The organism is Flavobacterium sufflavum (assembly GCF_004016525.1).
GTDB classification, from domain to species: Bacteria; Bacteroidota; Bacteroidia; order Flavobacteriales; family Flavobacteriaceae; genus Flavobacterium; species Flavobacterium sufflavum.
Genome location: NZ_SACJ01000001.1, coordinates 519,043 through 576,713, shown reverse-complemented (window position 1 = coordinate 576,713; position 57,671 = coordinate 519,043). Strand labels below are relative to the sequence as shown.

General features: G+C 36.0%; 35 protein-coding genes (2 of these 35 only partly in view). 21 read left to right on the top strand and 14 right to left on the bottom strand.

From position 1 onward, the window contains the following. From EOD40_RS01930 to EOD40_RS01880, 11 genes are all read right to left on the bottom strand, one after another. Nucleotides 1-6,969, bottom strand: partial view of a T9SS type B sorting domain-containing protein gene (locus EOD40_RS01930; RefSeq protein ID WP_164905437.1) — the start only. It extends 9,426 nt beyond the left edge of the window; the window shows 6,969 of its 16,395 coding nt (coding positions 1-6,969); the start codon lies at nucleotides 6,967-6,969; the stop codon falls past the left edge of the window. Between the two features lie 361 nt (nucleotides 6,970-7,330). Then, a complete protein-coding gene (locus tag EOD40_RS01925; protein WP_128193208.1) occupies nucleotides 7,331-10,456 on the bottom strand; it encodes a PorP/SprF family type IX secretion system membrane protein in 3,126 nt (1,041 codons plus the stop codon). Nucleotides 10,457-10,461: 5 nt separating this feature from the next. Continuing rightward, nucleotides 10,462-11,904 carry a T9SS type B sorting domain-containing protein gene (locus EOD40_RS01920; protein ID WP_128193207.1) on the bottom strand — a complete coding sequence of 481 codons (1,443 nt, stop codon included), beginning with the start codon at nucleotides 11,902-11,904 and terminating at the stop codon, nucleotides 10,462-10,464. A gap of 105 nt (nucleotides 11,905-12,009) precedes the next feature. After that, the gene (locus EOD40_RS01915) at nucleotides 12,010-13,296 is read right to left on the bottom strand and encodes a hypothetical protein (protein WP_128193206.1); all 1,287 of its coding nucleotides are present in this window, start codon (nucleotides 13,294-13,296) and stop codon (nucleotides 12,010-12,012) included. A 55-nt stretch (nucleotides 13,297-13,351) separates the two neighbouring features. After that, nucleotides 13,352-13,792, bottom strand: coding sequence for a hypothetical protein (locus EOD40_RS01910; protein WP_128193205.1), 441 nt, complete (start codon nucleotides 13,790-13,792; stop codon nucleotides 13,352-13,354). 332 nt (nucleotides 13,793-14,124) lie between these two features. Further along, the gene (locus EOD40_RS01905; protein ID WP_128193204.1) at nucleotides 14,125-14,628 is read right to left on the bottom strand and encodes a hypothetical protein; all 504 of its coding nucleotides are present in this window, start codon (nucleotides 14,626-14,628) and stop codon (nucleotides 14,125-14,127) included. Then, on the bottom strand, nucleotides 14,625-15,290 hold the full coding sequence (locus EOD40_RS01900; protein ID WP_128193203.1) for a pirin family protein: 666 nt from the start codon (nucleotides 15,288-15,290) through the stop codon (nucleotides 14,625-14,627). The genes EOD40_RS01905 and EOD40_RS01900 overlap by 4 nt, the downstream gene beginning before the upstream one ends. Nucleotides 15,291-15,306: 16 nt before the next feature. Beyond that, entirely contained in the window at nucleotides 15,307-16,065 is a 759-nt protein-coding gene (locus EOD40_RS01895) for a dioxygenase family protein (protein ID WP_128193202.1), read from the bottom strand. Between the two features lie 135 nt (nucleotides 16,066-16,200). Next, a complete protein-coding gene (locus tag EOD40_RS01890; RefSeq protein ID WP_128193201.1) occupies nucleotides 16,201-16,890 on the bottom strand; it encodes a LytR/AlgR family response regulator transcription factor in 690 nt (229 codons plus the stop codon). Beyond that, nucleotides 16,884-17,945, bottom strand: coding sequence for a sensor histidine kinase (locus tag EOD40_RS01885; RefSeq protein WP_128193200.1), 1,062 nt, complete (start codon nucleotides 17,943-17,945; stop codon nucleotides 16,884-16,886). Before EOD40_RS01885 ends, EOD40_RS01890 begins: the two co-directional genes overlap by 7 nt. Nucleotides 17,946-17,993: 48 nt before the next feature. Continuing rightward, nucleotides 17,994-18,878, bottom strand: coding sequence for a helix-turn-helix domain-containing protein (locus tag EOD40_RS01880; protein WP_128193199.1), 885 nt, complete (start codon nucleotides 18,876-18,878; stop codon nucleotides 17,994-17,996). 250 nt (nucleotides 18,879-19,128) lie between these two features. On the opposite strand from EOD40_RS01880, the gene EOD40_RS01875 reads away from it, so the two are divergent. The 11 genes from EOD40_RS01875 (at nucleotide 19,129) to EOD40_RS01825 (ending at nucleotide 34,867) form a co-directional block, all read left to right on the top strand. Next, nucleotides 19,129-20,772: an alpha-L-fucosidase gene (locus tag EOD40_RS01875; protein ID WP_128193198.1), complete on the top strand. Its 1,644-nt coding sequence runs from the start codon at nucleotides 19,129-19,131 to the stop codon at nucleotides 20,770-20,772. Between the two features lie 10 nt (nucleotides 20,773-20,782). After that, on the top strand, nucleotides 20,783-23,407 hold the full coding sequence (locus tag EOD40_RS01870; protein WP_128193197.1) for a glycoside hydrolase family 31 protein: 2,625 nt from the start codon (nucleotides 20,783-20,785) through the stop codon (nucleotides 23,405-23,407). A gap of 4 nt (nucleotides 23,408-23,411) precedes the next feature. Beyond that, a complete protein-coding gene (locus EOD40_RS01865) occupies nucleotides 23,412-25,340 on the top strand; it encodes a glycoside hydrolase family 97 protein (protein ID WP_128193196.1) in 1,929 nt (642 codons plus the stop codon). Between the two features lie 50 nt (nucleotides 25,341-25,390). Continuing rightward, nucleotides 25,391-27,841: a glycoside hydrolase family 95 protein gene (locus tag EOD40_RS01860; RefSeq protein ID WP_128193195.1), complete on the top strand. Its 2,451-nt coding sequence runs from the start codon at nucleotides 25,391-25,393 to the stop codon at nucleotides 27,839-27,841. Between the two features lie 23 nt (nucleotides 27,842-27,864). Further along, nucleotides 27,865-30,450, top strand: a complete 2,586-nt coding sequence (locus tag EOD40_RS01855) for a glycoside hydrolase family 2 protein (protein ID WP_128193194.1) — start codon at nucleotides 27,865-27,867, stop codon at nucleotides 30,448-30,450. A 46-nt stretch (nucleotides 30,451-30,496) separates the two neighbouring features. After that, entirely contained in the window at nucleotides 30,497-30,841 is a 345-nt protein-coding gene (locus tag EOD40_RS01850; RefSeq protein WP_128193193.1) for an L-rhamnose mutarotase, read from the top strand. Between the two features lie 119 nt (nucleotides 30,842-30,960). After that, nucleotides 30,961-32,109, top strand: a complete 1,149-nt coding sequence (locus tag EOD40_RS01845; RefSeq protein WP_128193192.1) for a DNA polymerase III subunit — start codon at nucleotides 30,961-30,963, stop codon at nucleotides 32,107-32,109. Between the two features lie 5 nt (nucleotides 32,110-32,114). Beyond that, on the top strand, nucleotides 32,115-32,498 hold the full coding sequence (locus EOD40_RS01840; RefSeq protein WP_128193191.1) for a DoxX family protein: 384 nt from the start codon (nucleotides 32,115-32,117) through the stop codon (nucleotides 32,496-32,498). A gap of 87 nt (nucleotides 32,499-32,585) precedes the next feature. Beyond that, nucleotides 32,586-33,095 carry an acyl-CoA thioesterase gene (locus EOD40_RS01835; RefSeq protein ID WP_128193190.1) on the top strand — a complete coding sequence of 170 codons (510 nt, stop codon included), beginning with the start codon at nucleotides 32,586-32,588 and terminating at the stop codon, nucleotides 33,093-33,095. A 177-nt stretch (nucleotides 33,096-33,272) separates the two neighbouring features. Then, a complete protein-coding gene (recA, locus tag EOD40_RS01830; protein ID WP_128193407.1) occupies nucleotides 33,273-34,280 on the top strand; it encodes a recombinase RecA in 1,008 nt (335 codons plus the stop codon). A 179-nt stretch (nucleotides 34,281-34,459) separates the two neighbouring features. Next, nucleotides 34,460-34,867, top strand: a complete 408-nt coding sequence (locus EOD40_RS01825; RefSeq protein ID WP_128193189.1) for a hypothetical protein — start codon at nucleotides 34,460-34,462, stop codon at nucleotides 34,865-34,867. A 36-nt stretch (nucleotides 34,868-34,903) separates the two neighbouring features. On the opposite strand, the gene EOD40_RS01820 is transcribed toward EOD40_RS01825, so the two are convergent. Beyond that, complete coding sequence (locus tag EOD40_RS01820; protein WP_128193188.1) at nucleotides 34,904-35,680, bottom strand: lysophospholipid acyltransferase family protein; 777 nt, start codon at nucleotides 35,678-35,680, stop codon at nucleotides 34,904-34,906. Nucleotides 35,681-35,782: 102 nt separating this feature from the next. Between EOD40_RS01820 and trpS the strand changes: the two genes are divergently transcribed. Continuing rightward, entirely contained in the window at nucleotides 35,783-36,760 is a 978-nt protein-coding gene (gene trpS / locus EOD40_RS01815; protein ID WP_128193187.1) for a tryptophan--tRNA ligase, read from the top strand. A 494-nt stretch (nucleotides 36,761-37,254) separates the two neighbouring features. Here the strand turns inward: trpS and dprA are convergent, their stop codons facing one another. Next, a complete protein-coding gene (gene dprA, locus EOD40_RS01810; protein WP_128193186.1) occupies nucleotides 37,255-38,355 on the bottom strand; it encodes a DNA-processing protein DprA in 1,101 nt (366 codons plus the stop codon). Nucleotides 38,356-38,457: 102 nt separating this feature from the next. Here dprA and EOD40_RS01805 point away from each other — a divergent pair, with 102 nt between their 5' ends. Then, nucleotides 38,458-39,417, top strand: a complete 960-nt coding sequence (locus EOD40_RS01805; protein WP_128193185.1) for an HU domain-containing protein — start codon at nucleotides 38,458-38,460, stop codon at nucleotides 39,415-39,417. A gap of 32 nt (nucleotides 39,418-39,449) precedes the next feature. Here the strand turns inward: EOD40_RS01805 and EOD40_RS01800 are convergent, their stop codons facing one another. Continuing rightward, nucleotides 39,450-40,400: a helix-turn-helix domain-containing protein gene (locus EOD40_RS01800; RefSeq protein WP_128193184.1), complete on the bottom strand. Its 951-nt coding sequence runs from the start codon at nucleotides 40,398-40,400 to the stop codon at nucleotides 39,450-39,452. Between the two features lie 280 nt (nucleotides 40,401-40,680). On the opposite strand from EOD40_RS01800, the gene EOD40_RS01795 reads away from it, so the two are divergent. The 8 genes from EOD40_RS01795 to EOD40_RS01760 form a co-directional block, all read left to right on the top strand. Further along, nucleotides 40,681-43,182: an L-rhamnose mutarotase gene (locus EOD40_RS01795; protein ID WP_128193183.1), complete on the top strand. Its 2,502-nt coding sequence runs from the start codon at nucleotides 40,681-40,683 to the stop codon at nucleotides 43,180-43,182. A gap of 140 nt (nucleotides 43,183-43,322) precedes the next feature. Next, nucleotides 43,323-44,387 (top strand): Gfo/Idh/MocA family protein, encoded by a 1,065-nt coding sequence (locus EOD40_RS01790; RefSeq protein ID WP_128193182.1) that lies wholly within the window; start codon nucleotides 43,323-43,325, stop codon nucleotides 44,385-44,387. Then, nucleotides 44,384-45,967, top strand: a complete 1,584-nt coding sequence (locus EOD40_RS01785; protein ID WP_128193181.1) for a sodium:solute symporter — start codon at nucleotides 44,384-44,386, stop codon at nucleotides 45,965-45,967. Before EOD40_RS01790 ends, EOD40_RS01785 begins: the two co-directional genes overlap by 4 nt. Before the next feature lies 1 nt (nucleotide 45,968). Further along, nucleotides 45,969-48,170 (top strand): alpha-L-rhamnosidase-related protein, encoded by a 2,202-nt coding sequence (locus EOD40_RS01780; protein WP_128193180.1) that lies wholly within the window; start codon nucleotides 45,969-45,971, stop codon nucleotides 48,168-48,170. Nucleotides 48,171-48,233: 63 nt separating this feature from the next. Continuing rightward, on the top strand, nucleotides 48,234-49,919 hold the full coding sequence (locus EOD40_RS01775; protein WP_128193179.1) for a glycoside hydrolase family protein: 1,686 nt from the start codon (nucleotides 48,234-48,236) through the stop codon (nucleotides 49,917-49,919). A 237-nt stretch (nucleotides 49,920-50,156) separates the two neighbouring features. Continuing rightward, the gene (locus EOD40_RS01770; RefSeq protein ID WP_128193178.1) at nucleotides 50,157-51,287 is read left to right on the top strand and encodes a glycoside hydrolase family protein; all 1,131 of its coding nucleotides are present in this window, start codon (nucleotides 50,157-50,159) and stop codon (nucleotides 51,285-51,287) included. Continuing rightward, nucleotides 51,287-54,565, top strand: coding sequence for a glycoside hydrolase family 2 TIM barrel-domain containing protein (locus tag EOD40_RS01765; RefSeq protein WP_128193177.1), 3,279 nt, complete (start codon nucleotides 51,287-51,289; stop codon nucleotides 54,563-54,565). Before EOD40_RS01770 ends, EOD40_RS01765 begins: the two co-directional genes overlap by 1 nt. 58 nt (nucleotides 54,566-54,623) lie before the next feature. Then, nucleotides 54,624-57,671: the 5' portion of a glycosyl hydrolase gene (locus tag EOD40_RS01760; RefSeq protein ID WP_128193176.1), read on the top strand. The gene runs 375 nt beyond the window's last position; 3,048 of the gene's 3,423 nt are visible here — the first part of the coding sequence; its start codon is at nucleotides 54,624-54,626; its stop codon lies beyond the right edge, outside the window.

Sequence of the window (57,671 nt, the reverse complement as noted above, 5' to 3'; positions counted from 1 at the left end):
GGTGCCAGAAAATCCAGAAACAGTATATTGAATACTACCTGAACTATCACCTTTACACAAAACATCACTCAGTTTACTTCCTATAACCGCAATTGGCGTAACTGGATTTACAATATGTGATTCCGTATAATAGCATCCATTGGCATCCGTAACTTTAAAGATGTAAGTTCCCGGAGATAATCCCGCAAAAACACCTGATGTATTTAAAGTTGCAGAAGCTAGAGGAAAAGTAATTTCGTAAGTCAAAGTTCCCACTCCATTTGTAGCCGTTGCCGTAACGGTTGTTGTGGTCGCAGTACACGTTATTGGTGCAGCCGTAAAACTCAAATCCGTTGGTGGATTTAATTTTAATAAGGTACCGCCGCCTGATACAATGCAACCTTTAGAATCTCTTACGCTATAAGTATAAGGCTGGTCTAATCCATTATCATTCAATGTTAATGTATTTACAGCACTATATCCGCTTCCATTCAAACTGTATTGGTATGGTGCTGTTCCTGTACCTGATGTTGCAGTCACTGTTATTGTTGCGGCTTGTTTGGTATTAGAAACACTACATGTAAATGGAGTTACTGATGCTGTTGCTGCTAAAGTTACAGGATCGGTTAAAGTTACAGTCTTAGTAATAAAACATCCTTTACTGTCTTTGATGTAAAAAGTATAGTTTCCACCACCTAATCCTGAGAATAATGAACTCGGAACATACGTAATTCCATCGTTGCTATAAGTATAAGGAGCTACTCCGCCTGATGGAATTATTTGTACTGACCCGTCCGAAGCACCATTACAAGATGGATTAACATTGGTAGTGGTGGCCGTTATCGGAGTTAAAGGATTTATGGTTGTCGTGGTGGTAGTGATACAGTTGTTGGCATCGGTAACTCTAAATTGGAAAGTTCCAGCCACTAAAGTCGAGTAGACATTAGTTCCCATTGGGGCATAAGTGCTGCCTCCATCTGTGGAAACTGCGTATGAATAGGGGTTTTTTCCTCCTGCAGCTGTAACTGTAATAGTAGCAGCCGGTGATGCTGTACAGTCTAATTCTTTTGTAATCGCCGGCAAAACAGTCAATTGAGGATAAACGGTATAAGTTGTTGTCGCTACACATCCGCTGGCATCTTTAAGGTTTAAAGTATAAGTTCCTGCAGCATTGATTGTAAAATTTGGACTGGATTGATATCCACTACCGATGCTGTAAGTTGGCACTCCCACAGATGTTCCTGTAATGCTAATGTTTATTGGTGATCCAACATAACATTGTATCGCAGGTGCATTAATTGTAGGTAAAGCATCATTGATTATAGTTAATGTGCTGGTTGCTATACAACCATTGGCATCTTTTACATACACATCCCAAATTAAATTGGTTGCTGAATTGGTGTCAACGGTTATAATGTTACTGCTGCTATAAGTTGTTGGGGCAGTAGCACCTGAAATTACAGCCGCATAGGTGTAATTTGCTGTTCCTCCTGAAGGAGTTCCTGTGATTTGTGAGTTATCATTGTTACAATTCACATTTGTTGCGGTAGCAGTTAATGCTAATACAGTTGAAGGTTCTGTGATTGTTACCGAAGTATTTGCGGTACAACCCGTGGTATTGTCTGTAACTGTTATTAGATAGGTTCCAGTTGCAAGTCCGTTTTTGACAATTGAGTTACTAGTTTGTCCTGTTACTGCTGCCTGACCATTAAAAACATAACTATAGGTTCCGGAAAATCCAGAAACAGTATATTGAATGCTACCTGAACTATCCCCTTTACATAATACATCGCTGGTTTTGTTTCCTGCAATAGCTATAGGGTTTACAGCTGATACAGTGATGGATTGAGTATAATAGCATCCATTGGCATCCGTAACTTTAAAAGTGTAAGTGTCAGGAATTAAACCATTGAAAATACCTGTTGTATTTGGAGTTGCAGCTGAGGCTGGAAAAGTAATTTCATAAGTCAGTGTACCAACTCCTGTTCCTGCTGTAGGTGTTACCGTAACCGTACTCGTTGTTGAATTACAGGTAACGGCTGAATTGGTTATAGTACCAGCAGTAGGCGGGTTTAATTTTGACAGGGTAATGGAGTTTCCTGCAGTACAACCGTTCGCATCTCTAACAGAATAAGGAATCGTTTGATCTGTTCCATTGTCATTAACGGTTAAGGTATTGGTTGCATTATATCCACTACCATTAAAACTGTATTGATAAGGAGCTGTTCCTGTAACAGGAGTAGCTATCGTAATAGTTGCGCTTTGTTTGGTATTGGTAGTACTACAGCTAAAGGCAGTTGCAGTTGCCGTGGTTGTCAATGCTGTAGGTTGTGTAATGGTAACTGAACCATTATAGAGACAATCTTTACTGTCTTTGACTATATAGGAATAGGTTCCTGCTGCCAAGCTGCTATAAGTTGTGGCTGATGAAAAAGGACTTCCATTAAAGCTATAGTTATAAGGAGCAAGTCCTAAACTTGGTATTATAGTAACGCTCCCATCACTCAGACTATTACAACTTACATTGGTAATTGTTGTTGTTGCGGATGGATAAACAATTGGATTAATTGTAATTATTCCAGATTCGGCAGTACAGCCTTTAGCATCAGTAATTTGAAATTGATAGGTTCCTGCCGTTGAAGTAGGATAGGTAAAAGTACTTCCTGATACTGTAGTGGCAGCACTATAACTTCCACCGTTAATTTTTACCTGATATGTAAATGGGGTGTAACCGCCAGTTACTGCCCCTGTGATTACAGCGTTTGGAGAGGAGGTACAATCTAATTCTTTGGTCAATACAGCATTTACCGCAAGTTGTGGTGCAATAGTTTGTGCCGGTAGAGTTACCAGACATCCGTAGGCATCTCTTACAGTTATGGTATAGGTATTGGGAGTGAGATTAGAAAATGTATTACTCGATTGCCAAGCTCCGCCATTGATATTATATTCATAAGGAGTCACTCCTCCTAAAGCTGTAGCTATTAAAGAAGCTCCATTAGTTCCGTCATAACAAAAATCAGAAGTTACTGCTATACTTGCTGTTGGCTGAACAGGAGCGATTAAGGTAAAAGTATTTGTTACAGTACAATTATTTGCATCTGTTACACTTATTGAGTAAGTTCCTGCTTGGGATAGATTAGTAAAAACAGCACTGGATTGAGGCCCTACAGTTGTTGCATCAGGTTGTGTAAGGGTATAATTGTAACTTCCCCAGCCACCAGCTGCATTTACCGTCAGCTGCCCGTTAGAATTACATTTTAGAGGAGAAACCGTTGTTGTAACTGATAATGCTGCTGTTGGTGCTGCAATTGTAACTGTAGATGTAGCGGTACAATTTGTATTATTATCAGTAATTATTATAGTGTAAGTTCCTGCAACAAGATTACTTAAATTAATTAGGGATGCTGTTTGAGTCGTAACAGGAGTTCCTCCATTAATGGTGTATGAATAGTTCGTTGTTCCTGAGACAGCGAAGTTTAAGGATCCTGTTGCTGAGCCTAAACATCGAACATTATTTACAATAGTTCCTACCACATTTATTGGAGCTAATGGTGCTATAGTATAATCTTCCTGATAGGTGCAGTTCTTAGCATCCGTTACCTGAAAAGTATAGGTGCCTGGAGATAAATTGTTGATTCCCGTTGCGGTTACTATTGCACCGGCAGGAAGAGATGGTATAATGGTATAAGTATAAGGGGTGTTTGTTCCTGTGGTAGTGATGCTAACATTTGATTTATTGGTAGGACAAGTTAGAGCTGTGGCGCTGAATGTCAAATCCGCTGGGGGATTTAATGGTGTGATGGTGACTGTATTAGTAATAAAAGTACAGCCATTACTATCTTTGACAGTAATGCTATAAGTTCCATTTGTTAATCCTGATAAAGTAGTTCCCGGCTGAAAGTTTATGCCATCAATACTATAGGTATATCCGGGAGTACCGCCTGAAACTCCCTGAGCTTCTATTGTTGCGGTACTTGAACAGCTATAAGGAGTTGTTAGTTTTGCAGTGCCCGTAATTGCAGTAGGTTGGTTAATTGTTATTATTTGTGGAGTACTTAAACAATTTGTCCCTGCTAAGGAATATTTAATAATAGCATTGTAGGTTCCTATACCAAGATTAGAAAAAGTTGGATTTGCTACATAAGTAACTCCATTGTCAATACTATATGTTAAAGTGTATCCATTGGCATTGGTAACGTTAAACTTGATTTCTCCTGTTGTATTGTTATAACATAAGATATCTGTTTTGGTAACGGTATAAACTGGAGCCGGTATGGCAGCAACGGTTATTGAAGTTGTAGTACTACAGTTTTTGCTATCAACAACTTGTATATTGTATATTCCTCCTGATGGTAATGGATTGGTCACCACAATTTGTGGAATACTTTGAGAACTAGTGCTCCCATTTACATAATAGGCATATGGAGGAGTACCTCCCGAAGGATACACTGTGATTTCTCCATCTGTACAGGTCAATGGTTTGGTAAGAGCTGATGTTGCCGTAAGCAGAGGAGGATTTGTTATTTGAATATTTGCAGAATAATCACAACCATCATCAGTCCAAACCCGGACAGTATAGGTAGCTGGATTCAAGCCCGAGAATTCATAATCACTGGCAGTTATAGGGCCAACACTGTTGACTAATGTAGCTCCCTGATAAATGCTGTAATAATATTGCGGATCAGCATCATTAGCAGCTATTTTTATAGAACCTTTGTCTCCGTTACAAAGCGGTTGTGTAACAATGGTAGCTACTGAGAAATTTCTTTTTCTAATAAGGATATTAGGAACTGAAAAGATACAAGGATTTGTAGTTACACCTACTTGTTTGATGTAAACGGTATAAGAACCAGCGGTTGTAATTGTAAAAACATTAGATGGTAGGTAAGTTACTCCATCCAGACTGTATTCATATCCTGCAGGTACTCCTCCAATGGTTATTTTTCCATTTGTTGTACAAACAATATCTTTGGTGGTATAGGTAGGATTTAATAGATTTTGGTATACATTGAAATAGAATCGGCTAAAACATCCACCAGCGTATCTTAGTGTCACTCTATATTGTCCTGCTGTATTGACCGTATAATTAGATCCTGTACTTAAAACATTCCATTGACAGGCTGCATTTTCATTGGCACAATTAGCAATCGTTTGTGCTGCACAACTGCTTTCGTTTAATTTTTCCCATTCAATGGAGGAAGCATCTGAAATATTGGTTTGGATAAGTCGTGTTGCATTAGCTCCACAAAGAAAGATATTAGGTAATGGTTTTCCATTATTTTGACAGGTAACTACTTCATCTGCATAAGGAATTACAGGATTAGTAATAGTGTTTCCAAAAGGGATTACTGTTATTTCTTCTTTAATGGTTCTACAACTGGATGTAGAAGTAACGTAATAGGTTCCTGTACTTGTTGCGGTATAGGTTTGATTTGTGCCTACAACCGGAGTTCCTGTCGGGCTTGTGGACCAGGAATAAGAAGTATATCCGTCTGCAGCAGATAATGTTGCGCTGGCACCACACAATACGGAACTTTTGGTAAATGTATGACCATCAATATTTACTAAAAAATTGGTGGATTGGGGTGTACCAAAATTACAAGTGGTTGTAGAAAAACTACCCTCATCCTGAATTACTTTTGTGTTGATAACGCCTTGATAAGTAGCAAAAGCCTGATTTTTAATCTCATTAGAGCAGGCAGTACTTAATTGATTATAATCGCTGACTAATTGTACATGTAAACGGATGGTTTGGCTTACATCACCAACTTCTACTAAGGTATTTGGGATAGAAAATTGTAATGTTCTTGTAGTGGAGTTATAGCTATGGGTTACTCCTGTTGGTAAGGAAGTAATATCCGCGGGGTAATTAAATATTACATTGGTAGGAAGGACATCTTTTAGCGTAAAATTCTTGACATTGTCATTTCCAATGTTTTGGAAAGCTATTTCATAATATAAATTATCTCCTAATGAGACATTGGTATTTCCAATATCATTTCCATTGATATCTTCAACTATTTTAGAGAGTTTAATTTCAGGGGCTATGACATCTACGCCAAAAGCATTAAAAAAGGAAAATACAGGATTGGCTTGGCCTTTAGCTACCTGAACGGTAATTGTTGCACTAGTGGCATTATAATTAATAACGGAATTCTGTGCTCCTAAAACACTCTCTATTCCTGTATCGTAACCTAATGAATTACTATTATTAGGGACTCTATCTGTAAAATAGCCATTTGCCTCTGTAATATTACTATTGAAAAATCTATTGGAAGCTCTTTGAGAATTGGTGATTGCTTTACCATTGATTTCGGTTTTACTTCCAACCTCTCCTTTATCTCCTTCCAAGCTAGCAAAAGCATATAATATGTTTATAGTTCCAGAAGGTGGTGTTATAAAACTTGAAATAGGTATAGATAGGGTTTTATCATCATAAATACTGCTGAAACCATCAAATGAGGTAATTGATTTTTTTGTTGCCGTATCATCTTCATAAACTATAAAAAGTGTCCATCCGGCCGATAAACCTGTCGTTGAGTTAAATCCTAAACTGGAAGTTACATTTGCAATAGTATAAGTCCCTTGAGGATCGGTTAAGCCAGATAGTAAAGATGTTACGTCAGCATAACAAGCATATGGCGTGTTTGTTGGTTCGTTTGTTCCTGCTGCTATGGGAGAAACTACTGCATCATAAATAAGTTCACCTGTTATATCAGTATAGGCAGTATTTCCTGGTAATTTTAATTTTATTTTATTGATGTCAGTTCTGCTTTGTGGGACCTGAAGTATAGCTGCCCAATATAAGCCTGCGTATGCAATTCTGGAGCAGCCTGTAGTACTTGGCATTTTTAGGTTGGCACTACTTGAACTAAAAGTGGAAACATCACTGTCAATATCAATATATTGCATGTTTGTATTCTGGTTGACGCTATTATCACTCAGGTTATTGTTGTCTTTGCCCAAAATATTGTTACCAATTAGTAACATATTCCCTTTTATTTCATTGTTATTATATCTAATAGCAAACGATTTGTAATTTTGGGCATACGAAGTTGTGTTCAGAAATACTGCAAAAAGCAATAGTTGAACATGGATTAGGCCATAATTTTTTACCCTTTTTATAAAAAAGAGGGTTGAATTTATAGCGCACAAGATGTTAGTTAGTAGGTAGTTTTTTGATTTCATTGGCGCAAATCTTTTTTCAAAAATTGTCTGACGATTTTTATTGATTTAAATAGATTCTTTGGGGATAAAATCTATTTAAATTTCTTAAAATGTATTTTTAGTTTAGATTTTGAGAACTTTCATTATATTATTTTTACAGCTCATTTCGTGTTAGTTTTTTGTATTAATTTTCAACTTTAACTATAATCATTTTACCATTATAAGGAGTACTTCCTTTTGATGATAGGGCTCTTTTGGCTTCTTCAATATTGTCAAATCTATTGTAGTAAATAAAATATTTACTGGTATTGACATCATAGAAGAAGTTAATGTCTTTTTGTCCTGCTGAGACTGTTTTTGTTAAAAATTCGTCTCTTTTGGATGAGTCATTATGTACAGCAATTATCAGATAATAACCTGCATCAGTATTCTTAATCTTCTTTAAAATTTGCATATTGGCCTGTTCATCTCCATAATCAAAATCTTCTGGTTTGAAATTGTTTTTAGAGACAGGAGTCGTTTCTTTTATGCGTTTTAATGCTTCCAGGTCTTTTAAATATCTAGAATCATCATTTTCAAATGAAGCGCGTTTTATCCTTCTTTTTTTCTCGATTTCTGTTTCTTTTTTGATTTCTTCCAGTGATGTAAGCAATTTGGTATTTGTCTGAATTAATTTTGTTTGGTCATCTTTTAATGATTCAATCGATTGTAAATAGTGCTGACTAGCTTCATCAGTTTTATTATGACCTTTTTTCAGTCTTTCTTTATATAAGTTTTCTAATTCAGTTATTTTATCTTTTTGGGTTTTAATCAATTGATCTATTTCTGAGTTTAGAGAAAACAAGGCATTGTTTTCGGCTGTTACACTTTTAAAAGGTTTTGGTTGTGTGAAAATCCCTTTTTCACTTAAATCATTTTCTTCTTTTAAATCTTTAAGGTCTTTTTCTTTATTAGATACTGTGCCATCAAGTTTTTTTAACAATTCTAGTTGTTTGGTTTTGAATTCTTTGATTAGATTTATTAAATTTTCCATTGATTTAGCAAGTTCATCATTTGGTGAGATAGCGAGTTTCGCTTGAGCTATAGAATCTGCTTTTGCTTTCGCATCTGCCAATAATTTAGCCTGTGCGTCAGCTTTGGCTTTGTTTTCAGCAGCTAGTTTAGCCTGTGCCAATGCATCTGTCTTTGCTTTTTCATCTGCCAGTAACTTAGCCTGAGCATCCGCTTTGGCTTTGTTTTCAGCGGCTAGTTTAGCTTGCGCTAATGCATCTGCCTTTGCTTTTTCATCTGCCAGTAATTTAGCCTGAGCATCCGCTTTGGCTTTGTTTTCAGCGGCTAGTTTAGTCTGTGCCAATGCATCTGATTTTGCTTTTTCATCTGCCAGTAACTTAGCCTGAGCATCCGCTTTGGCTTTGTTTTCAGCGGCTAGTTTAGCTTGTGCCAATGCATCTGCCTTTGCTTTTTCATCTGCCAGTAACTTAGCCTGAGCGTCAGCTTTGGCTTTGTTTTCAGTAGCTAGTTTAGCCTGTGCCAATGCATCTGATTTTGCTTTTTCATCTGCCAGTAACTTAGCCTGTGCGTCAGCTTTGGCTTTGTTTTCAGCGGCTAGTTTAGCCTGTGCCAATGCATCTGCCTTTGCTTTTTCATCTGCCAGTAACTTAGCCTGAGCATCCGCTTTGGCTTTGTTTTCAGCAGCTAGTTTAGCTTGTGCCAATGCATTTGTCTTTGCCTTTTCATCTGCCGGTAACTTAGTTTTGGCGTCAGTTTTGGCTTTGTTTTCAGCAGCTAGTTTAGCTTGTGCCAATGCATCTGCTTTTGCTTTTGCTTTTTCGTCTGCCAGTAATTTAGTCTGGGTGTCAGTTTTGGCTTTGTTTTCTACAGCTGGTTTAGCCTGTGCTATTGTATTTGTTTTAGCTTTTGGATCCGTTTTGGCTTTGTTTTCTAAAGCTGGTTTAGTCTGTGCAATCGCATTTGTTTTAGCTTTTTGATCCGTGATTAATTTAGCTTGAGGATCAGTTTTTGCTTTATTTTCTACAGCTGGTTTGTTTTGAACAGTTGTAGCAGCTTTAGTTTGGGTAAGAGGCTCTGTTTTAGTTTTATTAGCTATAGCAGTTTGATTATTGATTCTGTTTTGAAGGATTGCTTCTCTTTTAGCTTTGGCATCTGCAATTAATTTCGCTCTGTCTGCAATAACTTTATTTTTAGCATCAGCAATTTGCTTTGCTTTTTCGTCAGCTTTTATTTTGGCATCGGCAATTAATTTTGCTCTAGCCTCGTTAGCTATTTTTGTTTTGTCCGTTGCTTCTGTGTTAGTATTGGTCTTAGGTTTTGAAGCCACATATTTTCTGGTCACTTTTGGGGTAATGAGAGCACCTTCGTTATCGTCATCATCATTGTAATAGTTGTCTCCTTTAAATCTGTAGGCAAGCGTAATTTCGTGGGAAGATCCAAAGTTTGATAAATTCCCCATAGCTTTTTCAAAATTATATTCAATTGAAATTCGTGGACTTATATTTAATCCCAAACCGGCAGACATACCATATAAAGTGTTATATCCTGCCTGAGCCCAAATTCCATTTGGAGTAGCAAACATCACTAAACCCGAAACAATGGTTTTGTCTTTTTTAAGTTCTGTTTTCAATAGAGCTGAAAATTTACTTTTATCGAAAAAACCGTAAGTGTCCAAATAGCCGGTATGCATAGCATGCAATTCGATGCTTCTTTCAGGATTGTCCTGAATAATTTTAGATGTTTTAAAATTGTATAAAATCAGATTATTCACCGATACACCAAAATCAAGAAACTCAGTTCCATAATTGATGCCGGGATTTATGGTTGTTAAAAAGCTCGAAGGAATATTTTGCAATGAAGGGTCTGCATTAGTTGTGATTACTTTACCACTGTTTAGACCGCTTTTGTAAAATCCAACATTAAGACCAAAGGTTAAATTACTGTCTCTATCCAGAACCACGTTATGAGCAAAATTAGTAACCGCACCAAAGGTGGTTAGAACACCATAATTTTGTTGAAAGAATCCAATTGCAATTCCTTCATTTTCTTTGAATCGGCCTGAATAACCAACTAAATAAGTTTGTGGAGCATCATCAAATTGTACCCATTGTCTTTTATTGTAAAAACTGATATAAGAACCTTGTTCTCTAACAAAGCTAAAGGTGGGATTAATGAGATATCTATTGAATTTTAAAGAATTTCGTACGGGCAATGCAAATGAAACTACTCCATCTTCCTGAGCATAGAATAGCTGGGTAGTACATAAAAACAAGGATATAAATAGTAAAATTCGTTTCATCTATTTTATTTTACTACAGTTATAGACCCTTTTTTTACTTTTCCGTCTTTTGTTCGGATAATGTAATAATATACAGGATTGATATTTTTAAAATTTAATATGCTTTCAGGCCAATTGTTTAAATAATTATCCGTTTTAAACACTAATTCACCTGATGAATTCATCATAATTATTTCGGTATTTGTACCGCTGGTATATTCTTGAGGTATCACCCAGGTATCATTTATTCCATCGCTATTGGGACTTATCAAATTGGGTATTGTAACCGCATTGCTATCAATAAAACTATTTATAGTAAAAAGCATTTCATTATATGAAATGCAACCAGAGTTTTGGGTAATGATAACTTTGTAATTTCCCATTTGGTTTATGTTTAGACTAGCAGCAGTGGCTCCTGTTATTGCAACATCATCTAAATACCATCTGTAAGATGGATTTACGGCATCTGTTGTTGTAATAACATTTTTTGTCTCTCCTTCGCTTAATGTATATGTTTCTGAAATGTTTAGAGAACTAGTGAATTTTACTTTTTGCAAATTGATAGTAGCCGTGGAGATACAACTTCCAAAGTCAACATTAACAGAGTATAAACCTTCTTCATTTGTTGTATAAGTATTGCTATTTGCTCCAGATATTAAAACATTGTTTTTATACCATTTATAGCTATTTCCTGTTTGAGTGGTAAGTGTTGTAGCATTTCCATTAGAACAAAAAGGGTTTCCAAGACTTGAGGTTATGGATGCTGACTGACCTGAAGCTTCTGAAACGCTTACTCTGTTAGAATATGAATTTGATGTACAGCTGCCATAATTTGTCTCAACGTAATAGGTTCCGGCTTGGTTAACGGTCAAACTTGAAGTTGTGGCAATAGGGGTCAGTGATGGTTCTTTAAACCATTTGTATGTTAATGCAGGATATTTTAACGGAGAATCATTAGTTCCCGTTCCCGGATTATCAATTTTTAAAACATAATTTCCTCCAGGACAATAGGTGGCTGTAGGAACAAAATTGTTAATAGAGAACGGACTGTTTTGAATTTGATAATATGCTGAAAAGGAAACTGAATTTGTACTTGTTGCCGCCGGACTGGTGCTTCTGATTCTAATTTTGTACTGTTCTCCAGCCATAGTTGTTGGTACAGAAAAATTTAAAGTTGCAGGGGAGGTGGTTATTGCGCCCTGATTAGAACTAACTAGAGTAGTGGGAGTTGTAAAATTTCCACTGGCATCTGATAGTTCTACTATAAATTGATTTGATGAGTTTAGTCCGGAAACAGGTGAAAAAGAAAAGCTTACCGTAAAAGGCTTTGTAGCATTGTAAGTAGCATCAGTACAAATTTGGCTAAAACCGAGATTAGGAGTTCCGATACTAATTTGAGCATAAGAAGTTGTTGCTAAAAATAGAGCAAAATATAAAAAACAAAATATTTTTTTCACGGTAGTATTCATTCCTTAAAAGACTCTTTTTTAGCATAATTAAAAATATAACTTGGAGACAATTTATATTAATGTTACTTTTTCTGGTTGAAATATAAAATTCTAGAAATAAGTTGTTTAATCTACACTAGAGGCAATGATTTTACCTATTCGCAATCTGTAATCAGGTCTTTTTTCGTTTAAGCAATCAATAAAAGTTTCTTTGTTGTCACTTTTAGCATAAACATTCGAGAAAATACTGTTGCCATACCAATTCTCTAAATCTTCATTATTGGAATTAAATTCTGTGAAAATATTTCCTTTGCAGAAATTAAAATACATCTGTTCAAATTTGATTTTGTTTAGATTTGCATCATTAACTTCCATTTTACTGTCTAATAAAACGGCTGGATTAAAACCTGAAACAACTGTTCTTTTACATTCAAGAGAAGTGTTTTCGGCAACATAAATAGCCTCTTTAATCAATCCTGATTCTATGTCGGCATTAATGTTATCGCTATTGTTGACTAAGGTTAAATTTGTTGCAACTACTGATGTTTGTTTTTTTGAGAAATCAACTTCTTCTCTTTTGCTGTAGGAAGCAATGTCTAAACATCTTGAACCTAGTTTGCTTGATAAAAATGAAGAGCGGATTGCCAATGAATTACTTATGTTGCATTGGGCACCATAGTTAAATTTGAAGTCATCATTACTGGATTTAAAGGAGATCAGCTTAGTTAAGTTTAGTTCGCCACCATAAATTTCAAAAGAATCACCGCCAGAATAACTTACCATAATGTTTTCAATTATAGTTTTATTACCTATTCCGGCTAATAACAAAGAATTGAAATTTCCTCCATTTACTTTTGCTCCGGCAAATTCTATTCTTACATATCGCAAAATACCTGAATTACAGCCAGAATTTGTTCCTCCGTATGATGTTTGTAGAGGATCTAAATCGAAATTAACCGAAGAAACGCTTCCGAATTTGTTAATAGGAGCATCGCCTAACACTATTATTCCTCCCCAATCGCCTGCTTTTTTGAAACTTTTGTTAGAAGTAAAAACAATTGGGTCAGTTTCTAAACCATCGGCTATTAAGGAGGCACCTTTGGTAATAATCAATGCAGCCTTAGATTCAGAATCACATAGTATTACAGTTCCCGGTTCGATGGTAAGAATTGCATTGTTTGAGACATAAACGCTTCCTTGTAATAAGTAAACGTTCTTCTTGTATAATTTTGTGTTGGCAGTAATGTTTCCTGCCAATATTTGATTCGCTTCACCATAATCAGCTTTATTGGATTTGAATTCAGTCCAATTATTTAGCCAATTATTTAACCCTGTTATTCCTTTTTCTTGTTGTGCATTTGCACTGAAAATCACCAAAAGAAACATTCCTATAATTTGAGTAAAGTTTTTCATAAGCTAAAAGATGAAATTATTAATACTGTCGAATCAAAAAAGAAGTAAGACATATTTATAAGCCTTCAAATTCATGTAATGATTTCATTATATTTTCATAAAATAAAATTGCTGCAATTAGGTTATCCTTGTCTGAATAGGGTAACAATTTTTTTTGAAATTCAATTGTTGATTCCAGATAAGCGGCTGTGCTTTCTGATTGTGTGTCAATCACTTTTCTATTATCGGAATCATTTGGAATTCCTATGTCAGCAGTTGTAATTCCTGGTTTTGTTGCAAAAGCAATGTATGGTAATGTTTTTACAAGAACTTTTATACGTTCAACGTATAACTCTAAAAGCTCCCCTTTTTGTTTAGTTTTTAATTCGTCTAAATCATGGTATTTTTTTATTACTGCATCAGTGCTTATAATGCCTTTGGGAATAGTCTTGTTTTGCGAAAAAGTCGCAGCAGTAGATAGTATAAAAATACTTAAAAGAAAAACCTTCGCTTTCATGTCTTAATAATTAAACTTGTTATAGACAAAATTATAGAATTAAAATTGATTTCCTTAGTTATTAACATTTTATTTTTAATAAAATAGTTACAAATTTTTTAAAAAAAAGCAAAACATCGGTAAAATGCGCATTATAACGATTTTTTTTGTTTTTAATATTGATTTTGAAACAGATAAAAAAGTAAGATTTTTTGTTGATAAATAAATTGGTTGTTTGGTAAGTTGTTTAAAGTCAAATGATTTTGGTTTGGTTGGTGTGTATGCAAAAAGCCTTTTTTTAATCTCACTTTGAGATTAAAAAAAGGCTTTCAATAATTGTTTTTATTTTTTTCTTATTCTTTCAAATAACAAACAGACAAATGAGGTTGAGCGGCAATCATAAAGGTTTCAAATTCATTGCCGTCATCGGTGGTTTTAGAAAGCAGAAAGTGGTTGTCAACCATTCCTAAATAAGTAAGCAAAGGCGAATAAAATGTAATGCCTATTTTGTGTTTGGAAATATCGGTAATGTCGGTATTTATAATGTCTAATTGGTAATTTATAAAGGGGAAAAAGTTTTTTCCTAAGGCATCGGCTACGCGGTAGCAATTTCCTTTTAATTGTTGGACATAGTTATTTGCAGCGATGCCTACGAGATAATGCAGTTGTGAAGCCTTTTCATTCTCGGCCAGTAATTCCCTGAAAGTCTTTTTCGGATTTTCTTTCGAATTAAATTGTTGGTGCTGCAATAAATATTCCTGATAAGTATCTTCAAAAACGTATTTGTCCCAGGTTAGAGTAGCACTTTGTTCAATTTCAAAGCGATAGGCTAATCGTATTTTTGATTTATAGTTCATACTGATGGTATTTCGATGAGTAGCAACATGGCATTTTCTGATAAAGATTCCCATTCTACATCTTCTATTTCTTTTAAACTTAAAGCGTCACCACTTTCAAGAAGTCTGTTTTCAAATTCGAATGCACCGTTGATTATGTAAACAAAAATAACGTTTTCTTTGTTTTGGAGTTGGTAATGAGCTTCTTTCCTTCCATCAAATTGAGCTATAAAAGCAGTGGCAGTATTGTTTTTGAATAAAGTAATGAGTTTGTTTTTTTCTTCGAAATCAAATTTAAGTGATTTGTTTTCAAGGCTTGGCTCATTGGTTTTAAAACCAATTTGTAAAAAGCTCACGTTTTCATCAAACGGATTTGATACTTCAAATGAAGTTTCTTTATTGAAAACAATTTGTTGGATTTCTTCAGTTGTAATTAGTTTATTCTGATACTCAATTCCGCCATAGAGTGGTAAAATATAGTACAAACAATCGGCTTGGGCTAACATTGTTGTTCTTTGATGTGGCGCTAGTATCTGATAATTAAAAAGAAATAAAGAACCCAAATCTTTTGTTTTTTCTTGATAATTTTCGATACTAAATGTTGACCAACAATTGTAGCCCTTAGTTTGCCGTTGCTCTCTTGCTGTTGCCAGATACATTTGGGCGGGATGTTGCTTTATCATAATTTTGGGAATCAAATTAGCCCGCTACATTTATGGTATGTGTTAATACAAATCCCGCTGCAACACTTCCGGTTACGGTAGATAGTTCACTGCTTACTCCATCCGAAAAAACATTGTCATTAGCGTTATAAGTGTATCCGCTCATTCCCTTGGTATATCCATTTGCAGTTGAAGCATTAACCAGAACCACAGCGCTGCCGGAACCTTCAGGAAAGGCAATTTGGGTAACCAATAAAGAAGTTCCAGCCGAATTGTAAATGTGTACGTGAATGTGTGTGGCTCTTCCGCTGTACCATCCCGGGAAAATTGAGGTAAAACTAACCAGTCCATTAGCATTAGTGATTTGCCTTCCTCTTAAAAAATGAACAGCAGTAAAATCAGCCGATTGCATTCCGGTTCCTCCGTATTCTGAATAATAACCGTCTTTGTCACAATGCCAAATATCAACGATTGCACCTGCAAGAGCAGCGCAACTGGCATTTTTATTTTGGATTGTGATGTTTATCGTGAAAGGAACTCCAGTTCTATCGCTGGTAATATCTGATTTGACTAATGATGAAGGGCTTTTAGTAGGGAATGGTCCTGCTGTTTCTGATGGCGAAACAGTACAAGTTGAAGAACCCGAAGAACTTCCGGTATCAGTAGCCTGGGTGGTGTCGGTTGCACTTGAATCGGTAGATGAGTCGTCATCACTTCCACAAGAACTGATTATGGGTACAGCCAAAGATCCTAATCCTACTAGTCCTAATCCTTTTAAAAAATCTTTTCTTTCCATACTAAATACAATTTATAGGGTTATGGATATAAAGGTATTTAAACTTCTAAATGCATTAAAATTTATGAGGTAACGGGGTGGTTTTAAGCGGTAGAAAGATAAAAAATGGGTTTAAATTTGTTTTCGATAAAAAAATTATTCTTTGTTGAGCAAAGCAAAAAAAGCAGTTTCATAACTGGCACTTACCGGAATTTCTTCATCGTTGATGTAAATGATTTTGTTGCGGACTTTGTCAATTTTGGAAATAGGTACAATAAAAGAGCGATGTACCCTGATAAATTCCGTTTGAGGCAGTTTTTCTAAAAGTGCTTTTAATGTCATTCGGGCAACGACTGTTTTTTGATTCTGAATGTGGATTTTTAGGTAATCATCCAATCCTTCGATAAATAAAATATCCGAGAATAGGATTTTTATCAGACTGTAATCGGCGCGGATAAAAAGGTATTGTTGTTCAGGATCCTGGTTTTGCAATTTCCATTGAGAATAAGCTTTTTCTACGGCCTGTTGGAATCTTGAAAAAGTAAAAGGTTTTAAAATATAATCGGTGGCGCTTAATGTAAAACCTTCAACAGCATATTCTGAATAGGCGGTGGTGAAAATGACCATCGTTTTGTGAGGTAATTTTTTATAAAAATCAATCCCCGAAATCGATGGCATATTGATGTCCAGAAACAATAAGTCGACGGGATATTTTCTCAAATATTTAAAAGCGTCGTCTGATTTGGTGAACCTTTTTTCTAATTCAACCACATCCATCTGATTGCAAAAACTTTGCAAAACCTCTAATGCCAATGGTTCGTCATCTAATGCAATTGCTTTTAACATCCTACTTTAATTTTTAGTGTAACACTGTACGTTTCCGGTTTGTCATTAATTATTAAATCATGAGTGTCGGGATACAAATGGTTCAGTCTTTCTATGGTGTTTTGTAATCCAATACCATTTTCGGACGAATTGGGTTTTACTTTATTATTGGAAACAAATAAGCTCAAAATTTTTTCTCCAATGTTAATATGAATCTTGATTTCCGAATTTTGATTAGGGTTAACACCGTGTTTAAAGGCATTTTCAATAAAAGAAATCAGAATTAATGGCGTGATGCATTTTCCGTATTGGTTTCCTTCCACTTTGTAGTCAGTTAATACGGTGTTGCCTAAACGGGTTTTTTGAAGTTCAACAAAATTATTGATGTAATTGATTTCCTTGTCTAAGGAAATCACGTCATCATTAGCATTGGTGATGATGTAACGCATTAATTCAGACAATTGTACTACCGCATCGGCTGTTTTGTCTGATTTTTTTATCGCCAAAGCATAAATGCTGTTTAAGGTGTTAAACAAAAAATGGGGATTGATTTGGGCTTTCAGGAAAGACAATTCCGATTGCATTTTTTCTTTTTCAACTTTTCGCAAACGATTATTGATGGCAAATAGTAAACTGGAAATCACGCCAATCAAATAGACTAAAACAGTATGGCTGTATTGGGTAGGAGGGCCGCCGCCTCTTTTGTCAAAATGGGGCGGAAAAGAATGTGGCATTTTGTTGTGAAATGGCATTCTTTTTCCAAAATCCAAAAAATTGCGTTCGGGATTATCAAAATGAGTCGAAATCCAAAGAAAGAATAACAGAAACACAATGATAATTCCAAAATAAGAAACCATTTTATTCGAAAAATAGAATCGGGGAATTAAACAATAATAATTAAAGTAGAAGAAAAGCAGTAAAAGAAAATAGATTAAGAAATAGATTCTGTCGTGACCATTATATGATAAATTTGGTAAATTAAAAATACTTCCTGTTGATGTAAAAGCATAAGGCAGCAGCATAAAAGTGATGCATACTAAGATGTGCCAGGCATAAAAGGAAATGTTTTTTTTCATTAGAACAGAATTAACTAACTCAAATTTAAACTTCTTGTTATAAAAAGGCTAATTATTGAGGTAAAAATCATTTTTGTTGCGGTATTCGCCCGGAGTTAGACTTACTATTTGCTTGAATATTTTTGAAAAATGCGGTAAATTAGAAAAACCGGTATCTAAAGCAATTTCTAAAAAACTCTTGTTTGTTGTTGCAATAAGGTATTGTGCCCTTTCTATTTTTTTTTCGTGAATATAGTTCAAAGGTCTTTGTCCGGTATGGATAAGGAATTGTTTCGAAAAATAATCCTGATTTTGATTTACTCTTTGCGCTAATTCAGCAACGCTGAGGTTTTTGTCTAAATGAAGTTGTATGTAACTCATAGTATCCAGAATTTTTGAAGGCATGCTTTGGGATGTATTTTGCCTGAAATTCTTGGTGTTTAAAAATCTGGAAATTAGTAGCAATAGAATTCCCTGGTTTTCAAATTTTAGATGTGGTTTTAGTTCGCTGTTATGAGATTGATATTCTTTGTAATAGGCTTCTTTTTCATAAACTTTTGGATTGTTAGATCTGTTAATACCTCTTCCTGGATTGTTTTGAAGCATTTGTTTTATAAGAGAAATGTCAGTTTCAGTAGCGGGCAATTTCATAACATTTCTATTATGATTAAACAGCGAAATTCCATCAGGAGATTCCTCGAAAAACTGAATAAAAAACTGACTTAAATATTCTTCGCAATTCAAATTACAAATAGTAAAACTCGGAATAAGGTATAAGAAACCCGATTCCAGAATTAATTTATCGGAATTGTTCGAAATAGTGCCTATTCCCTCGTCGATGTAATATAATCGATAATACGGACTAATTACATTGTTGAAATTCCATTTTTGGTCAAGTTTCACATAATCAATATGTAACAAGGAAAAAGAATATTTGAAAGTACTTTTGGACATAATAATCTTAAAAAGATGAAAAAATCGTTTTTGAGTAATAAAAAATCGTTTTTGTATAAAAAATATCTAATACGACTAAGCTACATTTGTTTTTATTTATTAAAAAATTGAGGTTAAAAAAACTAATAATCAAATTTATATAATAAATGCATAATATATAAGGATATTTTGCACTCATTCTAATGCAGAAATGAAATTTTATAAAAGTATACCAAAACGGAAATATATAAAACTATCAAAATTATAAAAGATGGAAAGAAGAAATGCATTAAAATTAGGTTTGTCGGCTCTGGCCGGAATTTACTTATCTCCATTATTAGGACAATCTCATATATTAAATTCCCCTGCTTTTAAAGGGCCGTTTGAACCAACCTGGGATTCGCTGGCGAAATACCAGGTGCCCGATTGGTTTCGCGATGCTAAATTTGGAATGTGGGCACATTGGGGACCTCAATGTGAACCTGAAGCTGGAGATTGGTACGGGCGAGGAATGTATGAAGAAGGTTCAAGGCAGTACAAATATCATGTTGAAAAATATGGACATCCGTCAAAATTTGGATTCAAAGATGTAATTAATGTCTGGAAAGCCGATAAATGGAATCCGGAAGAATTGGTGAATTTGTATAAGGATTCCGGAGCCAAATATTTTATGGCAATGGCTAATCATCACGATAATTTGGATTTGTACGATAGTAAGTTTCAGCCTGAATGGAATTCGACTAAAATAGGTCCTAAAAAAGATATTATTGGCGGTTGGGAAAAAGCAGCCCGTAAAGCAGGCTTGCCTTTTGCGGTGAGTGTCCATGCGGCTCATGCCTGGAATTGGTTTGATACTTCTCAGGGTGCTGATAAAAACGGTCCGCTGGCAGGAGTTCCTTATGATGGAAAACTAACTAAAGCTGATGGAAAAGGAACCTGGTGGGAAGGTTTAGACCCTCAGGATTTGTATGCACAAAATCATCCATTAAGTGCAAAACCTTCAGGTAATTCATCGGTGCACAGCCAGTGGGATTGGGGTGATGGTGCTTCAGTACCAACTTCAGCCTATTCGGAAAAATTTCATGACAGAACGGTTGATTTGATTGATAAGTATAATCCAGATATGATTTATTTTGATGATACGGCATTTCCATTATGGCCTGTGAGCGATGCCGGTTTGCGAATTGCGGCGCATATGTATAATAAAAGTTTGCAGAAAAATAAAACCGTTCAGACAGTTATTACAGGTAAAATTTTAACTGAACAGCAGCGTAAAACCATGGTTTGGGATATTGAAAAAGGACAAAGTAACAACATCGAACCTTTGCCTTGGCAAACCGATACCTGTATTGGAAATTGGCATTATGATAGAGGCGTTTACAATAACAAACGATACAAATCGGCTAAAACGGTTATCCATACGTTGATAGATGTGGTGAGTAAAAACGGAAATTTGATGCTTAATATTCCGGTGCGAGGCGATGGAAGTATCGATGAGTTAGAACGTGCTATTGTTGAAGAAATTGGCGTTTGGATGAAACTAAACAGTAAAAGTATTTATGGAACCCGTCCTTGGAAAATATTTGGCGAAGGCCCACAACAACAAAGTACTGCAGCTTTAACTGCTCAGGGTTTTAATGAAGGAAAAGGTAAACCGTACACATCAGAAGATATTCGTTTTGCTCAAAAAGATAAAAAACTATATGCTACTGTAATGGCCTGGCCGGAAAACGGCACAGCAATTATTAAAAGTTTAGGGAAATCAAATCTGCATCATACAGAGAAAATTAGACAAATAAAATTGGTAAGTACAGGAGAAAAATTGAAGTTTAAACAGACTGAACAAGGTCTTGAAGTATATTTCCCTGCTCAAAAACCCGAAGCTTCTTTTGCGAATGCGCTGGAAATTGTTTAAAAATGAAAAAATGAAGAAAAAAACAATTCTATTTGTCTTACTTATTCCAATGTTTTGTATTGGACAAGTGGTTAAGAGCTACAAAAAACATAATGATAAAGTAGTTTTAACTCTAGATAAAGGAGAACTTTATTTGAGTCCTTTAACCGAAAATACCGTAAGAGTTCAGTATGCTTTGGAAATTAAAAGTCAAATTCCCGAATTAGTTTTTACTTCAAAAGTTAAGCTGCCTGACTTTAAGGTTTCCGAATCGAAATCGCTTATTGAAATTACTACATCAAAAATGACTGTGGTGGTGGATAAAAAAAGTGGCGTATTATCTTATCGGAATGCTCAGGGAAAGGTGTTTTTAAGCGAAAAACCAGATAGCCGCATTTTTAAACAAAGTTCAGTACAAGGAGAACCGTGCTATATTGCGGAACAAGGTTTTACTACTCAGCCTGATGAATATATTTATGGTACAGGTCAGTTTCAGGACGGACATTTGGATATTAAAGGATTGCCCAGAAGATTAACTCAGGTAAATACACAAATTGCTATTCCATTTATTATGTCAAGCAAAGGCTATGGTTTGTTATGGCACAATTACGGACTTACCGATTTTAATCCTGCTGATTCTATTGTGAATTTAAAGCCAGCAGGTACAAGTGGAGAAGCTATTACTGTTGCTGTTACCACTACTAACGGAACACAAAAGGAAACGCGCCAGGATGGTGTCTTTACCGGAAATTTCACGGTTAAAGACAATGGTGAGTATGCTATTTTGCTGGATGTAGGGCAAAAAATGGCCAGAAAATGGCAACTTACAATTGACGGTAAAGAGGTTATTAGTTTTAAAAATCATTGGCTTCCGCCTACAACGAGCACATTGGTTAAATTAACAGCAGGTAAACACGACATTGTGGTTACAGGAGAAAAAAACGATCTTCCTGTAGTGTATTATCGCAAAGTTACCAATGAAACAGTCTTTAGATCTCCTGTTGCTAATAAGCTGGATTATGTAGTTTTTGCCGGAAATTCAGATGAGGTTATTTCAAGTTATCGCGATTTGACAGGACAGGCTCCGCTTATGCCTGTGTGGTCGTTGGGTTATATCCATTGTCGTGAGCGTTTTATGACTCAAGATGATTTGCTTGAGAATGCCAGAGCATTCAGAACGAAAAAACTACCAATGGATTTAATTGTTCAGGATTGGCAATATTGGGGGAAATATGGTTGGAATTCGATGAAATTCGATGAAGAGCTGTTTCCAGATCCTGCTGCAATGGTAAAAGAATTACATCAAATGAATATGAGACTGATGCTTTCCGTTTGGTCCAAAATTGATAAAGAAAGTGTGCTTGGTAAAGAATTTGGCAACAAAAAATACTATATCCCAAATACCGAATGGGTTGATTTTTTTAATCCTGAAGCAGCAAATTATTATTGGAAGAATTTCAGCGAAAAGCTCTTAAAGCCTTATGAAATTGATGCCTGGTGGCAGGATGCTACGGAACCGGAAAATGATGATTTAGTTGGCAGAAAAATAAATAATGGAGCAATTCCCGGAGAGCAAATGCGAAATGTTTATCCGTTGTATGTAACAAAAACGGTATATGAAGGTTTAAGAAAAGACGATCCAGACAAAAGAGTTTTTATTCTTACAAGAAGCGGGTTTTCAGGACAACAGCGTTACGCATCAGCCGTTTGGACCGGGGATATAGGCAATGATTGGGAAACTTTGCGTAGACAACTTACGGCGGGATTGAATTATTCCATAACAGGATTACCCTGGTGGACTTTTGATGCAGGAGGTTTTTTCCGTCCTGGGAAAAGTCAATATACAGATTCTAAATTTCACGAACGTTTTTTAAGATGGTTTCAGTTGGCTACATTTTCTCCTCTTCAAAGAGTACACGGATATCAAACGGATACTGAATTCTGGAGATTCGGTGAAAAAGTGGAAGCTGAATCTTTAAAATACTTAAACTTTCGTTATCGTCTGCTTCCCTATATTTATTCACAAGGAGCGGACATAACTTTTAAAAACGGAACATTGATGCGCCCACTGATAATGGATTTTGCAAATGATACAAAAGCACTGCAGCAAAAATACGAGTACATGTTTGGGTCTGCTTTTCTTGTTGCTCCTGTTGTTTCAGAAGCTGTGGAGAATTGGGAGGTTTACTTGCCGGAAAATCAATCAGGATGGTTTAATTTTTGGACAGGGAAACATTATAATGGCGGACAAACTGTAAAAACAGCTGCATCTCTTTCAACCATTCCTTTATATATAAAATCGGGTTCAATCATTCCGATGGGAGAAAAAATGCAGTACACAAATGAAAAGCCTGCTGAAAATCTTGAAATTAGAGTCTATACAGGCGCTAATGGGAAGTTTGAGCTTTATGAGGATGAAGGAACGAATTACAACTATGAAAAAGGAGCTTTTTCGGTGATACCTTTTGAATGGAACGAACAAAAACAAACGCTGACAATTGGAAAACGAAAAGGCAAAAGTTTTAATGGATTAATTGAAAACCGTGTGTTTAATATTGTTTGGGTTGACGAATCAAACGGTATTGGTATCGAAAACGGAGAAACAAATATTTCGGTAAAATACAATGGAAATAGTATTGCTATTCAAAAAAAATAAAAATATGATAAGATCAATAAAATACATTTATTTAATATTCTGTCTTATTTCAACTGCGTTTACAATAAATGCTCAGGAAATTGTATCACCAAATAAGAAAATTAAGGTGATTATTGCTTCGAAAAAAACATCGGATAATAACTCTTTTGGAAAAGTATATTTCAAGATTTTATATAAAAACAAAGCGGAATATATCGAAGTAGTACCCAATTCTCCAATGGGAATTACCAGAGATGATCAGCAGTTTACGGATAATCTAAAATTAGTTGGTGAATCGAAAGAGAAAACCGTAAATGAAAAATATGAAATGATTTCCGGTAAGCGAAAACTGTGTACAAATTTAGGTAATGAGAAGGTTCTTCAATATGTAAATTCAAATAACAAACCTTTAAATATTGTTTTTAGAGTTTATAATGATGGAGTAGCATTTCGCTATGAATTCACCGATAAAACAAATTCATTAGTAAATATCATTGATGAAACAACAACTTATGTTTTTCCATCGGCTACTAATCGTTGGTTACAAGAGTATATTGATTCTTATGAAGGTTTTTTTCCTTTTTCTAATACTGGAAAGAGCAATAATAAGCAAGAATGGGGATTTCCGGCATTATTTAAAGTAAATAATAATCCAATTTGGGTGTTGATTTCTGAAGCCAATATTACAGAGAATAATTGTGCTGCTAAACTAAGTAATCTTAAAAATCCAAATGAGTACAAAGTGACTTATCCTTCGCCAAGAGATAATTTTAAGCAAACGGGAGTTAAAACCACTTTGCCTTGGAATTCACAATGGCATACGCTAATTATTGGTCAGTTGTCAGATGTAGTAGAATCTACTTTGATTACTGATGTTAGTGAACCAAATAAATTAAAAGCAACGAGTTGGATTAAACCAGGGGCAGTGTCCTGGAATTATTGGGCTAATAATCACGGTTCCAAAGATTATAAAAAGATCGCAGAATATACTGATTTAGCTGTAGAAATGAAATGGCCTTATACTTTGATTGATTGGGAATGGGACGTAATGAGTAACGGCGGAAATTTAGTTGATGCTGTAAATTATGCAAAAAGTAAAGGAATTAAAACTTTGATGTGGTACAATTCAGGAACATCCTGGCTTGAGCCAACTCCCAATGACCGTATGTTAACAGCTGAAAAAAGAAACAAAGAACTAGCTTGGCTTAAAGAAATAGGAGTATATGGTATTAAAGTTGATTTTTTTAATGGAGATCAACAAGATATGATGAAATATTATGTTGATATTTTGAAAGATGCTGCAAAATATCAAATAATGGTGAATTTCCACGGAGCAACTGCTCCGCGAGGATGGGTTAGAACCTATCCAAACTTGATGACAACTGAAGCAGTTTATGGAGCCGAATGGTATAATAATAAACCAACACTTACCAATAAGGCTGCTGCACATAATGCTACGTTACCTTTTACCCGCAACGTAATTGGTTCTATGGATTATACTCCGGTAACTTTCTCAGATTCTCAACATCCTCATATTACATCGTATGCGCATGAGTTAGCATTATCAGTTGTTTTCGAATCAGGCTTTCAGCATTTTGCCGATAGACCGGAAGGGTATAAAAGTTTGCCTGTAGAGCCTAAAGAATTTCTAAAAAATGTTCCTGTAAGTTGGGATAATACCAAATTCGTTGATGGTTATCCCGGAGAGAAAGTTATTATAGCCAGAAAAAAAGGAAATCAGTGGTATTTAGGCGGACTGAATGGTAAAGATCAATCGCAAATTTTAAAAGTGAACTTTGATTTTCTTGATAAGGGTAATTATAAATTAAAGATTATTAAGGATGGTGTAAATGATAAATCATTTGCAGTCGAAGTTAAAAATGTAACAAAAGGAGCTGTTTTAAATGTGGAATGTCTTCCAAGAGGCGGATTTGTAGCTGTTCTGGAAAAATAAATGGAGAAGAATTAGAAATCTAAAGTGGTTAAATTTAATAAGTATTGCAAATGAAAATTGGACTTAATGTATTGTTTTTTTTAACTGTTTCGACAATAAGTGTCGCACAGCAAAATCTTAAACTTTGGTATGATAAACCTGCAACAAAGTGGGTAGAGGCTTTACCAATAGGAAATGGGCAGATAGGGGCAATGGTTTTTGGTGGAGTGGAAAGTGAATTAATTCAGTTGAATGAAGGGTCGTTATGGTCAGGTGGTCCGCAGAAGAAAAATGTGAATCCTGATGCTTACAAAAGTTTACAGCCAATTAGAGAGGCTTTGCAAAATGAGGATTATCAGCTTGCAACAGATTTATGCAAAAAAATGCAGGGCTATTATAGCGAAAGTTTTCTACCATTAGGCGATTTGAAAATTAAGCAAAATTTTAATGGCATTAAACCGACACGATATTACAGGGATTTAAGTTTAAATAATGCAACTACAACCACTCGTTTTAAGATAAATGGAGTTGAATATATACGTGAAATGTTTATTTCAGCTCCTAATAATGTGATGGTCATAAAATTTACAGCTTCAAAACCTAAATCGCTTACATTTGATATTCATTTAAGTAGTGCTTTAGCTAAAACAGTATTTCCTAAAGGAAATAATCAATTGGTTATGAACGGAAAAGCACCAAGTCGTGTTGATCCAAGTTATTACAACCCTAAAGGTCGTGAACCTATTTTATGGGCAGATACAAGCGGTTGTAATGGAATGCGTTTTCAGTCTAATGTAAAAACATTACTAAAAGACGGTGTTGTAAAAGCAGATAAAATTGGTCTCCATATTTCTAAAGCCACAGAAGTTGTTCTTTATCTGACTGCTGTTACCAGTTTTAATGGTTTTGATAAATGTCCGGATTCTCAGGGGAAAGATGAAAAAGCCATTGCGTCAAATTTATTACTCAGTGCTGAAAAACTTCCGTATGCTAAGTTAAAAGAGAAACATTTTGTTGATTATCAAAATTACTTTAACAGAGTAAGTTATGATTTGTCGAATAATTTAACGGATAAAAATCAATTGTTGCTGCCTACAAATGAACGTATAAAAGCTTATTCTAAAGGAGCTGTAGATCCTCAATTAGAAGGCTTGTTTTATCAGTATGGGCGTTATTTATTAATAGCTTCTTCCCGTGCAGGAGGACGTCCCGCAAATTTACAGGGTATTTGGAATAAAGAAATGCGTCCGCCCTGGAGTTCTAATTTCACAATTAATATCAATACACAAATGAATTATTGGTTAGCTGAACAAACTAACCTCTCCGAAATGCATTTGCCATTATTAGATTGGATTAAGGATTTATCTAAAACAGGAAGTGTTACCGCAGATGAATATTATAAAGCAAGAGGCTGGGTAGCGCATCATAATTCGGATATATGGGGATTGAGTAATGCAGTAGGTGATGTGGGAGATGGATCGCCTACATGGGCCAATTGGTATATGGGAGGAACCTGGCTTTGTCAACACCTTTGGGAGCATTATAGTTTTACCGGAGACAAAGAGTATTTAAGGACTAAAGCTTATCCTGTTATGAAAGAAGCTGCTTTGTTTTGCTTTGATTGGCTGATTGAAAAGGACGGTTATTTAGTAACGGCGCCATCAACATCTCCTGAAAATGAGTTTAAAATTAATGGAAAAAATTATGCCGTTACGACAGCCGCTACTATGGATATATCAATCTGTTGGGATTTGTTTACAAATTTGATAGAAGCTACTAAGATTCTTAATATAGATGACCAGTTTCGTAAAGAACTCATTGACAAGCGTGCTAAGTTGTTTCCGTTAAGAATAGGAAGTAAGGGGCAATTGTTAGAATGGTCTAAAGAATATGAAGAATCAACTCCACATCAAAGACATGCTTCTCATATGTTTGGTTTACATCCGGGAAATCAAATATCAGCTCTAAACACACCTGATTTTGCAGCAGCATGTAAAAAATCACTAGAACTCAGAGGAGACGAAGGGACGGGTTGGAGTAAAGCATGGAAAATTAATTTTTGGGCGAGATTACGAGATGGAAATCATGCTTATAAAATGATAAGGGATATTTTAAATTATACTGAAATAACAGGTGGAGGAAGTATAGGAGGAGTTTATCCAAATTTATTTGATGCTCATCCGCCATTCCAAATTGATGGTAATTTCGGCGCGACATCAGGTATGACAGAAATGGTATTGCAGAGTCAGGAATCATATTCAGATGACGAACAACCCAATAAAGATTTTTATGTGATTGATATATTGCCAGCTTTGCCGGATACCTGGGTTAATGGTGCTGTAAAAGGATTGAGAGCCCGCGGAGGATTTGAGGTAAGCATGGTTTGGGCTAATAAGAAAATAGAACAGATTGCTATAAAAAGTGTGGGAGGAACAGCCGCTAAAATTCGTTATAATGGAAAAGTATTGGATTTAAAAATGTCCAATAATCAAACTCAAACTTTTACATTGACTGATTTTTAATAAAAAATAACACCACTACATTTATGAAATTAATACACAAAATTCTTCTTTTGATTTTTTTGTTCTATTTTCAAAATAATACAGAAGCACAGACAATTAGAAAAGATATTAACATCAATAGAGAGTGGAAATTTAAATTAGGGGATTATTCCGGTGCGGAAGTTACTGATTTTGACGATTCAAATTGGGAAAATATTGGAATTCCCCATTCGTTCAGTATGCCCTATTATCAATCGGCTCAATTTTACAAAGGTTACGGTTGGTACCGAAAGTATATTGATGTGCCAGCTGAATGGATGGGTAAAAGAGTTAGTTTAGATTTTGAAGGGGCATATCGTACAGCAGAAATTTTTGTTAACGGAATATTGGTTGGCAAGCATAATTCTGGTTATACAGGTTTTGAAATTGATGTCACAAAAGCGATTAAGACAGGTCGCAATCTTGTAGCGGTGCGTTTAAATAATTTGTGGGATTCCCGTGTGGCTCCTAGAGCAGGTGAGCATGTTTTTAGTGGAGGGATTTACAGGGATGTAAAATTAGTCGTTACTGATCCTTTACATGTGGCCTGGTATGGTACTTTTGTAACTACACCTAATGTTTCTGCGAAAGAGGCTACAGTAAATGTAAAAACAGAGGTTGTTAATGATAAAAAAACTGCTGTTTCTGCTACAGTAATACATTCAGTTATTGACAATAAAGGAGTCGTGGTAGCAAAGTTTTCATCTGCTAAAAGCATTGCTGCGGGTAAAACAGTACTTTTTGATCAAACCAGCGCTGTTATTAAAAACCCCAAATTATGGAGTCCTAAAACTCCAAATTTATATACCGTAAAAACAATCATCAAAACAAATGGTAAGCAGGTTGACGATTTTATATCGCCATTAGGATTTCGCAGTATTAAATTCACTGCAGATCAAGGTTTTTTTCTAAATGGAGAACATTATTATTTTAAAGGAGCAAATGTCCATCAAGACCGATCTGGCTGGGGGGATGCCGTTACAAACTATGCTTTTTTAAGAGATATTAAAATGATGAAAGAAGCCGGTTTTGACTTTATTAGAGGATCTCATTACCCACATGATCCAGCTTTCGTTGATGCTTGTGATAAAGAAGGAATGTTGTTTTGGTCTGAAGTTCCTTTTTGGGGGTCTGGAGGAACTCGTGAGGAAGGAGATTATGAGGGAAGTAATGCATATCCAACAAATCCTGAAGATTGGGAAGCATTTGATGAAAGTGTTTTAGAGCAAATGACAGATATGATTCGCATTCATCGTAATCACCCATCAGTTATCGTATGGAGTACTAGTAATGAACCTTTCTTTACAACGAAAGAAACTTTAGAATCAACAAGAAAGTTGTTGAAGAAAGAGGTTGATTTAGGGCATCAGTTGGATCCTACTCGTTCAGTAGCTATAGGAGGTTGTCAACGTGGTGAGATGGATACTATTGGAGATGTTGCTGGTTATAATGGTGATGGAGCTCGTCTTTTTATCAACCCGGGTGTTGCCAGTGTTGTGAGCGAATACGGTTCAACCGAGGCTTTTAGACCCGGTAAATATATACCAGGTTGGGGAGATTTACCACTTGGAGAAAATCAGGATAAAAGTAAAAAATACCCATGGCATTATGAGTGGAGAAGTGGAGAAGCAATTTGGTGTGGTTTTGATCACGGTAGTGTAGCTGGAAAGCGATTTGGCTCCATGGGAATTGTTGATTATGCCCGAATACCTAAAAGATCATTTTATTGGTATCGCAATGAGTACAATAATATTCAGGCTCCACCTGAAAGAACAGAAGGAGTTCCGGCATCAATTCAACTTACGGTTGATAAAAATGAAATAAGTAACGACGGAACCGATGATGCTCATATTTTGATTAGTATTATCGATAATGTGGGTAAGGAATTAAGTAATTCACCTATGGTAAAATTAATCATTGAATCGGGACCGGGAGAGTTTCCTACTGGAAGGACAATTACTTTTGATTCTAAGTCAGATATAGAAATTACAGACGGATTAGCTGCTACTGAATTTCGTTCTTATTTTGGTGGAGAGACCGTAATTCGTGCAACTTCTCAGGGGTTAAAGGATACGGTTGTAAAAATTATTACTAAAGGCTTACCACAATTTGTAGAGGGGAAAACTCCGGTGTTAATAAGCAGACCTTATGTCCCATTTACTGCTAATAATTCAAAAAATAGCATTAGTAGTTTTGGGTTGAACAATCCAACAAGAGCAAGTAATGAAATGGTTGGACATTCTTCCGGATTGGTTGGAGACGGAAATTCGGATACTTTTTGGCAGGCGGAAAATAATAAATCCGGTAACTGGTGGCAGGTAGATTTAGAACGAAATGTGAAAATGGAACAAATCAAATTGACCTTTCCGAAAGAAACGAAGTTGGGTTATAAAATTGAGACATTAAATGCGGATAATCAGTGGATAACGATTGTTGATCTATCCAATGCCTCTTCTACCAGTAAAATTAGAATAGAAAAATTAACTAAACCTGTTTCAGGACGTTTTATAAGGTTAACATTTACTAACATACCCGAAGGAGAATCTGCTAAATTATCAGAATTAGAAGTTTTAGGTTCTATTCAGGAATAGTGAATTTTCGAAAGAAATAGTTTTACTAATTTATTAAAAGTACTTTATGGCTACAAGAAAACTATATTACGCCTGTGATTTAATTGATAAACCGGAATTGATCCAGGAGTATAAGCGTTATCATACTAAAGAAAACGCCTGGCCTGAAATCACTAAAAGTATAAAGGATTCGGGCATTATAGATATGGAAATTTATATCCTGGCCAACCGATTGTTTATGATTATGGAAGTGGACGAAAGCTATACTCCGGAACGCAAACAGATGATGGATGCTGCTAATCCAAAAGTTCAGGAATGGGAGAAATTAATGTGGCAATTCCAGCAAGCACCTCCGGGAGCAAAAGAGGGTGAGAAATGGTTGGAAATGGAACAGATTTATAAATTGCCTTAATTTTAATCTGTTTCAATTGGGATTTTAGGTCAATTTGAGTGCTAAAATCAAGCTGTGAAAGACAAGAAACTTTATAATCTAAAATTTTAGACTTATCCATTTTCTGCTATCTTTGCTTCATGCAATTTTCTGAAATTTTAGGGCAGGAACACATTAAAAACCATCTTAGCAGAAGTGCTGATTTAGGTAGGATTCCGCATGCACAATTGTTTGTAGGTTCTGAAGGTAGCGGGACTCTGGCTATGGCAATTGCTTATGCACAATACATTTTGTGCGGCAATCAAAACGGAGAGAACAATGGTGAAAATCATGCCTGCAATATAAAATTCCAAAAACTGTCTCATCCCGATTTGCATTTTGCTTATCCTACCGTTACCACCGATGAGGTAAAGAAAAACCCTAAAAGTATTGATTTTATTGCCGATTGGAGGGAGTTTGTAACCCAAAATCCGTATGGTGGTTTGTTTGATTGGTATGCTGTTTTAGGTGTTCAAAATAAGCAGGGGGAAATCAGGGTCGATGATGCTCAGGAAATCCTGAAATCACTTTCGTTAAAAGCTTATGAAGGCGGTTATAAAATCATGATTGTGTGGATGGCTGATAAGATGAATATTGCTGCTTCCAACAAATTATTGAAACTACTGGAAGAACCACCGGAGAAAACCATATTTATTCTGATTTCTGAAAATGAAGAAGATATTCTTCAAACTATCCGTTCGCGTTGTCAGGTATTGCATTTTAACGGATTGAGTGAGGCGGTTATTGCTGATGCCTTGGTTTCTCGTGAAGAAATAGATTCGAAATTAGCCACAAAATTAGCGCATCAGGCACAAGGTAATTACAATGCAGCTTTGCATTTGTTAAGAGATAAAGACGAAGAACATCCGTTTGAACAATGGTTTGTGACTTGGGTTCGTGCTGCTTTTAAGGCCAAAAAAGATGCGGCTGCCATTCAGGATTTGATTCTTTGGAGTGAAAAAATCGCTGCTTTAGGAAGAGAAGCCCAAAAGAAGTTTCTTCAGTTTTGTATGGAAATGTTCCGTCAGGCATTGTTGATCAATTATGAAACGCCAGGGTTGGTTTATTTCGAACCAAAAGTCGATAAATTCAAATTAGAAAATTTTGCGCCATTTGTAAATGGTAATAATATTCAGGATATATTTAAAGAACTTTCGGATGCGATGTATCATATAGAACGCAACGGAAATGCCAAAATAATTTTAACCGATTTGTCAATCAAATTAACACGTTTAATTCACAAAAAATAACGATTATGAATAACCCGGCTTCGCTTTTACTTCTGGTATTTTTCGGAATTACTTTTTTGCAATCCAGTTATGAAAAACTGTTTTATTGGGAAGACAATGTCAACTGGTTAAAAGAGCATTTTGCTAAAACAAGATTGAAAAATCATGTGAAATTAGCCTTAGCTAATCTAGTGGTAATGGAATTAATTTCGACCGTTTTGTGCTTTGTTGGTTGTGTTGAGTTGTTGGTAAACAAAGGAAGGCTTTTTGGTTATTATGGAGCGCTATTTTCGGCAATTACTTTGCTGATGATGCTTTTTGGTCAACGATTGGCCAAAGATTACGACGGCGCCAGAACTATTGTTATTTATTTTATTCCGGCAGTAATGGCGGTGTATTGGTTAAGTTAAAAATCAATTTCAACTAAATCTGAAATCAAAAATCGTAACCCGAGAGCTTTGTTGGAATTGGCGAAGCAATCTTCAATCTAAAATCAGATGACTCCGAAACATCCTTCAGAATCCTTAACTGTTTTGACCGATTTGGTTTTGCCAAGTGAGACCAATCATATCAATAATCTTTTTGGAGGCGAGTTATTAGCCAGAATGGATCGTGCGGCCAGTATTGCGGCGCAGCGTCATTCGAGAAACATTTCGGTTACGGCTTCAGTCAATCATGTGGCTTTTACAAAGGCTATTTTGCTGGGAAGTGTGGTAACTATTGAGGCCAAGGTTTCCAGAGCCTTTAAGAGTTCGATGGAAGTCTATATTGATGTTTGGGTAGAAGACAGGGAATCAGGAATTAAGACTAAGGCAAATGAGGCTATTTATACTTTTGTTGCGGTTGATGAAAAAGGAAAACCAGTAGAAGTTGCCCAAATCATTCCAGAAACCGAACTAGAAAAACAGCGTTATGATGCGGCTTTAAGACGTAAACAATTGAGTTTAGTCCTGGCAGGAAAAATGAAACCCGAAGAAGCTACGGAGTTGAAAGCATTGTTTGTTTAAACTTTATTTTTTCATTCGAAATCTTTTCAAACGGAAATTTTGAATCAAAAAAAGAAGTATTTTTACGAACACAAAAGAGATATATAATAGAAATTTAGAAGAAGTAAATAACTTCGGATAATTTCTAATCGCCATAGAAGCAATATTAATTTAATGAAAGAAAAGCTAAAAGAGAAGATGAGTACAGAGAAAGAAGCCAAATTAAAAGCGTTACAGCTTACCCTTGATAAACTGGATAAAACCTACGGAAAAGGGACTGTTATGAAAATGGGAGATAAGGCCATTGAAGAAGTTGAGGTAATTTCTTCAGGTTCTTTAGGTGTCGATTTAGCATTGGGAGTAGGTGGATATCCAAAAGGAAGAATTATTGAGATTTATGGACCTGAATCTTCAGGTAAAACTACTTTAACGCTTCACGCTATTGCCGAAGCACAAAAGGCAGGTGGAATCGCTGCTTTTATTGATGCAGAACACGCATTCGATAGAAATTATGCTGAAAAATTAGGTGTAGATATCGAAAACCTGATTATTTCACAACCAGATAATGGAGAGCAGGCATTAGAAATTGCTGAAAACTTGATCCGTTCAGGAGCAATTGATATTGTAGTTATTGACTCGGTAGCGGCTTTGACTCCAAAAAGTGAAATTGAAGGCGAAATGGGAGATTCTAAAATGGGTCTTCACGCACGTTTGATGTCACAAGCCTTGAGAAAATTAACCGGAACAATTAGTAAAACCAATTGTACTGTTTTCTTCATCAACCAGTTGAGAGAGAAAATTGGAGTGATGTTTGGTAATCCTGAAACTACAACGGGAGGTAATGCCTTGAAGTTCTACGCTTCGGTACGTTTAGATATCCGTCGTTCTACGCAAATTAAGGATGGAGAGAATGTTTTGGGTAACAGAACTAAAGTTAAAATCGTTAAAAACAAAGTTGCTCCACCGTTTAAAGTAGCCGAATTTGATATTATGTATGGCGAAGGAGTTTCTAAAACAGGAGAAATCCTGGATTTAGCAGTAGAATTCGAAATTGTAAAAAAATCAGGATCATGGTTTAGCTATGGTGAAACCAAATTAGGTCAAGGTCGTGATGCTGTAAAATCGTTGATTAAAGACAATCCAGAATTAGCAGACGAATTAGAAGAAAAAATCAAAGCTAGAATTAAGGAATTAGCTGAAAACTAATTGGTTTAATCTTTCAAATACTAAAAATGCCCGGCAATAGTCGGGCATTTTTTTGTTTAGAATAAAATGGAATGTAATTTTTTTTAAGAAAATACGTTTTTAAAAAGCAACCTTTTTCATTCGTTGCTGTCTTTATAAGAGAACCGACGATAGATTATTAATTTATAAAATCAAAAAAAATGAAAAAAATCGCCCTATTTTTAGTTTTAATGACTTCATTGTTAAGTTGTAGTGTAGATCAGCCGGATAGTTACACTAATTATATTTTGCCAATTGACAGTTATACTTTGCCGTCAACTTTTACTGTAGGAGCTACACATGAAGTAAAGTTAAAGTTTCAAAAACCTACAGCCTGTTATAATTATGGAGGTATTTATTATTATTCTTTGGATAATACCAGAACGATAGCTATTTATGCTGACGTGAAAAATGGAGAAGTTTGTTCGGAAGCTTTACCGCCATTATCGGAGGTTTCTTTTAATTTCGTCCCATCAACAGCCGGAACCTATATTTTTAAATTCTATAAAGGGAAGGATGATGCAGGAACAGATGTATTTGAAGATGTAGAAATTACGGTAACCGAATAACAAGATTAGTGTTTGGTAAAGCATAAAAAATCACCTCTAAAAGGTGATTTTTTTTGTTTTAACAGTTTCAATTTCGTTTTCAAATGCTACTAATTGTGTGTGTATAGTGTTCCTCACATGTTCTCTTACTTCTTTTCGGTCAACATGTCTTTTTCCTGTGGTGTCTACTTGTTTATGAATTTTTACGCGCATGATCCCCGGACTTCCTGCAAAAAAAGTATAGGGAAACCGTTGTTTGTTGTCGCCAAAACTAATGGGTAAAATAGGAATTTGATGTTGAATGGCTAGTTTAAAAGCACCTTCCTTAAAATGGTCTAAAAGTACCGATTCGTCATCAGGAACACCGCCTTCGGGAAAGATACACACGCTAAGACCACGTTGAATTCGTTTATGTGCCTTTGTAAAAACTGCCATTCGACTTTGGGAATCGCTTCGGTCTACTAGAATACAGGTTCTTTTGTAGAAAAATCCAAAAATAGGAATTCGAGCCAGTTCTTGTTTTCCAACAAATACAAAAGGATTTTTAATGATGGCCAGCATCAACATAATATCGGCCATAGAGGTATGATTGGCCACAATCATATAACTTTGGTTTGTTTCAATGGTTTGTTCGCTATCCACTTTGTAATAAAATCCCATTCCGAAGAGAATGAATTTTGCCCATATTCGAGCCATGATAAAAAAATAAGGATATCCTTTCTCGGAGAGAATCGAAAGCACTAAAAAGGGAAACATAATTAGAATAGGTACCGCCATCAGGATGTAAAACCAAATGCGCCAAAGTATCCAGAAAATTATTTTTATCCCTTTCATGTGACCAAAAATAAGGAATCAAATGTTATCATTTTTAAAATTTGCGAATTTGGGGTAAAAAATAAAAAACTTTGCGAACTTTGCGTTCAAGAAAAAAATAGAATGGCAAAAATACTTACGGGAGTTCAAAGTACAGGAACTCCACATTTAGGAAACTTACTTGGAGCAATTATTCCGGCAATACAATTATCTAATAATTCTGAAAACGAATCCTTTCTTTTTATTGCCGATTTGCATTCGGTAACCCAAATAAAAAACGGAGAAACTTTAAGAAACAATACTTACAGTGTTGCGGCAGCCTGGCTTGCTTTTGGATTAGATGTTAACAAAGTGGTTTTCTATAGACAGTCGGATGTACCACAAACGGCTGAATTGTCTTGGTATTTAAGTTGTTTTTTTCCGTATCAAAGGCTAACTTTGGCACATTCTTTCAAAGACAAAGCAGATAGATTAGACGATGTAAATGCAGGTTTGTTTTCGTATCCCATGTTGATGGCAGCTGATATTTTGTTGTATGATGCCGAGTTTGTTCCTGTGGGTAAAGACCAGTTGCAACATTTAGAAATGACGCGTGATGTGGCTTCTCGTTTTAATCATCAGTTGGGGGAGACTTTTGTGCTTCCGGAAGCTATAATTCAGGATGACAGTATGTTGATTCCAGGGACGAACGGCGGAAAAATGAGTAAATCGGCTAATAATATCATTAATATTTTCCTGGAAGATAAGGCGTTGCGTAAACAGGTAATGAGTATTGAAACGGATAGTACGCCATTGGAAGCTCCTAAAAATCCGGATACTTGTAATGCCTTTGCAATTTATTCTTTGTTAGCCAATGAAGAGCAAATTGCGACCATGAGAGCTAATTATTTAGGTGGAAATTACGGTTATGGTCACGCCAAGCAAGCTTTGTTTGAATTAATCTGTGAAACTTTCAAAACTGAAAGAGAAAAATATCACTATTATATCAATAATTTGGAAGAAGTAGATGCTTTGTTGAAAATAGGTGCTGAAAAAGCTTCGGCTGTAGCCAATGATGTTTTGGCTAGAGTGAGAGCGAAATTGGGTTTCGGAGTGAAATAGATTTTATAAAATAAATAGACCGCAGATTCGCAGATTTTTAAATAATTTGCGAATCTGCGGTTTTTAAAATTGTTTTGCAAACATGAAAAAGATCTTTACAAAATATATGTCTTTGGTAGTTGTAATTCTTTTTGGGATTGGTTTTATGTTTGGAAAAGATTCAGATGGAATAAATAAAACTGTTGGTTGGGCTTATGATATTTCGAACCAAATATTCTACAATACAATACTTTTGTTTTTCTCTCAATGCCTCTTTTTTATTGGCTATGTTATAATTGTAATTTTGCGCAGACAAACTAATTTAAATATGTCTATAATCCATTTTGGATTGATTATATGCTCAATTGGTTTATTTCATTTAGATTATTTTATCATTAGTACAATTATTTGTTTACTATCTATAATCATATTTTTCATAAACATTTTGAAAACTTATAAATTAAACCCGTCAGGTTTCTGAAACCTGTCGGGTTTTTTGATTTTGAGGTGTTTCGTTAAATCGCCTCAAACAATTTTCCCGGCAATGGTCTAATAACTCCTTTGAGTTCCATGTTTAATAATAATGCTGAAATTCGGTAAATAGGGAACTCACATTCCAGCGCAATAATATCCATTAATTCTTTCCCTGTTTTTAAGAGGTAATCGTAGATTTTTTGTTCGTCAGAATCAAGGCTAACGAACAGTTGTTTTTGTACCGCTTTGGTTTCTTCTTTGATGTCCCAATTGAGCATATAAATTAAATCGGCGGCGCTGGTGAGTACGTTTGCTTTTTGGGTTTTGATAAGGTTGTTGCAGCCTGTGCTGTACTTGTCGGTTGTGCGACCGGGAACGGCAAACACATCACGGTTGTAATCATTGGCCATATTGGCGGTAATTAATGAACCACCTCTTTCTGCTGATTCGATAACAATGGTGGCTTCGGCTATACCGGCTACAATTCGATTTCTTTTCACAAAATTTTCTTTATCCGGATTAGTCGAACTCCAAAATTCGGTCATAAAACCGCCGTTAGTTTCCATCTTGGCCATGTATTTCTTGTGGTTTTTAGGATAAATTTGGTTTAAACCATGAGCCAGTACACCAATGGTTTGTAGATTGTTTTCCATTGCCAATTGATGTGCTACAATATCTACTCCGTAAGCAAAACCACTAACAATTACAGGGTTAATCGGAATTAAGTCTTCAATTAGTTTTTTACAAAATTCAGTTCCGTAAGAAGTAATTTGGCGCGTTCCTACAATGCTGATTATCTTTCTGTTTTTTAAATTGATATTTCCTGTTGTAAACAATAATACAGGTGCGTCAAAACAATGTTTGAGTTTGTCGGGATAATTGTCGTCTTGAAAATAGGCAACGTTAATATTGTTGTTCTGGATGAATTCCAATTCTTTATTGGCTTTGTCAAATACTGTTTCGTCCTTTAAGTTTTTAAGTAATGAGTTGCCTACACCGTCAATAGCTGCCAAATGTTGGGTTTTGGTTTTAAATACAGCTTCTGCCGAACCACATTGGCTAATTAATTTCTTTGCCATGATGTCGCCTACGCCTTCTACTCTTTGCAAAGCCAATACGTAATATAAATCGGATGTTGTCATGCTAAATATTTGAGACTGAAATGTATAAATTTTCGGTCAGATTGTTAATAAAAATTGTGAATAAAATTTTGATAACTATTTTCATTGTATAACTTTGTCTGTATGAATATAGAACACTACATAGGCCAACTTTTATATCGTTATCAATGCGTTACCGTTCCTGGTTTCGGTGCTTTTTTGACTGAAATTCAATCGGCTCAATGGGTTGAGAGTGCGAATTCTTTTTTTCCTCCTAAAAAATTAGTTTCTTTTAATACCAACATTAAAAACAATGATGGTTTATTGGCAAATCATATTGCCAGAGCTGAAAAAACATCTTATGAATATGCTATTAGTGCTATTCAATATGAAGTTTTGAATTGGAAGAAAGAATTGGAAAAAAACAGAATGTTGACAATTAAAAATATAGGTAGTTTTGCATTGAATGCTACTGATAATTTGATTTTTACACCTTCTGATCAAAAGAATTATTTGACAGCTTCTTTTGGTTTGGGTTCTTTTATTGCTCCGGTTGTTAAAAGAGAATTTTTCGAAGAAAAAGAAGAAGTTATCGAAGAGACTCCGGTTATTTCTTTGGTTACCGAAGAAAGAAACGGTCGTTCTTACTTGAAATATGCGGCTATATTTATTCTGGGATTAGGTTTGGCTGGAAGTGCAGCTTATTCGGTTTATCAAAACGAAATTGTTTCTGAAAGAGTTCTTGTTGAAAAAGCCGTGCAAAAGCAAGTAGAAAGCAAAATCCAAGAGGCTACATTTTTTATTAAAAGTCCGATGGCTCCTGTGACGCTTTCGGTAAAATCAGATAAAAAAGAAGAAATCAAAGAGGAAAAATTGCCTTACCATGTGGTGGCAGGTGCTTTTAGAGATGAGAGTAATGCTGAACAGGTTTTGAAAAAGTTAACCAAAATGGGCTATAATGCCAGAAGATTAGAGGTTAACAAACACGGTCTTTATCCGGTACTTTACGGAAGTTTTGCTACTTATGCTGAAGCTCAAAAAGTTAAAAATGAAGTTCGGGAATCAGAAAATCCAGAAGCCTGGTTGCTGATTGAATCACTATAATTTCAAAGCCTTTCTTAACGGAAAGGCTTTTTTTATTTCCTTTTTTTCTGTTGTTGAATCTGGAATTTTCTTGGACTGATTCCGTTGCGCTGTGAAAAAGTAGAAGTAAAATGTTGCAATGACGAAAATCCACAGACAAAGGCAATTTCAGACATGTTGCTGTTTTTTTTGTTTTGAATTAACTGGATGGCTTTTTCGAGTTTGAGGCTAATGATAAAACTGTTAGGAGGAAAACCGGTTAGTTTTTTTACTTCATAGGTAAATTTGGTTTTACCCATGCTAAACACTGCGGCCAAATCTTCAATGTGCCATTTCTTGGTTAAATCGGCCTGAAGCAATTGGGTAAGTTTTTCAATAAAGCTGTCGTCTTCCTGATTTTTCTGGATTTTATTCGAAAGTTGTCGGTGTAAATCAATAAAAAGATTCTCCAGAATGTTTTGAACTTTTATCTCAAAACCTTCTTCCTGAAAGGCTAATTCGTTTCTTAATTCGTCAAAATATTTTTTAAAATTCTTTGCTTTTTCGAGTACGGCATTGTTGGCATCGCCTATCATTTCTCCCAGATTTTGCTGGAAATTTTTAGACAATTTACTCCAATTGCCTAAGTCTAAAGCCGTGGTTTTTGAAAATTCAAAAGGTTTGATAATTATCCAGTTGATTTGACCAATATCCATAATTCCTGAAATACTGCCGTTTTCGTGCCAGGGTGCAGTAACGGATAAATTTTCGGGGAATAATTCAATTTCCTTGCCTTCAATTACCCAATCATATTTTCCGCTGTTGACATAATGAATCTCAATTCCGTCATTGAGATGCGGTCGCATGGTGTCGTCAATGCGGACTTTTGAAAATTTCATACTACCAAACTGACTGATAAAAGGGAGTTTTTTTAAAGGGCCTGGATTGTTTTCGTGCCACCAAACGCCATAATTACCATGTTCGTCTTTTTCTTTCAAGGTTTTTGGTAATAAAAAAGAATTCATAAATTATTTTGTATTAAATTGGTATAAAGATAATTATTAAATTTATTTATTAGAATATTGTCTGCTTTTATAGAATCGACCGTTGTTTAAAAATATGATTTTTTTTGTATTAAAATAGGTAACTTGCCCAGCCCAATTAATTTATTATCAAGTACATTAGAGTCGACAGACTTTTTTTTTACTTTTAAAATGATAACGTTTACATTTTTTGTTTTTGAAAACAGTATGGTATTAAAATTGAGGAGAATCAGAATTCCATTTATAATTTAAAATATATTTTATGTTTCTAAAAAACCGACATCCTTTATTGAGCTTTTTGTTTCTGTTTTTTACTGCGTTTTCAATGCAGGCTGCCGATATTTGGGTAGCGACAAACGGTAATGATGCTAATGAAGGTACAAAAGCAAGTCCTTTAGCAACCGTGCACATGGCATTGAGAAAAGCCAGGGAATTGCGTAGGCTGAAAGATGCTTCGGTAAAAGGAGGGATTCATATTATCATAAAAGACGGGACTTATTATTTTGAAGAGCCTTTGTTTGTAAGACCAGAAGATTCGGGAACAGCCGATAGCCCAACGACTATTGAAGCCGATGCGAATGCAAAACCTATTTTTAGCGGTGGGATTGCAATTAAAAATTGGAAAAAAACCACGACTTCAATAAATGGTTTAAAACCAGGAGCTGTTTGGGTAGCTGATGCTCCGCAAATAGGAGGAGAAACTATCAATTACCGTCAACTTTGGGTAAATGATGTAAAAGCGGTGCGAGCTAAAAGTACTGCCGGAAACAAAATGGATCGAATTTTATCCTGGGATAAAGATTCTCAAACTTGTTGGATTCCGTTTAAGGACAAGTCCGTTAAATTCCAACCTGGAATGGAAATGTACATCGTACAATGGTGGGCGATAGCGAACTTGAGAATTAAAAATATCGAAGTTAAAAAAGACAGCGCCCGACTTTCATTCGAACAGCCTGAAAGCCGCATTCAGAGTGAGCATCCTTGGCCGGCACCTTGGATTTCTAAAAATAACGGAAACTCGGCATTCTTTTTAAACAATGGAATGTCACTATTGAATGAAGCTGGTGAATGGTATTTGGATAGAAAAAATGCTAAAATCTATTACATTCCAAGAGCTGGTGAAAATATGGCTTTCGCCAAAGTTACTGCGCCGGTTTTAGAAAATTTGGTGGACGTTAAAGGAACTTTGGATACTCCTGTACAATATTTTAATTTCAAAGGAATTTCGTTTCAGTACAGCAACTGGCTTCGCCCTTCGCAACAAGGTCATGTGCCATTGCAGGCGGGAATGTATTTGCTGGACGCTTATAAATTAAAAGTTCCGGGAACGCCTAATCAGGCCAATTTGGAAAACCAAGGTTGGGTAGGCCGACCAAGAGCAGCCGTTGAAGTGAATTATACCAACAATACGGTATTCGAATCTTGCAGTTTTGAGCATTTGTCTTCCACAGGATTGGATTTGCACAAAGGAACCAATCACAATACCATCAAAGGAAATTTATTCAAAGACATTGGCGGAAACGGAATCAATCTGGGCGTTTTCTCCGAAGAGTCTTTCGAATCGCATTTGCCTTATACCGTAAAAGACGAAAGAGTAGTTTGTTCGGATGAAGTTGTTGCCGATAATTTGATTACCAATGTTGCCAATGAAGATTGGGGATGTTTAGGAATTGCAGCTGGTTTTATAAAGAATTTGACTATTGAACACAACGAAATTTCGGATGTGGCTTATAGCGGAATTTCGATGGGATGGGGATGGACGCATACTGAAAATGTGATGCGAAATAATAAAATTTTGGCAAATAAAATTCATCATTATGCCAAGCATTTGCACGATGTGGCGGGAATTTACACGCTTTCTTCCCAGCCAGATAGCCGAATTGAAGAAAATTACATTGACAAGGTGTATTTCAGTCCGTATGCGCACGACCCATTTTTATGGTTGTATTTGTATACCGATGAAGGTTCACAAAAATTTACGATAAAAAACAACTGGATTCCAATTCAGAAAACACTGAAAAACAACAATGGTCCTGCTGGAAATATTTGGCAGGATAATAACCAGTTTGTAAGTACTTCTATCAAGGAAAACGCTGGTATCCGTGCACCTTATGCCAGTCTGAAAAAAGAGGTAGTTGTTGATGATGCCTGGGGATTGCAAGAAATGCCAAAATCGGTTGCGATTGAATTAATCGGGAAGGATTTTGATATTGAAAAAATCAAATCTACGATAAAAGGTTTCCGAATTGTAGGCGAGGAATTGTACCAATGGGAAAACCATCTGGTGATTTACGGTTTGATGAATCAGCCGGAAAGAACAAAGAAAAAATTGGCTTTGGCTTTTCCAGCATTGGAAATCAAAATCTATGAAAACCCAATTTATGATTTTCAGAATTTCGAAAGATGCAAGGATTCTAAACCAGCATCAGAATGGGAAAACATTGTGTTGACGGCTAATTTAGTAGACGATGCTAAAATGCAAAAAGAGTATGTGGATTACCACGCTACCCAATTCGAAAAATGGCCGGAAATAGCTAAAGGTTTCTGTAACGCCGATTTTCAACAATTACAGGTTTTCAAAAACGGAAGACAATTAATGTTGGTTATTAGTATTCCAAAAGGAGAAAGTTTGGATAAATTAAATCCAAAAACTACCGAAAACAATCCGCGTGTAGACGACTGGAATGCCATAATGAAAAAATACCAAACTGGAATCGAAGGAACAAAACCGGGAGAGGTTTGGAACTTTTTGAAGAAAATATAGATTTTAGAATGCAGATTGCTTCGCCAATTCGAGCAAAGCTCTCGGGTAACGATTGTTGATTGCAGATGTAAAAAATCAAAAATCAGCAATCGTTAATCAAATATCATCAATCAAAATTAAATAAATAATATATCTAATCAATGTTAAAAATAGCCATTTTAGGTCTTGGAGAAGGACGAAGTACCATGTCGGCAGCTATAGAAAGCAGCAAAGTAGAATTGGTAAAAGTGTGTGACAGAAATGAAGAGTTGTGTAAACAAAGAGCAAAGGAATTTGATTTTCCTGCTTACACGACCAATTATGATGATTTATTAAAAGACGAGTCTATTGATATCATTGCCATTTACACACCGGATCATTTGCACGCTGAGCACGTAAAACAAGCTTTGTTGCACGGTAAACATGTAGTTTGTACCAAGCCTTTTATTGATGATCTTTCGGATGCTAAGGAATTATTGGAACTGAGTGAGAAAACAGGTAAAAAAGTATTTGTTGGTCAAAGCTCAAGATTTTTTGAACCTGCTAAAAGACAAAGAAAAGATTTCGAAGCAGGAGTTATTGGTGATTTAATTACGATTGAATCTCATTATCATGCGGATCACCGTTGGTTTTTGAAAAAAGAGTGGTCTTTATTACAATCATTCAAATGGTTGTACGGTGGATTAAGTCATCCTGTGGATTTCATCAGATGGTATTTGCCAAATATTGAAGAAGTAATGGGTTACGGAATGATAAGCAGCAACGGAGCTGTTGCGGGTTTAAAAAATGAAGATACGATGCACTTTATTTTCAAAGCTACCGATGGTCGTATTGCCAGAGTAAGTGGGGTATACACTTCGCCAACGCAGCCAACGAAAAGAGACAGCGGAATGAGTGTCATTTTAAGAGGTACTGAAGGGGCAAGTCAGGCTGATTATCATGAATTGCGTTATTCCGTTACCGATAAAGAAGGCGAAGAGAAAATTATTCACTGGGGCGATGCCACGCTTAAATATTATTTCCGTTTTGAAGGACAAAGTCATCATGGCGGGGAATATCAAAACTATTTAGAATATTTTGCAGATAGTATTGAACAAGGTTTTACAGCTTATCCGGATATGAAAGAAGGAATTGGAACTGTAGCTTTATTGCAAGCAATGGACAGAACATTACAAACCGGAATGCCAGTTAAAATTGCTGATATTTTAAAAGAATATAACCTATGAATAACAGTATCTACGATAAGTTAACTGCATTAGATTTTATAATAGTTGCTGTTTATTTAGTGACCTTATTGGTCATTGGTTATGTGGTAAGTGTAAAACAGAGTAAGAAAAACGAAACGCTTTTTCTGGCTGGAAACTCTCTGAATTGGTACAATATCGGTTTTAATATGTGGGGGACTAATGTGGGACCTTCATCATTATTGGCTTTTGCCAGTATTGGTTATGCAACCGGAATTGTAGCAGGAAATTTCGAATGGTACGCCTTTGTTTTCTTATTGCTTTTGGCAATGGTTTTTGCACCGCGTTATATTGCCAGCAAAGTAAGCACGATGCCCGAATATATGGGAAAACGTTATGGCGATAGCACCCAGACTATTTTAGCCTGGTATGCGATGGTTAAAATTTTGGTGAGCTGGTTGTCATTGGGATTGTTTAGTGGAGGTGTTTTAGTACGCCAGATTTTAGGAATTCCAATGTGGCAGAGTGTGACCGTTTTAGTAATTTTTTCTGGGATTTTTACTTTTGCCGGAGGTTTGAAAGCCATTGCCAAAGTGAACGTTTTTCAGATGATTTTGTTAATTGTGGTTTCGCTTACATTATCGTATTTGGGATTGCAAAAAGTAGGTGGAATTGAAGCTTTGATTGCTAAGACACCATCTAATTTTTGGAATTTAGTACGACCTAGTGATGATGCTCATTATCCCTGGCCGGCTATTTTATTAGGATATCCGGTTGCTGCTGTGGCTTTCTTTTGTACTGACCAATCGATGGTGCAAAGTGTATTGGGAGCAAAAAATTTAGAACAAGGACAATTAGGAGTGAATTTTATCGGTTGGTTAAAAGTGATGGCATTGCCATTGTTTATTTTACCGGGAATTTTGTGTTCTGTTTTATTTCCTGAATTAGGTAAGAGTTCTGATTTAGCTTATATGACTATGGTTACCAATTTATTCCCGAGTGGAATGAATGGTTTGGTAATTTGTGTGATGATTGCCGTTTTGGTGGGAACTATTGGTTCGTCATTGAATGCGTTGAGTACGGTTTTTACCAATGATATTTATGTGAAAAAAATCAATCCTGCAGCAACTATTAAAGAGCAAATCAAGATTGGACGTATTACGATTGCTGCCGGATGTGTGTTTGCTATTCTTATTGCGGTAGCTATTGACAATATCAAAGGGCAAAATTTATTTAATATTTTTCAGGCAGTTTTGGGCTTTTTAGCGCCTTCTTTATCTGTCGTGTTTTTGTTGAGTATTTTTTGGAAACGAACTACAAAAAAAGCGGTAAACGGAACTTTGTCTTGGGGTTCTGCATTTAGTTTATTCGTAGGAGTATTGTATTTATGGATTTTTCCGGCTGATGAATACGCAATTTGGCCTCACTTTTTATTAATATCCTTTTACATTTTTGTAGTCTTGTTAGTAGCGGCGATTATCATTTCATTGCTTGATAAAAATCCGGAAACCACTTTTGTTAGTGAAACTGATGTTCCTCAAACCAGTCAACGAGTGAAATTGTTGTTTGGTTTATTAGGAGTAACAATTATCGTTTTATATCTCATTTTTAATTTCAATTAATATGAATGCATTTTTGTCTTTATCTAATTCTTTGCGTAACAATTTTAAGATTGTAGTTGGTATCTGTGCTTTGTTGTTTTTAACAGAAGGTACTTATGCTCAACAAAAAGCAACCTGGATTTGGTATCCCGGTGATTTCGAAGTTTGGTTAAGCAATAAAATGCAGGTAAGACGTACAGAACGCGAAGCGGTATTTCCACCGCTTTGGCAATATTATAGTCCTTATGCCTTGGTAACTTTTCAAACAGAAGTAAATATTCAAGAACCAGACGAGGTGAAAATCTACTCGGAAGGATCTTTTCAATTACTTTTAGATGGAGTTCAAGTTTACGGGCAGCCAAAATCATTGAAAATTCCTGTAGGGAAACACAAAATTTCCTTTAAAGTATATAATCAGGAAGTGTTGCCGGCTATTTATATTGATGGTAAGTATGTTAAATCGGATGCATCCTGGAAGGTAACCAATGAAGATAAACTTTGGATTGATGAAAAAGGAAAAGCACAACAATCAGGAACACCATGGGTGCCTGTTGGTTCTTGGAATTTTGATTCATCAGAGAATAAACCTTCCGGGTTTAAACTAACAACCAAACCTTGGAACGCAAAAAAAACAGAAAAAACAGGAACTGGTGAGTTGGTTGATTTTGGAAAGGAAACTTTTGGTTACATTAAAATTCACGGTTTAAAAGGAAAAGGTAAAGTAGCACTTTATTACGGTGAATCTCGTGAGGAAGCTCTGGATTCTGCCAAATGTGAAACATTAGACCATTTATCTTTTGACGGAAACCAGCCTGAAACATACACACATAATGGATCCAAAGCATTCCGTTATGTTCAGGTAAAGGCAGATCCAACGGTAAAATACGATTCTATTTCGATGCTTTATGAATATTTACCGTTAGACTATCGTGGTGCATTCAAATCATCGGATGAACAATTGAATAAAATTTGGGATGTGTCGGCGTACACGATGCATTTAACCTCCCGCGAATTCTTTATAGACGGGATTAAACGTGACCGTTGGGTTTGGTCTGGCGATGCTTATCAAAGTTATTTAATGAATTATTATTTATTCTTTGATTCGGCTTCTGTAGAACGAACACTGTTAGCTCTTCGTGGTAAAGAACCTGTGACTGCTCATGTTAATATCATAATGGATTATTCGCTGTATTGGTTTGTGGGTGTTTACGATTACTATTTACACACGGGCGACACTAAATTCATCAAAACTTTTTATCCACGAATGAAATCATTGATGGAATTCTGCTTAAAAAGAAGAAACACAAACGGTTTTCTGGAACCATTGGAAGGTGATTGGGTTTTTATTGATTGGGCAGACGGACTACCAAAAACTGGTGAGGTTAGTTTTGAGCAAATGCTTTTAGCGAGAAGTTTAGAAGCCATGGCTGTTAGTGCTGAAATTGCTGGTGAAAATGAAGACCAAAAACAGTATCAAAAATTAGCTGCTGATTTAAAAACAAAATTATTTGATGTGTTTTGGGATAAAAAACAAAACGTGATGAAGCACCAGCGTATAGATGGTAAAATGCAGGATATTGTAACGAGATACGCTAATATGTTCGGTATTTTTTTCAATTATTTTAATGAAGAACAAAAACAAAGTATAAAAAATAAGGTGCTGCTCAATAATGATATTCTTAAAATCACAACACCATACATGCGTTTTTACGAGTTGGAAGCATTGTGTGCAATGGGCGAGCAAGATTATGTGTTGAAAGAAATGAAAGACTATTGGGGAGGAATGTTAAAAGAAGGCGCGACTTCTTTCTGGGAAGAATACAACCCAAACAAAAAAGGAACCGAACATTTAGCGATGTACGGACGCCCTTATGGAAAAAGTCTTTGTCACGCTTGGGGTTCCAGTCCAATTTATTTGTTAGGAAAATATTATTTAGGCGTAAAACCAACAGCTCCGGGTTATTCCGAATATGAAATCAAACCGAATTTAGGTGGTTTACAATGGATGGAAGGAAAAGTACCAACACCAAAAGGTGAAGTAGCCATGTATGTAAGCAAATCAGAAATCAAAGTAAAAGCGGCTGAAGGCGAAGGAAAACTGATTATTGAAAGTTCAAGCAAACCGAAAGCAAGTTCAGGAACGATTACCCAATTGGAGAAAAACAAGTACCAATTGACGGTTAAACCAAATGTGGAATATAAAGTAAGTTATAAAGCCCTTTAGTCATTGCGAGGAACGGGCGCCATTACACTAGTTACTCACATTTTTAAATAAAAGTTAGAATCAATGTTTTCAAAAAACACAAAATACAATTTCAAATCATACACAGCTTTTTTAATGCTGTGTTTAGTGTTTTTCCAATTTTCAGTTACAGCACAAAATACTAGTTGGAAATCGGCTTCTTTTGTAGTTGTCAATTCGAATTACAAGACGTTCAAAACGACTCAATATGCACATGTTTTTTCGAATAGTAAAAACAATATCGTTCGATTGGCTCCTGAATTGGAAGGTTTGCAAGGAATCGAACTTTCTTTGGATCAATACAAAAAAGGAACTAACGCTGCTTTGAAATTAAAATTCAAAGAAGATGTACAGTTGCTTGTTGGTGTTTTTCAGGAAAAAGATAATAAAGATTATTTCCAATTTTCGGCTGCTGATAAGGCAAAGCTGGTTCTTGAAAATGGAGTGACGGTAACGGGTTTGCCTGCGGTAAATGTATATGCGATTTCGTATTCAAAAGGAACACAAACTATTTTGCCAAACGCAAAAGGATTATTTGTGGTTTTGGGCGCGGTGAAAAGCAGTCAGAATTTAGTTGCCCGAAATGCTGAATTCCCTGATGGAAAGCTGTGGAATCCAACTTTTATTGTAGAAGGATTCTCGGATGAAAAACCTTTGTTCGAAATTATTGACGGTGAAAACAAACCCGTAATTGATGAAGGAATGACGGGAACCGAAGGAATTCAAGGCGGTTTTGAAGGTGGTCGTGTGGTAAAAGTAGGCGATACTTATCACATGTTTCCAACGGAAAGAGCAGGAGAAGTGGGTGTCGAAATGTACTATGACCGTGTGAAAACTAAAATAGGGCATTGGACCAGTAAGGATGCGATTCATTGGAAACGTGAATCTACCATTTTGCAAGCCAGCGGAACTTATGCAATTACTGAAGATGATAACCCAATGAACGATCGTCGTGCGGCAATTTGGTCTTACATGCCTGTTTTCAATAAAAAAGCAAACAGATGGTATGGCTATTATTTGGCTTATACCGTTCACAAAGAAATTCAGCCGAATCACTCTTTTGGTCGCATCTGGCGTTGTGAATCAACTGTTGAAGGAATTGACGGAATTGCGGGTCCATATAAAGACATTGGTATAATTATGGAACCAGGCTTGGACTCTCAGCCATGGGAAGGACGTCAGGGAGTGGCTTCGTTTTTTCCGTATCAGGTAGGCGAAAAATATTTTGGTTTTTACAGTGGGGCTTATCCGTTTGAATCCTGGGCTGATTATCCTAAAAAATCGGGAAAAGGCTGGTTTGTGGCTTTGGCCGAATCCAATAGCCTAGAAGGCCCCTGGACGAGATTGAATAAAGGTTTGGAACCAATAAAATCGATACATCCTGTCTTTGTTGAAAATCCTATTGTGAGTCAATTACCAAATGGTTTGTACATCGCTATTTTTGATGGAGGTCCTGACGGTTGGGGACATCATTTGCCTAATATGATGGGCTATTCGTTGTCTAAAGACGGGGTGAATTGGTCGGAAGCACATTATTGGCCTATAGAAACCAAGGTGGCTAAATGGTGGGACATTATGAGAACGCCATTGTGCTTGATTCCTGAAGGAAACGATGTCTACACGATTGTGTATAATGCCATTGATTTGAAGAGAAGATTTCACCCTACCGGAATGGTGAAGGTGAAATTGAATAGAGATGTTATGGATGCCCGATTAAAGGAATTGAAATAAAAAAATGGAACACAGATGACACGGATTTACTTCGTAAAAACACAGATTGAAACGGATTTTTAATAATTCAAAATAATATAAATCTGCGAAAATCCTTTGAAATCTGCATGAAAAATATAGCACGCAGATTTGGCAGATCCAGCAGATTTATATTGTAGAAAAGATAAAAAATCCGCGAATATCAGTTTAATCTGCGTCATCAGTGTCCCATTGAACGATTATAATTAAAATTAGAAAATGAAAAATACAATGAAATATCTCGTTCTGGGAATAGCCACTTTGTTAGTAGCGAGTTGTGCCACCAAATTCAAGAAAAGAGAAATTACCGATACTGTTATGAATGAAATTTATAACGAGGTAAAAACGCCTTACAAATACGGTTTGGTAATGGTGCCAACGGATAACTCCTATAAAATGGACTGTCCTTCGGTTTTCCGAAAAGATAACAAATGGTTTATGACCTATTTGATTTATGACGGAAGAGGTTACGAAACCTGGTTAGCCGAAAGTGACGATTTATTGCATTGGAAACATTTAGGAAAAGTAATGTCATTCTCTAAAGATGAAACTCATTGGGATGTGAACCAAAAAGCAGGTTATATTTCGTTGCAAGACCCAACTTGGGGCGGAAGCTACAAATGGAATAAATACGATGGTAAATACTGGATGAGTTATTTTGGTGGAAATACTACAGGATATGAAGCTGGGGTTTTATCAATAGGAATGGCATATACCAAAGAATTACCAACAAAACCTCACGAATTCGAGCGCTTGCCTAAACCAGTTTTAACGCCAAAAGATACCGATGTAAGTTTTTGGGATAACAGCACTATGTATAAAAACTCGGTGATTGAAGACAAAGAACGTATTACAGGAAGCAAATTTATCATGTATTATAATGCCCGAGGCGATAGTTTGAACCCGGCAAAAGGTGCTGAGCGTATTGGAATGGCGGTTTCTAATGATATGAAAACCTGGAAACGTTATGGAAAAAAGCCGATGTTGAATCATCACAGAGGAATTACGGGTGATGCGTTTATTCAGCGTATTAACGATACCTGGGTAATGTTTTATTTTGGAGCTTTTTGGAGAGATTGGAATCAAGGTGCATTTAACCAATTTGCGGTTTCGAATGATTTAGTAAACTGGAAAGAGTGGAAAGGTGCTAATTTAATAGAATCGTCTGAGCCTTATGATAATATGTTTGCCCATAAATCTTTTGTGGTAAAACACAACGGAGTCGTATATCATTTTTATTGTGCCGTAAACAAAGCAGAACAAAGAGGAATTGCAGTAGCGACTTCTAAAGATTTAGGAACGAGTCAATTGAATTTTGTTACACCACCAGCGAAAAAAGAGAAGAAATAATGAATAATTTTAAAGTACTATTTTTTATCCTGTTTGGAATAACTGTCCAGGCACAATCAGTAACCGGCGAACCTGCGGGAATTCCTGAATTACACAAGAAGTATGAGTATGCTCCTTGGGAAGATCCAACAGTTACCAGCATCAACAGACAGCCTTCGAGAGCAACGGCTTATTCGTATACCAATATTGAAGATGCGTTAAAAGGTGATAGAACGAAAAGTAGAATCCAAATGCTGAATGGCGATTGGAATTTTAAATATGCATCGAATCTTAACCAAGCTTCGAAAGATTTTTATAAAGCGAAAGTAAACGGTTGGGATAAAATAGAAGTGCCTTCTAACTGGGAAATGAAAGGTTATGATATTCCAATTTACAAAAGTGCGGTTTATCCGTTTAGACCTATAAATCCACCTTACATCCCTAAAGATTACAACGGAATTGGTTCGTACCAACGCAGTTTTACCGTTCCTGCAAACTGGAAAGACATGACGGTGACTTTGCATTTTGGTGCGGTAAGTTCTGGTTTTCAGGTTTGGTTAAACGGGGAATTTTTAGGTTATGGTGAAGACAGCTTTTTGCCATCCGAATTTGATATTACGCCTTATTTGAAAGAAGGTGAAAATGTGGTTTCGGTTCAGGTAATCCGTTGGGCTGATGGTTCGTATTTGGAAGATCAGGATCACTGGCGTGTGAGTGGAATTCAGCGTGAAGTTTTTATTATGGCTGAGCCAAAGCTGCGCATTCAGGATTTCTTTGTTCAAACTAAATTAGACAAACAATACACAGATGCTATTTTTAAATTGCGTCCAAAAGTGGAGAATCTAACCGGAGAAAAAATCAAAGATTATACTTTTAATGTTCAGTTGTATGATGCCAATAATGTGGCCATGTTCAAAGAACCGCTTCAAAAACCGGTGATTGATATGATTAACGAAAGTTATCCCCGTTTGGATAATGTTCGTTTTGGAATGTTTCAGGAAACCATTAAAAATCCTAAGAAATGGAGTGCCGAAGAACCAAATTTATACACTTTGGTGGTTTCGATAAAAGATCCAAAAGGAAATATTACCGAAGCCAAAAGTTGTAAAGTAGGTTTCCGTTCGATTGAATTTTCAAAAGAAAACGGAAAAATGCTTATCAACGGAAAAGAGACTTATGTGTATGGTGTGAATCGTCACGATCAGAATCCGACAAAAGGAAAAGCCTTGAACAGAGAAGATATCAAAAAAGATATTACAACGATTAAAAAGTTTAATTTCAATTTTATCCGTACGAGCCATTATCCGAACGATCCGTATTTCTATGAATTGTGTGATCAATACGGAATCATGGTGATGGACGAAGCCAATCAGGAAACGCACGGAATTGGTGGAAAATTAGCCAACGATCCAAAATGGACCAACGCCTATTTAGAGCGTATGACCCGAATGGTGGAAAGAGATAAAAATCACCCATCGGTGGTGATGTGGAGTTTAGGTAACGAAGGTGGAAAAGGACCTAATCATTCGGCGATGTCGGGTTGGGTTCACGATTTTGATATTACTCGTCCGGTGCATTATGAACCGGCACAAGGAAACGCGAAGTTAGATGGTTACATCGATCCATTGGATCCTAGATATCCTAAAACAATTGATCACGCCTACCGATTCGAAAATCCACAGGATGATTCTTATGTGGATATGGTAAGCCGTTTCTATCCGGGCGTTTTTACACCTAAATTTTTGGTAGATCAAAAGAAAGATACCCGACCAATTATTTTCGTCGAATACTCACACGCTATGGGGAATTCGGTTGGGAATTTAAAAGAATTATGGGATGAATTCCGTTCGCTACCTAGAGTTATTGGAGGATGTATCTGGGAATTTAAAGATCAGGGATTGTTGAAAAAAGATCCAAAAACAGGACAGGAGTTTTTTGCTCATGGAGGTGATTTTGGAGAAAAATACCATGACGGAAACTTCAATACTAAAGGAATTGTAGATTCAAACGGGAAACCAAAAGGTTCTATATATGAGTGTAAATGGGTGTTTCAGCCGGTAATTTCGACTTTAAAAGAAGGTTTTCAATTAGAAATTAAAAATCGTCAGGCGGTAAAATCATTAGCTGATTATACTCCGGTTTTGAAAATTTTAGAAAATGGAAATGTGATTAAAACCCAGTTTTTAAAACCATTTAATACGGAAGCGGGACAATCTACTGTTTTGGATATAAATCCGTATTTGCCAAAAATGAAATCGGATGGGGAATATTATTTGAATATTGAATTCCAACTTTCGAAAGATGAACTTTGGGCTTCTAAAGGTTATGCTGTTGCAGAAGATCAGTTTTTGCTAAAAAAGGCAGCAGTTGTTGCTCAGGAATCTAAAAAGGAAAATTTGAACGTTTCAGAATCAGATGCTGGTTTTAAAATCAAAGGAAAAACATTTGATATTACAATTAGTAAAACTAATGGTGCCTTGAGTTCTTATTTGTTTAATGGTGAAGAACAGGTTTTTGCACCCTTGTTGCCTAATTTCGTCAGACCACTTACGGATAATGACAAAAGAGGATGGAAGTCGCATAAACTTTTAAAACCTTGGTATCAGGCCAAGCCAAAATTGGTAAATATCAAAATTGATAAATCAGCTTCTGAAATCAAAATTACAAGTGATTACGAAGTTATTAAAGACAGTGCGAGTGTAAATGTGGTTTACAATATCAAACCAGACGGATTGATAAAAGTAGATTATAGTTTGAAAGCGACTAATAAATTACCGAACATTCCGAAAATAGGAATGCAAATGGGCGTTCAAAGAAAATTTGACCAAATTTCCTGGTACGGAAAAGGGGAATTGGAGAATTATATTGACAGAAGTTTTGGCTCATTTGTGGGGAAATATTCTTTGCCAATTAATGATTTTCTGGAGCATTATGTGAAACCTCAGGAAAATGCAAACAGAACCGAAGTGAGATGGATGGCGTTTACAACTCCGCAAAAAAATAAAGGGTTATTGGTAGTAAATGATACAAAAGTGTTGAGCATGAGTGCATGGCCTTATACTCAGGAAAATTTAAGTGCTGCTGTGCATACTTTTGATTTAAAAGATCCGGGATTTTTAACGGTGAATATCGATTTAATTCAAATGGGTGTGGGTGGAAATGACAGCTGGACGAAGGTGGCAGCACCTCTAGAAAAATATCAAATCAAATCAGGAGATTATCAATACAGTTTTTATTTGGCGCCTTTTTCGGATACGAAAAACGGTTTGGAAACTAGTTTGAAGAAATTCAAATATTAAATTAATTAAACCCGACAGGTTTTTGAAACCTGTCGGGTTTAAAGAAAAAGCAACAACAATGTTTCAAAAAAAACACCTCTTTTTTATTCTACTTCTTGCAGGAATAGTTTCCGCACAGGAAACCTATAAAAAAGAAAATACCTCATTTCAGCCTACAATTGAATCCTCAAAACCTTGGGTGTATTGGTATTGGATGAAATCGGCGTATTCTAAAGCTGGCATCACAGCCGACTTAGAAGCTATGAAACAAGCCGGAATTGCAGGTGCTTATTTAATGACGATAAAAGGTCCGGCAAATCCTCCATTGATGAATCCGCCAGTTTTGCAATTGAGTCCTGAATTTTGGGATATGGTGCATTGGGCTTTCGCCGAAGCAGATCGTTTGGGGCTAAAATTGGCTTTTCACGCTGCCGATGGTTTTGCCGTTGCAGGAGGGCCTTGGATTACACCCGAAATGTCGATGCAAAAAGTAGTTTGGTCAACAACTGAGATGCTTGGAGGAAAAAAATTGACGACTAAATTAGCAGTTCCCGAACATTATAAAGACTATTATAAAGACATTGCCACTTTTGCCATTCCGATAAAAGAAAATACAATCAGTTCGCAAGGATTATTGCCTAAAGTTACTACTTCTAACAATAGCGATGCTTCTTTTTTGGCTGATGCTAAGAAAGACGATAATTTCAGATTGGGTGAAAAAGGCTGGATTCAATATGAGTTTGAGAAATCATTTACTTGTAAATCAATCGTAATTGAAACTAAAGGCAGGGATTTTCAGGCACAACGCTTAATTGTGGAAGTGAGTGATGACGGTGTTTATTTTAAATTCCATGAAAGAATGATAGCTCCACGTCACGGTTGGCAAGACATGGATGCACAGCATACCCATACTATTAAACCCGTAACGGCTAAATATTTTCGATTTGTATATGATGTTAGCGGAACAGAACCTGGAGCGGAAGATTTGGATCTTGCAAAATGGAGACAGAACAATTTGAAAGTGAGTAAAATTACACTTTCGAATCAATCTTTAATCGATAATTACGAAGGAAAATCAGGAGCAGTATGGCGTTTGAGTCCAACGACAACTGCGGAGCAAATTCCAAATTCCGATTCGTTTCAAAAATCTTTGATCATCAATATTTCCAAATTTGTTGATGCTGATGGCAATTTAAGTTGGAAAGCACCAAAAGGGAAATGGAAAATTATCCGCATGGGACATACTTCTACAGGGCATGAAAACGCTACCGGTGGAGCAGGAAAAGGTTTGGAAGTGGATAAATTCAATCCTGAGCTGATTCGTTTTCAATTGGATCATTGGTTTGGCGAAGCCATCCGTACTGCTGGACCTGAATTGACTTCGAGAGTATTGAAAATTTTACATTTGGATAGCTGGGAATGCGGCAGCCAGAATTGGTCTTCTGTTTTTCAGGTTGAGTTTCAAAAACGTCGCGGTTATGACATAGTGGATTATTTGCCGGTAATGGCGGGGATTCCTATCGAAAGTGCTGCTACTACAGAAAAAGTTTTATATGATGTTCGAAAAACCATAGCTGAATTAATTGCCGATAATTTTTATGGAACTGTGGCTGATATTGCTAAAAAAGCGAATGTAAAATTCAGTTCCGAGAATGTGGCGCCAACAATGATGAGTGATGCTTTGTTGCATTTTAAATATGTGGATTATCCAAGTGGGGAATTTTGGTTAAAAAGCCCTACGCACGACAAACCTTTCGATATGCTGGATGCTATTTCGGGTGGGCATATTTATGGAAAAGACATTATTCAGGCCGAAGCTTTTACAGCCTTACGAATGGATTGGGACGAGCATCCGGGGAATTTAAAAACGCTGGCTGATAGAAATTATGCACTCGGAATCAACCGTTTTTTCTACCACGTTTTTGTTCATAATCCGTGGACAGACAGAACGCCAGGGATGACTTTGGACGATATTGGAACTTTTTTTCAAAGAGACCAAACTTGGTGGAAACCCGGAAAAGCCTGGTTTGATTATTGCCAGCGAGTACAATTGCAATTGCAAAAAGGAAAACCAGTTGTGGATTTAGCGGTTTTTATTGGCGAAGATTTGCCATCACGCTCACTTGTTCCTGATCGTTTGTTTCCTTTTGTTCCGAATGTTTTTGGAGAAGAAAGAGTGGCGAGTGAAAAAATACGATTGGAAAATGAAGGGCAACCGGCAACCAAAATGCCTAAAGAAGTTACTTATTCTAAAAACAATACCGATTTGTCGCAATGGGTAAACCCGATGAATGGCTATCAATACGATTCTTTCAATGCTGATGTTTTGATAAATCGCGCTAAAGTAGAAAATGGAAAAGTATCTTTTGGCGGTGGTATTGAATATGCTGCTTTATTGTTTCCGGGAAGTCGAAATATGGCGCCGAATAAGGTTGTTTCTTTGGCTGTAGCCGAAAAAATGCTGCAATTAGTAAAAGAAGGTGCTACAATTTTTATTAATGAAAAACCGCTTGATGCACCAAGTTTTCAATCGGATTTGGAAGCTAAAAAATGGCAGACTGTTGTTGACGAATTGTGGACGAAAGGAAAAGATGCTACTAAAAATGAGCAGGGTTCGGTTTTCTGGAAGCTCGGGAAAGGAACAGTTATTGTGCTTCCATTTTTAGATACTGATTTTGCAAAAATCGGAATCGAGGCAGATGTTTTATTTTCGGATGCTAAAAACAATGACAGAAGTTCGATTGCCTGGACACACCGCAAATCGGAAACGGAAGATGTTTATTTTCTTTCGAATCAGATTGAAGAAAAGAGAATAATTAAGCTGTCTTTCCGTCAAAGCGGTAAAACACCCGAATTGTACAATCCGGTGACGGACAAAACCATTGCTTTAAAACAATGGAAAGTCGAAAATGGACGAACTGTTATTGAGTTACAATTGGATAAAAATGAATCTTGTTTTGTGATTTTTAAAAATGAAACTAAGGAAAGTAATTCTGATAAAGGAGCTAATTGGGATGAATTCAAAACGGTTCAAACATTAGATGAAAATTGGAATTTGCAATTTGATGCTAGTTTCAAAGGACCTGAAAAAGAATTGAAAATCAACAAACTTTTTGATTGGAGTACA

Excerpts from the sequence above, each read along its gene's own strand:
- EOD40_RS01925 (WP_128193208.1), bottom strand. The coding sequence starts at position 10,456 with ATGAAACGAATTTTACTATTTATATCCTTGTTTTTATGTACTACCCAG.
- EOD40_RS01920 (WP_128193207.1), bottom strand. The coding sequence starts at position 11,904 with ATGAATACTACCGTGAAAAAAATATTTTGTTTTTTATATTTTGCTCTA.
- EOD40_RS01915 (WP_128193206.1), bottom strand. The coding sequence starts at position 13,296 with ATGAAAAACTTTACTCAAATTATAGGAATGTTTCTTTTGGTGATTTTC.
- EOD40_RS01910 (WP_128193205.1), bottom strand. The coding sequence starts at position 13,792 with ATGAAAGCGAAGGTTTTTCTTTTAAGTATTTTTATACTATCTACTGCT.
- EOD40_RS01905 (WP_128193204.1), bottom strand. The coding sequence starts at position 14,628 with ATGAACTATAAATCAAAAATACGATTAGCCTATCGCTTTGAAATTGAA.
- EOD40_RS01900 (WP_128193203.1), bottom strand. The coding sequence starts at position 15,290 with ATGATAAAGCAACATCCCGCCCAAATGTATCTGGCAACAGCAAGAGAG.
- EOD40_RS01895 (WP_128193202.1), bottom strand. The coding sequence starts at position 16,065 with ATGGAAAGAAAAGATTTTTTAAAAGGATTAGGACTAGTAGGATTAGGA.
- EOD40_RS01890 (WP_128193201.1), bottom strand. The coding sequence starts at position 16,890 with ATGTTAAAAGCAATTGCATTAGATGACGAACCATTGGCATTAGAGGTT.
- EOD40_RS01885 (WP_128193200.1), bottom strand. The coding sequence starts at position 17,945 with ATGAAAAAAAACATTTCCTTTTATGCCTGGCACATCTTAGTATGCATC.
- EOD40_RS01880 (WP_128193199.1), bottom strand. The coding sequence starts at position 18,878 with ATGTCCAAAAGTACTTTCAAATATTCTTTTTCCTTGTTACATATTGAT.
- EOD40_RS01875 (WP_128193198.1), top strand. The coding sequence starts at position 19,129 with ATGGAAAGAAGAAATGCATTAAAATTAGGTTTGTCGGCTCTGGCCGGA.
- EOD40_RS01870 (WP_128193197.1), top strand. The coding sequence starts at position 20,783 with ATGAAGAAAAAAACAATTCTATTTGTCTTACTTATTCCAATGTTTTGT.
- EOD40_RS01865 (WP_128193196.1), top strand. The coding sequence starts at position 23,412 with ATGATAAGATCAATAAAATACATTTATTTAATATTCTGTCTTATTTCA.
- EOD40_RS01860 (WP_128193195.1), top strand. The coding sequence starts at position 25,391 with ATGAAAATTGGACTTAATGTATTGTTTTTTTTAACTGTTTCGACAATA.
- EOD40_RS01855 (WP_128193194.1), top strand. The coding sequence starts at position 27,865 with ATGAAATTAATACACAAAATTCTTCTTTTGATTTTTTTGTTCTATTTT.
- EOD40_RS01850 (WP_128193193.1), top strand. The coding sequence starts at position 30,497 with ATGGCTACAAGAAAACTATATTACGCCTGTGATTTAATTGATAAACCG.
- EOD40_RS01845 (WP_128193192.1), top strand. The coding sequence starts at position 30,961 with ATGCAATTTTCTGAAATTTTAGGGCAGGAACACATTAAAAACCATCTT.
- EOD40_RS01840 (WP_128193191.1), top strand. The coding sequence starts at position 32,115 with ATGAATAACCCGGCTTCGCTTTTACTTCTGGTATTTTTCGGAATTACT.
- EOD40_RS01835 (WP_128193190.1), top strand. The coding sequence starts at position 32,586 with ATGACTCCGAAACATCCTTCAGAATCCTTAACTGTTTTGACCGATTTG.
- recA (WP_128193407.1), top strand. The coding sequence starts at position 33,273 with ATGAGTACAGAGAAAGAAGCCAAATTAAAAGCGTTACAGCTTACCCTT.
- EOD40_RS01825 (WP_128193189.1), top strand. The coding sequence starts at position 34,460 with ATGAAAAAAATCGCCCTATTTTTAGTTTTAATGACTTCATTGTTAAGT.
- EOD40_RS01820 (WP_128193188.1), bottom strand. The coding sequence starts at position 35,680 with ATGAAAGGGATAAAAATAATTTTCTGGATACTTTGGCGCATTTGGTTT.
- trpS (WP_128193187.1), top strand. The coding sequence starts at position 35,783 with ATGGCAAAAATACTTACGGGAGTTCAAAGTACAGGAACTCCACATTTA.
- dprA (WP_128193186.1), bottom strand. The coding sequence starts at position 38,355 with ATGACAACATCCGATTTATATTACGTATTGGCTTTGCAAAGAGTAGAA.
- EOD40_RS01805 (WP_128193185.1), top strand. The coding sequence starts at position 38,458 with ATGAATATAGAACACTACATAGGCCAACTTTTATATCGTTATCAATGC.
- EOD40_RS01800 (WP_128193184.1), bottom strand. The coding sequence starts at position 40,400 with ATGAATTCTTTTTTATTACCAAAAACCTTGAAAGAAAAAGACGAACAT.
- EOD40_RS01795 (WP_128193183.1), top strand. The coding sequence starts at position 40,681 with ATGTTTCTAAAAAACCGACATCCTTTATTGAGCTTTTTGTTTCTGTTT.
- EOD40_RS01790 (WP_128193182.1), top strand. The coding sequence starts at position 43,323 with ATGTTAAAAATAGCCATTTTAGGTCTTGGAGAAGGACGAAGTACCATG.
- EOD40_RS01785 (WP_128193181.1), top strand. The coding sequence starts at position 44,384 with ATGAATAACAGTATCTACGATAAGTTAACTGCATTAGATTTTATAATA.
- EOD40_RS01780 (WP_128193180.1), top strand. The coding sequence starts at position 45,969 with ATGAATGCATTTTTGTCTTTATCTAATTCTTTGCGTAACAATTTTAAG.
- EOD40_RS01775 (WP_128193179.1), top strand. The coding sequence starts at position 48,234 with ATGTTTTCAAAAAACACAAAATACAATTTCAAATCATACACAGCTTTT.
- EOD40_RS01770 (WP_128193178.1), top strand. The coding sequence starts at position 50,157 with ATGAAAAATACAATGAAATATCTCGTTCTGGGAATAGCCACTTTGTTA.
- EOD40_RS01765 (WP_128193177.1), top strand. The coding sequence starts at position 51,287 with ATGAATAATTTTAAAGTACTATTTTTTATCCTGTTTGGAATAACTGTC.